At 51.6% G+C, this 57,671-nt stretch carries 51 protein-coding genes (1 of these 51 running past the window's edge); 12 read left to right on the top strand and 39 right to left on the bottom strand.

Annotated features, from left to right (window positions below; genetic code table 11):
* The 5 genes from CSQ88_RS07805 to CSQ88_RS07785 all read right to left on the bottom strand — a co-directional run.
* Nucleotides 1-380, bottom strand: partial view of a 5-(carboxyamino)imidazole ribonucleotide synthase gene (locus tag CSQ88_RS07805; RefSeq protein ID WP_099397545.1) — the start only. Its footprint begins 760 nt before the window's first position; 380 of the gene's 1,140 nt are visible here — the first part of the coding sequence; it begins with the start codon at nt 378-380; its stop codon lies beyond the left edge, outside the window.
* A 4-nt stretch (nt 381-384) separates the two neighbouring features.
* The gene (locus CSQ88_RS07800) at nt 385-645 is read right to left on the bottom strand and encodes a hypothetical protein (protein ID WP_099397544.1); all 261 of its coding nucleotides are present in this window, start codon (nt 643-645) and stop codon (nt 385-387) included.
* Nucleotides 642-1,130, bottom strand: coding sequence for a 5-(carboxyamino)imidazole ribonucleotide mutase (gene purE / locus CSQ88_RS07795; protein ID WP_099397543.1), 489 nt, complete (start codon nt 1,128-1,130; stop codon nt 642-644). The genes CSQ88_RS07800 and purE overlap by 4 nt, the downstream gene beginning before the upstream one ends.
* Nucleotides 1,131-1,404: 274 nt before the next feature.
* A complete protein-coding gene (msbA, locus tag CSQ88_RS07790; protein ID WP_306475239.1) occupies nt 1,405-3,147 on the bottom strand; it encodes a lipid A export permease/ATP-binding protein MsbA in 1,743 nt (580 codons plus the stop codon).
* Between the two features lie 298 nt (nt 3,148-3,445).
* Nucleotides 3,446-4,162, bottom strand: coding sequence for a 16S rRNA (uracil(1498)-N(3))-methyltransferase (locus CSQ88_RS07785; protein ID WP_099397557.1), 717 nt, complete (start codon nt 4,160-4,162; stop codon nt 3,446-3,448).
* A gap of 274 nt (nt 4,163-4,436) precedes the next feature.
* Here CSQ88_RS07785 and CSQ88_RS07780 point away from each other — a divergent pair, with 274 nt between their 5' ends.
* From CSQ88_RS07780 to CSQ88_RS07770, 3 genes are all read left to right on the top strand, one after another.
* On the top strand, nt 4,437-7,526 hold the full coding sequence (locus CSQ88_RS07780; RefSeq protein WP_099397542.1) for an efflux RND transporter permease subunit: 3,090 nt from the start codon (nt 4,437-4,439) through the stop codon (nt 7,524-7,526).
* Nucleotides 7,527-7,580: 54 nt separating this feature from the next.
* Complete coding sequence (locus CSQ88_RS07775; RefSeq protein WP_099397541.1) at nt 7,581-8,702, top strand: efflux RND transporter periplasmic adaptor subunit; 1,122 nt, start codon at nt 7,581-7,583, stop codon at nt 8,700-8,702.
* A 63-nt stretch (nt 8,703-8,765) separates the two neighbouring features.
* Complete coding sequence (locus tag CSQ88_RS07770; RefSeq protein ID WP_099397540.1) at nt 8,766-9,785, top strand: alpha/beta fold hydrolase; 1,020 nt, start codon at nt 8,766-8,768, stop codon at nt 9,783-9,785.
* Between the two features lie 121 nt (nt 9,786-9,906).
* Here CSQ88_RS07770 and creD read toward each other — a convergent pair whose 3' ends face one another.
* The 3 genes from creD to creB form a co-directional block, all read right to left on the bottom strand.
* Complete coding sequence (gene creD, locus CSQ88_RS07765) at nt 9,907-11,319, bottom strand: cell envelope integrity protein CreD (protein WP_099397539.1); 1,413 nt, start codon at nt 11,317-11,319, stop codon at nt 9,907-9,909.
* Nucleotides 11,320-11,850: 531 nt separating this feature from the next.
* On the bottom strand, nt 11,851-13,284 hold the full coding sequence (gene creC, locus CSQ88_RS07760) for a two-component system sensor histidine kinase CreC (RefSeq protein WP_099397538.1): 1,434 nt from the start codon (nt 13,282-13,284) through the stop codon (nt 11,851-11,853).
* Nucleotides 13,284-13,967, bottom strand: a complete 684-nt coding sequence (creB, locus tag CSQ88_RS07755; RefSeq protein WP_099397537.1) for a two-component system response regulator CreB — start codon at nt 13,965-13,967, stop codon at nt 13,284-13,286. The genes creC and creB overlap by 1 nt, the downstream gene beginning before the upstream one ends.
* Nucleotides 13,968-14,162: 195 nt before the next feature.
* Here creB and CSQ88_RS07750 point away from each other — a divergent pair, with 195 nt between their 5' ends.
* The 5 genes from CSQ88_RS07750 (at nt 14,163) to CSQ88_RS07730 (ending at nt 20,654) form a co-directional block, all read left to right on the top strand.
* The gene (locus CSQ88_RS07750; protein ID WP_099397536.1) at nt 14,163-15,149 is read left to right on the top strand and encodes a patatin-like phospholipase family protein; all 987 of its coding nucleotides are present in this window, start codon (nt 14,163-14,165) and stop codon (nt 15,147-15,149) included.
* A gap of 143 nt (nt 15,150-15,292) precedes the next feature.
* A complete protein-coding gene (locus CSQ88_RS07745; protein WP_099397535.1) occupies nt 15,293-16,597 on the top strand; it encodes a hemolysin family protein in 1,305 nt (434 codons plus the stop codon).
* A 250-nt stretch (nt 16,598-16,847) separates the two neighbouring features.
* The gene (locus tag CSQ88_RS07740; protein WP_180273581.1) at nt 16,848-18,236 is read left to right on the top strand and encodes an alpha/beta hydrolase; all 1,389 of its coding nucleotides are present in this window, start codon (nt 16,848-16,850) and stop codon (nt 18,234-18,236) included.
* 308 nt (nt 18,237-18,544) lie between these two features.
* Nucleotides 18,545-19,306, top strand: a complete 762-nt coding sequence (locus CSQ88_RS07735; protein WP_099397533.1) for an ATP-binding cassette domain-containing protein — start codon at nt 18,545-18,547, stop codon at nt 19,304-19,306.
* Between the two features lie 184 nt (nt 19,307-19,490).
* Entirely contained in the window at nt 19,491-20,654 is a 1,164-nt protein-coding gene (locus CSQ88_RS07730; protein ID WP_099397532.1) for an ABC transporter permease, read from the top strand.
* A gap of 40 nt (nt 20,655-20,694) precedes the next feature.
* On the opposite strand, the gene CSQ88_RS07725 is transcribed toward CSQ88_RS07730, so the two are convergent.
* Nucleotides 20,695-22,011 (bottom strand): multidrug effflux MFS transporter, encoded by a 1,317-nt coding sequence (locus CSQ88_RS07725; protein WP_257212524.1) that lies wholly within the window; start codon nt 22,009-22,011, stop codon nt 20,695-20,697.
* A gap of 24 nt (nt 22,012-22,035) precedes the next feature.
* On the opposite strand from CSQ88_RS07725, the gene CSQ88_RS07720 reads away from it, so the two are divergent.
* Nucleotides 22,036-22,689, top strand: coding sequence for a helix-turn-helix transcriptional regulator (locus tag CSQ88_RS07720; RefSeq protein WP_257212523.1), 654 nt, complete (start codon nt 22,036-22,038; stop codon nt 22,687-22,689).
* Nucleotides 22,690-22,729: 40 nt separating this feature from the next.
* On the opposite strand, the gene CSQ88_RS07715 is transcribed toward CSQ88_RS07720, so the two are convergent.
* The gene (locus CSQ88_RS07715; protein ID WP_099397529.1) at nt 22,730-23,347 is read right to left on the bottom strand and encodes a nitroreductase family protein; all 618 of its coding nucleotides are present in this window, start codon (nt 23,345-23,347) and stop codon (nt 22,730-22,732) included.
* Nucleotides 23,344-24,255, bottom strand: coding sequence for an EamA family transporter (locus CSQ88_RS07710; RefSeq protein ID WP_099397556.1), 912 nt, complete (start codon nt 24,253-24,255; stop codon nt 23,344-23,346). The genes CSQ88_RS07715 and CSQ88_RS07710 overlap by 4 nt, the downstream gene beginning before the upstream one ends.
* Nucleotides 24,256-24,460: 205 nt before the next feature.
* Here CSQ88_RS07710 and CSQ88_RS07705 point away from each other — a divergent pair, with 205 nt between their 5' ends.
* Entirely contained in the window at nt 24,461-24,961 is a 501-nt protein-coding gene (locus tag CSQ88_RS07705; RefSeq protein WP_099397528.1) for a MarR family winged helix-turn-helix transcriptional regulator, read from the top strand.
* Between the two features lie 102 nt (nt 24,962-25,063).
* On the opposite strand, the gene CSQ88_RS07700 is transcribed toward CSQ88_RS07705, so the two are convergent.
* The 18 genes from CSQ88_RS07700 to mraZ form a co-directional block, all read right to left on the bottom strand.
* On the bottom strand, nt 25,064-25,249 hold the full coding sequence (locus tag CSQ88_RS07700) for a hypothetical protein (protein WP_099397527.1): 186 nt from the start codon (nt 25,247-25,249) through the stop codon (nt 25,064-25,066).
* Nucleotides 25,249-26,163: a UDP-3-O-acyl-N-acetylglucosamine deacetylase gene (lpxC, locus tag CSQ88_RS07695; protein ID WP_099397526.1), complete on the bottom strand. Its 915-nt coding sequence runs from the start codon at nt 26,161-26,163 to the stop codon at nt 25,249-25,251. Before lpxC ends, CSQ88_RS07700 begins: the two co-directional genes overlap by 1 nt.
* A 10-nt stretch (nt 26,164-26,173) precedes the next feature.
* Complete coding sequence (locus CSQ88_RS22935; protein ID WP_180273580.1) at nt 26,174-26,320, bottom strand: hypothetical protein; 147 nt, start codon at nt 26,318-26,320, stop codon at nt 26,174-26,176.
* Nucleotides 26,321-26,322: 2 nt separating this feature from the next.
* Complete coding sequence (ftsZ, locus tag CSQ88_RS07690) at nt 26,323-27,501, bottom strand: cell division protein FtsZ (protein WP_099397525.1); 1,179 nt, start codon at nt 27,499-27,501, stop codon at nt 26,323-26,325.
* 140 nt (nt 27,502-27,641) lie between these two features.
* The gene (ftsA, locus tag CSQ88_RS07685) at nt 27,642-28,874 is read right to left on the bottom strand and encodes a cell division protein FtsA (protein WP_099397524.1); all 1,233 of its coding nucleotides are present in this window, start codon (nt 28,872-28,874) and stop codon (nt 27,642-27,644) included.
* Between the two features lie 252 nt (nt 28,875-29,126).
* Nucleotides 29,127-29,894 (bottom strand): cell division protein FtsQ/DivIB, encoded by a 768-nt coding sequence (locus CSQ88_RS07680; RefSeq protein ID WP_099397523.1) that lies wholly within the window; start codon nt 29,892-29,894, stop codon nt 29,127-29,129.
* 58 nt (nt 29,895-29,952) lie between these two features.
* Nucleotides 29,953-30,861, bottom strand: coding sequence for a D-alanine--D-alanine ligase (locus CSQ88_RS07675; RefSeq protein WP_099397522.1), 909 nt, complete (start codon nt 30,859-30,861; stop codon nt 29,953-29,955).
* 224 nt (nt 30,862-31,085) lie between these two features.
* Complete coding sequence (murC, locus tag CSQ88_RS07670; RefSeq protein ID WP_099397521.1) at nt 31,086-32,474, bottom strand: UDP-N-acetylmuramate--L-alanine ligase; 1,389 nt, start codon at nt 32,472-32,474, stop codon at nt 31,086-31,088.
* A gap of 8 nt (nt 32,475-32,482) precedes the next feature.
* Nucleotides 32,483-33,550: an undecaprenyldiphospho-muramoylpentapeptide beta-N-acetylglucosaminyltransferase gene (murG, locus tag CSQ88_RS07665; RefSeq protein ID WP_099397520.1), complete on the bottom strand. Its 1,068-nt coding sequence runs from the start codon at nt 33,548-33,550 to the stop codon at nt 32,483-32,485.
* Nucleotides 33,547-34,734: a putative lipid II flippase FtsW gene (ftsW, locus tag CSQ88_RS07660; RefSeq protein ID WP_099397519.1), complete on the bottom strand. Its 1,188-nt coding sequence runs from the start codon at nt 34,732-34,734 to the stop codon at nt 33,547-33,549. Before ftsW ends, murG begins: the two co-directional genes overlap by 4 nt.
* A gap of 90 nt (nt 34,735-34,824) precedes the next feature.
* Nucleotides 34,825-36,210, bottom strand: a complete 1,386-nt coding sequence (murD, locus tag CSQ88_RS07655) for a UDP-N-acetylmuramoyl-L-alanine--D-glutamate ligase (protein ID WP_099397518.1) — start codon at nt 36,208-36,210, stop codon at nt 34,825-34,827.
* Nucleotides 36,211-36,401: 191 nt separating this feature from the next.
* Nucleotides 36,402-37,490, bottom strand: a complete 1,089-nt coding sequence (gene mraY / locus CSQ88_RS07650; protein WP_099397517.1) for a phospho-N-acetylmuramoyl-pentapeptide-transferase — start codon at nt 37,488-37,490, stop codon at nt 36,402-36,404.
* Nucleotides 37,491-38,858 (bottom strand): UDP-N-acetylmuramoyl-tripeptide--D-alanyl-D-alanine ligase, encoded by a 1,368-nt coding sequence (gene murF, locus CSQ88_RS07645; RefSeq protein ID WP_099397516.1) that lies wholly within the window; start codon nt 38,856-38,858, stop codon nt 37,491-37,493. It lies immediately after the preceding gene.
* A complete protein-coding gene (locus CSQ88_RS07640; RefSeq protein ID WP_099397515.1) occupies nt 38,858-40,339 on the bottom strand; it encodes a UDP-N-acetylmuramoyl-L-alanyl-D-glutamate--2,6-diaminopimelate ligase in 1,482 nt (493 codons plus the stop codon). Before CSQ88_RS07640 ends, murF begins: the two co-directional genes overlap by 1 nt.
* A 90-nt stretch (nt 40,340-40,429) precedes the next feature.
* Nucleotides 40,430-42,301 carry a penicillin-binding protein 2 gene (locus tag CSQ88_RS07635; RefSeq protein WP_099397514.1) on the bottom strand — a complete coding sequence of 624 codons (1,872 nt, stop codon included), beginning with the start codon at nt 42,299-42,301 and terminating at the stop codon, nt 40,430-40,432.
* A complete protein-coding gene (ftsL, locus tag CSQ88_RS07630; RefSeq protein ID WP_046352533.1) occupies nt 42,298-42,591 on the bottom strand; it encodes a cell division protein FtsL in 294 nt (97 codons plus the stop codon). Before ftsL ends, CSQ88_RS07635 begins: the two co-directional genes overlap by 4 nt.
* The gene (rsmH, locus tag CSQ88_RS07625; protein ID WP_099397513.1) at nt 42,588-43,520 is read right to left on the bottom strand and encodes a 16S rRNA (cytosine(1402)-N(4))-methyltransferase RsmH; all 933 of its coding nucleotides are present in this window, start codon (nt 43,518-43,520) and stop codon (nt 42,588-42,590) included. Before rsmH ends, ftsL begins: the two co-directional genes overlap by 4 nt.
* Nucleotides 43,517-43,954, bottom strand: coding sequence for a division/cell wall cluster transcriptional repressor MraZ (mraZ, locus tag CSQ88_RS07620; protein ID WP_099397512.1), 438 nt, complete (start codon nt 43,952-43,954; stop codon nt 43,517-43,519). The genes rsmH and mraZ overlap by 4 nt, the downstream gene beginning before the upstream one ends.
* Before the next feature lie 577 nt (nt 43,955-44,531).
* Here mraZ and msrP point away from each other — a divergent pair.
* Complete coding sequence (gene msrP / locus CSQ88_RS07610; RefSeq protein WP_099397510.1) at nt 44,532-45,455, top strand: protein-methionine-sulfoxide reductase catalytic subunit MsrP; 924 nt, start codon at nt 44,532-44,534, stop codon at nt 45,453-45,455.
* 195 nt (nt 45,456-45,650) lie between these two features.
* Here msrP and rpoH read toward each other — a convergent pair whose 3' ends face one another.
* The 5 genes from rpoH to ftsY all read right to left on the bottom strand — a co-directional run bounded on the left by rpoH (nt 45,651) and on the right by ftsY (nt 50,452).
* Nucleotides 45,651-46,502, bottom strand: coding sequence for an RNA polymerase sigma factor RpoH (gene rpoH, locus CSQ88_RS07605; RefSeq protein WP_099397509.1), 852 nt, complete (start codon nt 46,500-46,502; stop codon nt 45,651-45,653).
* Between the two features lie 245 nt (nt 46,503-46,747).
* Nucleotides 46,748-47,650 carry a permease-like cell division protein FtsX gene (gene ftsX / locus CSQ88_RS07600; protein ID WP_099397508.1) on the bottom strand — a complete coding sequence of 301 codons (903 nt, stop codon included), beginning with the start codon at nt 47,648-47,650 and terminating at the stop codon, nt 46,748-46,750.
* 6 nt (nt 47,651-47,656) lie between these two features.
* On the bottom strand, nt 47,657-48,310 hold the full coding sequence (gene ftsE / locus CSQ88_RS07595) for a cell division ATP-binding protein FtsE (protein ID WP_099397507.1): 654 nt from the start codon (nt 48,308-48,310) through the stop codon (nt 47,657-47,659).
* Nucleotides 48,311-48,498: 188 nt separating this feature from the next.
* The gene (locus tag CSQ88_RS07590) at nt 48,499-49,002 is read right to left on the bottom strand and encodes a GNAT family N-acetyltransferase (protein WP_099397506.1); all 504 of its coding nucleotides are present in this window, start codon (nt 49,000-49,002) and stop codon (nt 48,499-48,501) included.
* 259 nt (nt 49,003-49,261) lie between these two features.
* A complete protein-coding gene (gene ftsY / locus CSQ88_RS07585; RefSeq protein ID WP_099397505.1) occupies nt 49,262-50,452 on the bottom strand; it encodes a signal recognition particle-docking protein FtsY in 1,191 nt (396 codons plus the stop codon).
* Nucleotides 50,453-50,584: 132 nt separating this feature from the next.
* Here ftsY and rsmD point away from each other — a divergent pair, with 132 nt between their 5' ends.
* Nucleotides 50,585-51,139 (top strand): 16S rRNA (guanine(966)-N(2))-methyltransferase RsmD, encoded by a 555-nt coding sequence (gene rsmD, locus CSQ88_RS07580; protein ID WP_099397504.1) that lies wholly within the window; start codon nt 50,585-50,587, stop codon nt 51,137-51,139.
* A gap of 147 nt (nt 51,140-51,286) precedes the next feature.
* Here the strand turns inward: rsmD and CSQ88_RS07575 are convergent, their stop codons facing one another.
* The 5 genes from CSQ88_RS07575 to cysT all read right to left on the bottom strand — a co-directional run bounded on the left by CSQ88_RS07575 (nt 51,287) and on the right by cysT (nt 57,381).
* Complete coding sequence (locus CSQ88_RS07575; RefSeq protein WP_099397503.1) at nt 51,287-53,317, bottom strand: bifunctional diguanylate cyclase/phosphodiesterase; 2,031 nt, start codon at nt 53,315-53,317, stop codon at nt 51,287-51,289.
* Nucleotides 53,314-54,309 (bottom strand): HDOD domain-containing protein, encoded by a 996-nt coding sequence (locus CSQ88_RS07570; RefSeq protein WP_099397502.1) that lies wholly within the window; start codon nt 54,307-54,309, stop codon nt 53,314-53,316. The genes CSQ88_RS07575 and CSQ88_RS07570 overlap by 4 nt, the downstream gene beginning before the upstream one ends.
* 102 nt (nt 54,310-54,411) lie before the next feature.
* A complete protein-coding gene (locus CSQ88_RS07565) occupies nt 54,412-55,461 on the bottom strand; it encodes a sulfate/molybdate ABC transporter ATP-binding protein (protein WP_099397501.1) in 1,050 nt (349 codons plus the stop codon).
* Nucleotides 55,462-55,601: 140 nt separating this feature from the next.
* Nucleotides 55,602-56,471 (bottom strand): sulfate ABC transporter permease subunit CysW, encoded by an 870-nt coding sequence (gene cysW / locus CSQ88_RS07560; RefSeq protein ID WP_099397500.1) that lies wholly within the window; start codon nt 56,469-56,471, stop codon nt 55,602-55,604.
* Between the two features lie 76 nt (nt 56,472-56,547).
* On the bottom strand, nt 56,548-57,381 hold the full coding sequence (gene cysT, locus CSQ88_RS07555; protein ID WP_099397499.1) for a sulfate ABC transporter permease subunit CysT: 834 nt from the start codon (nt 57,379-57,381) through the stop codon (nt 56,548-56,550).
* Between the last annotated feature and the right edge of the window lie 290 nt (nt 57,382-57,671).

The following is a 57,671-nucleotide window of genomic DNA, read 5'->3' as shown; positions in this document are numbered from 1 at the left end:
AGGAAAGGCGCGGTGGCGAGGCCTGCATTACGGATAAAGTTTTTCTCTTTCATCCGGTCTTGGGCAATTGCGACCGAATCACCGGACGGGCTGACTTTTACGCCCTGGCTGGCCAGCCAGCGCATGCTGTCGGCGTTAACGTTTTCAAATTCGGTAGTGACTGCCGCGCATTGTCTGGCCAGCGCAGCCAGGGCTTCCGGATCGGTATAGGGTTTGCAAAGATGGATATCGGCGATCTCGGCGGCTGGTGCGGCCGGATCAGGGTCGAGCACGGTCACCCCATAGCCCATGGTTTTAGCTGCCATCGCAAACATACGGCCAAGTTGGCCGCCGCCCAGAATACCCAGCATCGCAGGTGGCAGAATTGGCTTAGTGGCCATCTTATCAATCCTTGTCTTGTCTTTGTTTTACGCCCTGCAGCAGAGCAACACCCCAGAGCCCCCAGCCAAAAATGGCGCCTAAAACTAAGGCTAAAGGGAGGATTTGAATCATGGCGGTGATAAATGATTTTTTTTCAAAAAAGCTAACAGCCAAAGAAAACAGCAGGCCAAAGGGCAGCCCCCAACAGAAGGCGCCCCGGTAAAAAACGCTGAATAAAAAGCCTTTTTCTTCCAGCTCTGCCAGCAATTCTTTGGCGGGCTTCATACTACTTCAGGTAATTCCATCGCCAGAACGGTTTCTTTTTGCTCTGTTCTGAAAGCCGCCAGCTTAGCGGCCAGCTCCGGAACAGCATTGGCAAGTAAAGAAATCGCAAACAGTGCTGCATTCGCAGCGCCTGCTTCACCAATGGCAAAAGTAGCCACCGGAATACCCTTAGGCATTTGCACGATGGAAAGCAGTGAATCTTCGCCACGCAGATATTTAGATGGAACAGGCACACCCAGCACTGGAATCGTTGTTTTTGCTGCAATCATCCCTGGCAGATGTGCTGCGCCGCCTGCGCCTGCAATAATGCATTGCAAGCCGCGGCTGGCGGCAGTTTCGGCGTATTCAAATAGCAAATCAGGGGTGCGGTGCGCAGAGACAACGCGGCATTCAAATGCCACGCCAAAGGCTTTTAGTTGCTTAGCGGCATGCTGCATGACTTCCCAGTCACTATTGCTACCCATTACAACGCCGACTTGAATCATGGGTTTCCCCCGAGTAAAGAATGAATGTTACCGAAAAAATGAGAATAAGGGACAGTTTCAATAGCCCTTGCGCCCAAAGAGTACTGTACTTCATGGTGTGAACGGCTGTTTGCGGATGAAAATCCGTTCTTTTTATCTAAACATTAGAAAATGCTAATAAATAGATTGACCACTTATGCCTGCTAAGGCATCCTGCGCTCCGCGGTGCATGTACCGTGTAATTCGCAATGAACTTAAAACGCTGGAAGGCTTGCTTTCCAGCGTCTTTTTTTATCTAAGCATTTGCAAATTGTGCGGCATGCATTCTGCAATACATGCCATTGTTGGCCATGAGCGCCTGATGAGTGCCACTTTCAACTATCTTGCCCTGTTGCATGACAACAATACGGCTGGCGTTTTCGATGGTAGAAAGCCGGTGGGCAATCACCAGCGTGGTGCGGCCTTGCATCAGGTTTTCCAGTGCGTCCTGAACCTTGCGCTCGGATTCGGTATCCAGCGCGCTGGTGGCCTCATCCAGAATCAGAATCGGTGCGTCTTTGTAGATTGCCCGGGCAATGGCTAAGCGCTGGCGCTGGCCGCCAGACAAGCGCATGCCGTTTTCACCCAGCAGGGTATCCATTCCATCCGGCATGGCATCGATAAATTCCAGAGCATGCGCCGCAATGGCCGCCTGACGTACACGCGCCATATCGATTTCACTGCCGTAAGCGATATTGGCGATCACGGTGTCGTTAAACAGAATCACATCTTGCGAAACGAGGGCAATTTGCTGACGCAGATTGCCAAGCTGGTAATCGGCCAGAGGGACTTGATCGATTAAAATTTGCCCTGCATTCAGCTCATAAAAACGTGGCAATAAATTGGCCAGCGTGGTTTTTCCACTGCCGGAGCTGCCCACGAGTGCAATGGTTTCTCCCGGCAAAATATCGAGAGAGACACCGTCGAGCGCCCTTTTGCCATCTTCGCCATAGGCAAACTGAATGTCTTGCAAAGAAATCGCCCCTTGTACACGGGGTAATTGATGCTGGCCCTGATTGGCCTCCGGAATTTCATCCAGAATGGCAAAGACAGATTCTGCTGCAGCAAGGCCTTTATGCAGGCTTTCATTAATTTTGGTCAGATTTTTGATGGGTTGTTGCAAGGCCATCATTTGCACCATAAAAGCTACAAATGCACCTGCGGTCAGTACGCCATCCTGAGCACGTAAACTTGCGTAATAAATAATGACCGCCAGTGTGATCCCAATCAGAAACATGATCAGGCCTGAGTTAATGCTGGAGGTAATGGCTTGTTTGATGGATAAGCGACGCACATTGTTATTGGTATTACCAAAGCGATTGGTTTCGTACGAAAAGCCACCGAATATTTTAATAATGCGCTGGCCCGACAAACTCTCATCCAGAATTTGCGTCATCTGCCCCATGGCCGCTTGTGTCTCACGCGAAAGCCTGCGCTGGCGTTTGCCTACCACGCTGATACTGATGGCTACGCCGGGTAATAAAATCAGGCAGAGCAGGGTGAGCTGCCAATCCAGATACAGCATAGAGCCGAGCAGAAACAGTAGTAACAAAGAGTCTTTGATCAGGACGGTTAGCACTTTTGTGCCTGCATCCATGATCTGATTCACGTCAAATGTCACACGGGATAGCAAAACACCCACTGATGTTTTATCGAAAAATTGAACGGGCAGGCTAAGCATCCGGGAGAACATTTTCCCTCGCAGATCATGCATTACTTTGGATGAAACCCAAGCCGTGGTGTATTCATTGCCAAAATTGGAGATCAGCCGAAGCAGTGCCAGGCCTAAAATTTGTGCGGGTAAAATCCACGCCATGCTGCGGGCGAGTGCTGATGTCTGCAGGTTTTGGTCAACCAAGGGTTTGAGCAATAACGTTAAGCCTGCATCTACTGCGGCGGCAACAGACAGGCAAACCACGGAGATGGCCACTATTTTCCAGTAAGGGCGGATTTCGCCCAGGATGCGCATATATAAAGCTCGATTATTCATCGCTGACATCGGCATGCCTTGGTGTGGGTTTTACAAGAAAGGGGCGGATTATACGCTGTCGCTTGCTGTTCATGGGCGGAAGGAGTGCGCCGTTTGGGGGATAATTAATGCCCTTTATGGCGGTCCCAAGCTGATCCCAATCCCTTAAGTCAGGGCTTATGGCACTGCCGCTCTGTGGCTTGCATTGAATGATCTCATGGCGGGTGAAACCCGCGTATTTCTTAACAAGCTTATTGGGTTTTACCCGCCCGGCGAAGAACCCTTCGTTTAAGTGCCCAAGATCAGGCGCTGCCTGCCTTTTTATAACTTACAAATCCCCGTATCTGCTTTGCAGCAGGGCGGCAATCACTGGCGCTACTGTTTCAGTGCGAAAGATTCGGGGGCCGAGGATTAGCGGGGTGTAGCCAGCGGCCACTGCAAGTGTTTCTTCGGTAGCAGAAAATCCCCCTTCCGGGCCGACTAAAACGGCGGCGCTGCGGGCGGTAGCGGGCAGCTGGTTTTGCCGGATTGCACCAATGGGCGATAGCAGCAGTTTAAGTTCGGCGTCTTGTGCCAGTGCTTGCTCAAATTTAATGGCAGGCAAAATAAGCGGCACCCGGGTGCGCCCGCATTGCTCGCAGGCGGATACGGCAATGGCCTGCCAGTGGGCAAGGCGTTTTTCGGCCCGCTCGCCACTAAGGCGCTGCTGGCAATATTCGGAGATCACCGGCTGAATACGGCTAACCCCAAGCTCACTGGCTTTCTGGATGGTGTAATCCATACGATCACTGGCCGAGATAGCCTGAACCAGCGTGAGATCCAGCGGGGATTCCCGATCCTGCTCATCCCATGTGAGTACTTCTATGCTGACATGGCGCTTGCCCATTTCGGTAACACGCGCAGCGTATTCACCGCCCTGGCCATTAAATAAAATGATATCGTCATCGGGCTGCAAGCGCAGCACTTGCACATGGCGGGCAACACTTTCTGGCAGGTTAAAGCCAAGGCCAGCGGCCAGTGGCATATCAAGGAAAAATCTGGGCATATCCACCTCGTGCATTGGAGGAGTTGGTATACCGCAAGGCGGCAGGGGATTCAAGTACTGGCAGGGATTTTGCCTGATCCGCCAGAGGCTGGAAATCAAGCTGCGCCCCGAGCATGCCCTGGGTTTGGATATGACGCTTTGATTAAGTACAAATTTAATACAATGTTTACAAGCCTCGTGACATCAAATTGAAGCAGAATATGCCGGTGGCGTTTGTGGCTGTGGCATTATTCTGTTGCTCAATGTTTAACCCTTTTGAAAGAAGCCTCTCTGTATGTGGATAACCAAGGTAAGTATCAAACATCCGGTATTTGCAACCATGGTCATGCTGGCGTTGCTGGTGCTTGGCATGGCCTCGTATGGTTTGCTGCCGGTAGAGCGTATGCCGCCTGTGGCCAGCCCGCAGGTGTTTGTGCAGCTGAATTATCCGGGTGCATCACCAGAGGCCATTGAAAACGATCTGATCAAGCCTCTGGAAGAGCAGATCAATACCGTAAACGGGGTGAAGCATATCTGGGCCACGGCGCGTGAAGGCTCGGCCTTTATGTCGGTCGAGTTTCGCATGGATGCAAACTCGGCCAATGGCTTGCAGGAAATCCGCGATAAAGTGGCTTTGATTAAGCCTAATTTTCCTAAGGAAGCTAAAGATCCGCTGGTACTGAAAGCGGACATCAGCGGCGAAGCCGAGCCTGTTGTGCAACTGGCATTGCGATCCGGCACGCTCAGCCTGCGCGAGCTGAGCATGTTATCCGAGCAGGTGGTGGTAAAGCGTTTACGCACAGCCCCAGGCGTGGGCAGCATCAACAGCAATGGTTTGGTGAATCGGCAGATTCAGCTGCGTTTGCGCCGCGATGCACTTAATAGCTATGGCCTGGGTGTGGATCAGGTGATGGATGCGGTACGTGAGGCCAATCAGGACGTGCCTGCGGGCCGTATTGTGAATGGCGATCACGAGCAGTTGGTGCGCCTTGAAGGCAAGATTAAAGACCCTAAGCAATTTGGCAAAATTATTGTGGCCCGCCAGGCGAATACCCCGGTTTATCTGGAGCAGGTTGCCGATGTGATTGATGGTGAGCAAGAGCGCACCTCGATCTCTCGCCTTGATGGCCAGCCGGTGATCAGCCTCGATATTTTCCCGATTCAGGGCAGCAATATTGTTGAGCTGGGTGATGGCGTAAAGACAGTGGTAGAGAAGATGCAATCTTCCTTACCCGCAGGCGCCGAGCTGACCATAGTGCAGGCAAATTCTGATGAAATTAAAAGGGCGCTGAATCACACAAAAACCACCATTTTAGAAGGCGGCATTCTCACCACGTTGATTGTGTTTATGTTTTTGCACTCATGGCGCAGTACGGTCATTACCGCTTTAACCTTACCAATCTCGGTGATTGCCACTTTTATTGTGGTGCATGCCTGCGGCTTTTCTTTAAATATGCTGACGCTGATGGCGCTCAGCTTATCGATTGGCCTGTTGATTGATGATGCGATTGTGGTGCGGGAAAACATCGTCCGCCATTTAGGTATGGGCAAAAATCATTTCCAGGCCGCTCATGACGGCACCGAAGAAATTGGCCTGGCGGTTATGGCCACAACCTTTGCGATTGTGGCTGTGTTTGTGCCGGTGGCGTTTATGCACGGCATTATCGGGCAGTTTTTCTTTCAGTTTGGGATTACCGTCACGGTGGCGGTGCTGGTGTCGCTGTTTGTCAGCTTTACGCTCGACCCGATGTTATCTTCTGTCTGGCACGATCCTGAAGGAAACCGCTTTAAAAGCTGGCCCCGCATGGGCCGGTTTATGGCGGCTTTTGAGCAAAAGATCGAGTATCTGCATGAAATCTACGGGCGTTTTCTGGCTTGGTCATTGGGCAAAAGAAAAACAGTATTAGCTGCGGCCTGCGTGTTTTTTCTGAGCAGCCTGTTTTTACTTCCGTTTATTGGTACAGAGTTCGAGCCAAAACAGGATTTGGGCTTAGTGCGTATGCAGCTTAATACGCCGATTGGCTCCAGCCTTGCGTATACCGACGATAAGGTGAAGCAGATTGAAGCCTCTTTAAAATCATTTAAAGAAATTGCTTCTGTGCAAACAACGGTGGGCGTGCAAAGCAGCAAGAATATGGCTGAAATAACGCTTAAGTTGGTTGAGCGTAAAAAACGCCGCTCGCAAGACGATATCGAAAAAGAAATACGCAAGGTGATTGGCCACATCGCAGGCGTAGAGCTATCGGTGGGCGGCTGGAAGCCGATTTTTATTACGGTATTTGGCCCGGATCCAAGCAAGCTGACCCAGATCACCGGCGATTTAATGAAGAAGATTGCCAAAATTCCGGGTGTGGTCGATCTGGAAAGCAGCGAAAAAGCCTTTACCCCAACGCTGGCGATCAAAATTGATAACGAAGCGGCCAATGATCTGGGTCTGAATAATGCCCAGATTGGCAGCGCACTGCGCTCATTGATTTCGGGTGAAACGATCAGCCATTATCTGGCCAGCGACGGGCAAAATTATGATGTGGTGGTGCAGCTGGCCGAACAAGACCGCCGTACGGCTTCAGACTTGGGCGATTTGTATTTAAGCAGCAGCAAAACCAATAGCGATGGCTCGCCCAAGCTGGTGTCTTTGCGCCAGGTGGCCAGCTTGGAAAAAAGCACCAGTGCCCAGCAATTAAAGCGGCTTGATTTACAGCGCCGTGTTTCGCTTTACGCCAATGTGCAGGGCCGCCCAAGCGGCACGGTAAGTGGTGAAGTGCAGGCACTGCTGGATAAAACCGAATTGCCCGCTGGCTACCACTTTGGCGCTGGCGGCCAGCAGGCCGAGATGCAAGAAGCCTTTGCAGCCTTCGTGGGTGCCATTGGCCTGGCGCTGATCTTTATTTACTTTGTTTTAGCTTCGCAATTTGGCAGCTTTTTACAGCCGCTGGCGATTATGGCTTCCCTGCCATTCTCACTGACTGGCGCTTTACTGGCCTTATTTTTTACCGGCACCACCATTAATTTATTCTCCATGATCGGCTTTATGATGCTGCTCGGTTTAGCAGTTAAAAACGCGATTCTGCTGGTGGATTTTGCCAACACCGCCAAGCGGGAAGGGCTGGCTGTAAAAGACGCTTTACTTTCTGCTGGTCAGGTGCGTTTGCGGCCAATTTTGATGACCACCGCTGCGATGATTTTTGGCATGTTGCCGATGTCGCTGGGCCTTGGCGAAGGCGGGGAAACACAAGCGGCCATGGGCCGGGCGATTATCGGGGGGGTGATTTCCTCCACCGTGCTGACGCTGATTGTTGTGCCGATTTTATACGCCTGGCTGGATGGCTGGGCCGTAAAACGCAAGGCGCGCAAAGCCGTGAAACTGGCTGCCGTTTCTCTGTAGCGTTTTAGATGATTAACCTGAAATTGCTCTCATCATTAATCAGGAATAAATGCGATGACTGTATTTAAAAAAAGAACTATTGGCCTGGGTTTATTGCTTGTGGTGCTGGCTGCGGGCGGCGTGGCTTTTACTCAGAGCAAGGCAAAAGAGAATAAAGCAGAAGATAAAAACGCCCCGCGTAAACTGGAATTTGCGGCGGCAGATCTGGCTGTGGTGACATTGCGCCCACTGGATCAGTCCATTCCTGTTAACGGGGCTTTGCAGGCGGTAAACCATGCATCGCTGCGCTCTAAAGTATCGGCTCAAGTTGATCAGGTGCTGGTGCGTGAAGGCGAGGAAGTCAAAGCGGGGCAGATCCTGGCGCGCTTTGATGCCAGCAATATTGCGGCACAGTTAAACGAGCGGCAAAGTAATCTGGAAATGGCCAAAGCCGAGCTGAGCCTGGCCGAAAAAACGCATGGCAAAAACCAGACTTTGCAAAAGCAGGGCTTTATTTCTGGTAATGCCTTTGACAGCAGCTCCAGCACGCTGGCAGTCAGCCTTGCCAAATTAAAAGCGATTCAGGCGCAAGTGGCTGTGGCCAAAAATGCCATGGACGATATGGTGCTGCGTGCGCCTATTGGTGGGCAGATCAGTAAGCGCTCTATTCAGCCAGGTGAAAAGGTCGATCAGAATTCTGAGCTGTTTAATATCGTCGATTTATCTGCCATGGAGCTGCAAGTGGCCGTGCCAGCCAGCCAGATTGCCCATGTATCGGCAGGGCAGCTGGCCGAGTTTCAGGTCGATGGCTTTAACGGCAAGGTATTTAATGGCACGGTGCAGCGCATCAATCCGGAAGTCGAAAAAAACTCCCGCGCTATTACTGTGTTTATCGCGGTGAAAAACCCGGCTGGTGCTTTACGCAGCGGCATGTTTGCCAAAGGCCTGCTCGCGCTTGGGCAATCGCAGGCTAAACTCACCATCCCCAATAGCGCCGTACAGGGTGGATCAACTGATCCCTATGTTTACAGCCTGGAAAACGGCAAAATCGCTCAAAAAAAGGTTAGCCTGGGAAGCAATGACGAGCGCAGCGGCTTAGTAGAAATCACCTCCGGCCTGAATGCCGGTGCCAAAGTGCTGGCCAGAAAAATGGATGGCATCAAGCCGGGGATGGTGGCGACTGCGGTGGGGGGATGAGTTATCTTATTCCTAAGGTATCTGCTAATCCGAGTCTATTGGCGTTTGCTTGAGGTGTTTTTGATGGTTAAGTATTTAATGCTATTTGTTTTTTTATCAGCCAATGCCTTGGCTGCTAACGTTGGGGTACAAGAAAAAAACCTCGAAGATAGTGAGCGCAGTTTGTTGTTGCGGCTTTGGTACCCGACAGATAGCTTGGTACAGATGGAACCATTATTAAAAACCGATACAGTTTTTAAATCGCCGAACGCGGTGCCAGATGCCCCATATGGTTTGGCGACTCGCCCTCTTATTTTGTTGTCGCATGGTTTGAATGGAAGCTGGGTTAATCTTGCTTGGTTGGCTGAAAACTTGGCAGGGAAAGGCGCTCTGGTGCTTACGTTAGATCATCCTGGAACATCGTTCAAGAGCCGAAATAATGTAGAAACGCCTCGCCTTTGGGAGCGACCTAAGGATATCAGCCGCGCAATCAGCCTATTGCTAGATGACCCTATTTGGAAAACACGGATTGATCAGCACAAAATCACAGTGATTGGGCATTCTATGGGGGGCTATACCGCTTTGGCGTTGGCCGGAGCACGCTTCAATACCGAGCAGTTTCTACAGAGCTGCCAGCAATATCCCTTATTTGCAGATTGTCGCTGGTATATGGCACAGCATCTCGCAGGCAGTCAGCAAGATATGGAATCTGATTTACACGATGCTCGGATTAGCGCAGTAGTTTCTTTGGATTTAGGCTTTGTTGGGGGGATGGATAGGTCAAGCCTGAAGAAGGTTAAGATTCCGATTTTGGTCTTAGCTGCAGGGGATCAAGAGACCTCTTTACCTTCACAATATCAATCACGCTTGCTAGTGAAATCATTAAGGAAAGTGGAATATTTTGAGTATTCAGATGCCAGTCATTTTAGCTTTATTGCTGAGTGTAAGAAAGGAGCGCTGGATTTACTAAGAGAAGAAGGGCCTGGTGAAGAAGTTATTTGTCTGGATTATCAGGGCCGTTCACGTAGTGAGCTGCATGAAGAAGTCGCTGGTGCTATTAGTACATTTTTAAATAAGCAAGCCTTGCTACCGACTCAAAATTAATGCCAGTAAGACTTGTTGTCTTGTGTGCGGGCACATGAGTCTACAGGTGAAAATCTCTCGTTGTCATCCCTGGGTGGGCAAGGTAAAGCGCCTTGCCCACCCTACACATTGCTTAGATTATTTAAGCAGAAGTCTCTGCACTCGCTGGCCGTAATGCCTGCCAGTCCATTTTACGGGTAAGCACCATCACGCAGCTGAGTAAGGCAAACAGCGTGATACTTCCCATCAGCAGCGCCATATCTTCTGATTGCAAGATGCCATACAGCAGGCCATAGAGCGCTGTTAATACCACGGCAAATCCTGCCCCCCGTTGCCATGCGGCCAGTACAAAACTCACGTAATAGCCAAGCAATAACACCGATGCCGCTGCGGCGCTCCAATAGGCTTTGGCAAAGCCCAGGTGCTCAGACAATGATAGGGTCAGCAGGAAAAACAGAGCTAAGGCTGCACCGACTAAGGCGTATTGCACGGGGTGAATCTCGATTCGTCTCATCAGCGCCATTAAAAACACCGCGCCAAAAATCACCAGTACAAATAATTCGGCATATTTAATCGTGCGCTCGTTTAAGACATATCTGTCTACAGGATCAACAAGGCGTAATCCCAGCGAGGCGGAAGAGCATTCTGAGCCGCTGCATTTGCTGGTTTGAGCACCGCCTGTAGCCAGCTGGCTGGTTTGCCAGCGGGCGCTAAACCCTTGGGCTGTCACGCTACGTTCGATCGGTGCAAAATTGCCGCTAAAGCTAGGGTGTGGCCAGTTGCCAGCGAGTGCCACATGGCTTTCTTTCCCCACAGGTTCGATCAGTAATTGCGTGGTGCCGCTGAGTTTTAAATTGAGTTTGAAATCCAGTGATTGCCCGGAATCAGCCAGCTTAACCATGGCATGTACCCCATTGCCCAGATTTGTGGCGGGTGCTGCCACGGCAACGGCTGCAGCGCTGTCTTCTGCTGTGTTTGCCGTGGTATGAATTGCTGATTGGGCCGTGCCCGGCTCAAAGTTCAGCGTATCGGCGGCTAGCGTGCCGCCCATATTTTGAATCCCGCGGACATCTGACAGGCTCAGTACCAAATAAGGCTTGCCCCAGCGGCTGCTGATTTTTTCACGGCTGGAGCCAGGGTGCTGCTCATAGCTATTGAGCGGTGCAACGGCAAAGCGGCCGGAAAGGATTAAATCACTGCGGTAAATTGGCGCTTCAAAAATGCCGCGTTTCAGGCTTTCTACCGCCAATTGCCCTTTAGCCGAAAACTGCTCGGGGCTGATGATGATATTGCGGCTGCTGGTACTGTCTTCCCATGCGCTTATTTTTCCCTGAGGCGTGGTTTGCTCAACGAGTTTGCTGGTGGTTTCGGAGAGCGGCAGCACCAAGAAGGGCCCTTTTACCGTTTGCTCGCCAGCGCTGAATTGCGAAATCTCCTGCCGCACTTCCTGAGCACGTTGCTGCCGCTCAAAAACCAGATGCCGAACCATATTTAAAACCACAATCATCCCCAGCATCAGCAGGCCGATGGTGATGATTTTCCACTTTAACTTCATGATATTCCCCTGTGCGCTTGTGTGATGGGGGCATTGTGGATGGCTGATGTGGAGGGAAAATGCGGGGAATGTGGAGATTGTGTGGAGATAGGATATTTTGTTCTTAGGGAGAAACGCTTTAAATCTAGTCGTGATTTTTTAAATAGTGCCTTCGGCACGTTGATTTAGGAGCGGTAGCCACCGCGGGGGCCTTCCTTTCTTGAACGGCCAAGAAACGAAGCTAAAGAAGGCCGCCCCGAACAGCACGAAGGCCCCTCACTGCGGACAATCGAGTCGGCGGCTGCGGGACTCACTCGCTTCGCTCGCTCAAACATCCTCGCCGAAACCCCGCCCCGCTTGTTCTTCGCTTCGGCGTGCTTCAGGGGGATTTAAAGCCCCGTGCTACGAGTCACGATATAAACCCAGATCATTGAATTTGGAAATGCTCAAATCGTAAAGAAAAATAGTTAAATTCAAAAAAATACTTTTCTCCGTGAAACTCCGAGTTCTCCGTGTCCTCTGTGGTTCAAGATTTGGGTTTTTGTTATTTAATTAACCCAAGGGCAAACAAACCCTCGCCACTACGCCTCCCTCCGCATGATTCGCCAGGCTCACACTTCCGCCATGCAATTCCAGTATGGTGCGGGTAAGGGCCAGGCCCAGGCCGGTGCTTTTTTGGCCGGTGGCGGGGCGGGGCAGGGAGTAGAAGCGCTCGAACAGTCGGGTGAGGGCGTAATCGGGGATGGGCTCGCCCTGATTGTGGATGGCAATGTGCAGGCTTTGCGCCTCAACCGTCAGCTCGATATGGATCTGGCCGTGCTCAGGGGTGAAGTCCAGTGCGTTTTGCAGCAGATTTCTGATGGCTTGGGCGAGTAAAAAGGCCTCGCCATGGATGATGGCGGCGTGCCATGGGGCGTGCAGTATTTGCTGTGTACCGGCTTGCGGGCTGAGTGCGTTGATGACTTCATCGAGTAGTTTGGCGATATCCACAGGTTCAGCGTCTTTCAGGCCGTGCCTTGCTTCCAAAGTGGCGAGTTGCAGCAGGCGGTCGACAATTTGTTGCATACGCGCGGTTTCCTGGCGGATATGGCTGGTAAAACGGCTGTGATCGCTCTCTTTAAGCGCCAGGCCTTCTTCAAATAAAATTTCTGCCGCACCTCGTATGCCTGCCAGGGGGGATTTCAGCTCGTGAGTCAGATCATGCACATAGTTTTCGATATAGGCTTTGCCTTCCAGGCGCTCCCGCATCGTGCCGAGTGCCGTGGCCAGGGTGGTTAGTTCGCGATTGGCGGTGAAGGCAGGTACGGGCACGGCCTGGCCCTCGCTCACGGCCAGTGCAAAGCCGGTGAGCTTATTAATACCCCGGCTTAACCACCATGAAAACAGCGCCCCAATAACAAGACCAATGGCCAGCAGCAAGAGTCCCGCCCGCCAGAGTTTGTTTTCACTGCGATCAATAAAGGGCTGCATCGCCCAATTGGGGCGGGCGACGGTGAGCACGCCCACAATCTCTGTGCCCTTGGTAATTGGTGCGGCAACGTGCATTACGGTGGATAGCTCATTTTTTGGATCGGCCAGCGAGCTGCGGGCACCATATTGGCCGCGCAGCGTCAGGTAAACATCACGCCACTGGCTGTAATCCTGCCCCAGCGCCTGGCCGGTGGAATCCATTATCACCTTGCCCTGGGCATCGGTCACATACACGCGCAGAAAGGTTTTATCGCGTGGCACGCCCCACACTTTGGCTTGCGGATTTCTTTCGGCAAACAGCTTAATTGCCTTGGCAAAGCGGCCCGCATCGAGTCGCCCGGCCACAAAATCAGGCTGGATCAGCTCGGCCAGCAGATTGGCGGTATCAACCAGCACTTCCTCACTGGATTGGCGCACTGCCGGTTTGATTTCATCTCTGACCAAACTAAGCACATAGGCGGCCAGCAGGCTGACCAGCAAAAAGTAACCAAAGAAAATCCGCAGGGAAAAGCGCATTAAACCTGCTCCAGCGCATAGCCAAAGCCACGGTGGGTGGCGATGGGATCGAGATCGGGTTTCACTATGCGCAATTTGGCGCGCAGGCTTTTGATATGGCTATCAATGGTGCGCTCGAAGCTGTCTTCAGCGGCCTCTCCAAGTGCATCCAGCAATTGTGCGCGGCTGAATACCTGGCCGGGATGGGCAAGCAGGGTGATCAGCAGGCGGTATTCTGATGGCGTAAGTGTCAGGTTATTGCCCGCATATTGCACCCGTTTGGCCGCGGCATCGTGCACAAACAGCCCGTTGTGCATAGCAGAATGGCTGATGGTGGCAGCAGGGCTGCTGCGCTTTAAAATGGCTTTTACCCGGGCAGCCACTTCGCGCGGGCTAAAGGGCTTGAGCACATAATCATCTGCGCCTAATTCCAAACCTAAAATCCGGTCGAACTCCTCGCTTCTGGCTGTGAGCAGCAGCACCGGCAGCTCGCTGTGGCGGCGCAGGCGTTTGAGCACTTCCAGCCCGCTATCGTCCGGCAGGCCGATATCTAAAATCAGCAGATCAGGTTTTTGCGCCTGAATCGCCGCCTCGCCTTCCCTGGCCAGGCTGTAGCAGCTCACGCTAAAGCCTTCCCGCTCCAGCGCAAAGCGCAGCGTATCGGTGATAGCCGCTTCGTCTTCGATCAGGATGATGGATGACATAAGTGAGATCGCTCTTATTGAATGGCCTTGATTGTAAGTGACTTTGTGCCGCGGTTGTCAGCGTATTTCCTGCTATGCTGCATTGCAGCATAAATTTAATCTCCATGCTTTAAGCTAAATGGCGTTGCGGCATCAAACGCTAAAAACCACGGTTTGAATCCTGTAGTACAGGGGTTAAGCCGCAGAGGGCTGGCTATGACTAAGAATGTGATCAATCTTGCATTGCAAGGCGGCGGTGCGCATGGCGCGTTTACTTGGGGCGTGCTGGATGCCTTGCTTGAAGACGGGCGGATTCAATTTGAGGGCGTCAGCGGCACCAGTGCGGGGGCGATGAATGCCGTGGTGCTGGCACAAGGCTTGATGGATGGTGGTGCAAGCGGGGCAAGGTTGGCGCTGGATCAGTTCTGGCAAGCGCTGGCGGGTAGTATGCCTGGGGATTTGGTCCAAGGCGGCGGTGCAGGCATCAGCCAGGTTACCAAGGCAATGCAGCAGTGGACGCGTTTTTTATCCCCCAGCCAAATGAATCCTTTTGATTTAAATCCTTTGCGTGATCTGGTTGTAAATCAGATTGATTTTGCCGCTTTGCAAACGCATAGCCCGGTTAAATTATTTATTGCCACCACCCATGCTAATTCAGGCAAGTTAAGAGTTTTTCAGAATCATGAAATGAGTGCAGATGTGATTCTGGCCTCCGCCTGCCTGCCTACGATCTACCGCAGTGTATTAATCGATGGAGAGCCCTATTGGGATGGTGCTTATTCGGCCAACCCGGCAGTGTTCCCATTATTTGATTACTGCAGTGCCTGCGATATTTTGCTGATTTTATTGCAGCCTTTAAGTCTGGAGGCTACGCCTGATTCTGCCAGAGAGATTCAAAGCAGAATTCTGGATATCACTTTTCAATCGGGCTTTTTGCGTGAAATGCAAATGTTTACGCGCCTCAAAGCGCGCAGGCCCTTATTTGTATGGTCAAAATTAGACCGGCATATTGCCCGTACCCATTTTCATCTGATTGAGGCGGATTTAGCCCATTTTGATGCCGAGTCTAAATTAGCTGTGAATCTGAAATTCTTTTCCACGCTCAAAGATCTGGGGCGTGAGGCAGGGCAGAAATGGCTGGCAGCCCATCATCTCAAGCTGGGTAAGTCGTCCAGCGTGGATTTGGCTGAGGTATTTGCCTGATTGCCGGATTGAACTGAATTGGTGGGAAATTTGTGCCTAATTTTGCCATTTGCCAAGGCAATGCGGCGAAAGTAGCCTTGTTGCTGCATAATGTGCATTAACTCAACAACAAAAAAGGATAGGAGTTTCTTGAAACTCCGGATATGGGTAGTAGTATCTTACTGATCGTTCTTGCTTTTCTGCTTGTACTTCTTAACGGCTTTTTTGTGGCCGCAGAGTTTGGATTAGTTAAATTACGCTCTACGCGTGTTAAAGCCATTGCCAAAACAATGGGCTGGCGAGGGCGTATTTTACTGAAGGTTCATGGCGATTTAGATGCCTATCTTTCAGCTTGCCAGCTCGGTATTACCCTCTCATCCCTTGGTCTTGGCTGGATTGGTGAGCCTGCTTTTGTTCAGCTTCTGCAACCGCTGTTCGGTGCGCTGGGCATTATGAACGAGGCGCTGGTGCATTCCATTTCCTTTGCTGTTGCTTTCTTTATTATTTCTTATCTGCATATTGTGGTGGGCGAGCTGGCCCCTAAATCCATGGCGATTCGTATGCCTGGCAAAATCAGTATGTGGACAGCCGTACCCCTTTATGCTTTTTACTGGCTGATGTATCCCGCAATCTGGACGCTGAATCACAGCGCCAACTGGGTGCTGCGTAAAGTGGGGCTGGATGCGGCCAAAGGCCACGACAGCCATTATTCTTCTGAAGAGCTTAAGCTGATCCTGCGCACTTCCCAGTCGGATGATCAATATACTGAAGATGATTGGCGCGTATTGGCGCAGGCACTTGATTTCCGTGATCTGGATGTGGCCGATTTAATGCATCCGTTCAGCGAAGCTGTGGCGCTGTCGGCCAGTGCCGATATTGAAACCAGCCTGGATAAAATTGTTCAGCACCGTTACAGCCGCTACCCCTTACTGGATGAAAACGGCCATGTGCAGTCGGTGGTCCATTTAAAAGATATTTTCTTTGCTATGCGCAGAGGAGAGCTGCCGGAGCGACTGGATAAACTGGCGCGCCCGGTGCAAACCGTCTCACCGCGTTTATCTGCGTCTGAATTATTTAAGCGCTTCCAGCACGGCGCGCCGCATTTTGCCGTGGTGGCCTATCAGGATGGCCAGCCGCTCGGCTTTATCACCTTAGATAATTTGCTCGGTGCTTTGGTGGGCGAGATTCGTGACGAATTCCGCCAGGCACAGAATGAATGGTCCAAGATGGATGATGGCTCGATGATCGGTAAGGGCAGCTTAACCATTTTTACCCTGGAGCGTGCCTTAGGCATTGATATCGAAGACACCGACGTGGATTCAGTAGGCGGTCTGATTATGCAGCAGCTGGGCGATCTGCCCACAGAAGGCCAGCGTATCCAGTTTGAGCACTTTGACGCCGTAGTTAAAAAAATGAATGGCCCAAGGATTGTGCTGGTAAGGATTTATCCGCGGGAAATGGTGAGCTGATTGGGGGGGGCACAGTTTTAACGTGCCAACAGGGGCAACAGATAGCCGCCAATATTTGTGATGAGCATGTGGCTACAAAAATTGCCCATCCTAAACCTTGTTTTCCTCCGTGCTCTCTGTGGCTTCCGTGGTTCAGATGTGGGTTTTGCAATGTCATATCGCTTAAGTTGATGTGATTGGGGCCCACGCCCTGGACTTCCACACGTTTCTTTGACATGCTTGCATCAGTCTTATTAATCTAAAGATGCCAATGCAAGCTTTTGTCTTTCTGCTGTTTCTTGGTTTACTTTCTTCAGCACAAGCTGCCACCAAGCCTTGCCGTGTCGATGGCTTTCCTCAGGAAGTGCAATGCGGGCAGATTACCAGGCCGCTTGATCCTGCGGATCCTCAGGGTAAGCAAATCCAGATTCATTATCTGGTGCTGCGTGCGCAGGATAGAAATCAGCTGGCCGATCCGATTTTCTTTCTGGCTGGCGGGCCGGGGCAGAGCGCGATTAATGTGGCGGGCTGGGCCGAGCATCTCTTCAATAAATTGCAATTACGCCGTGATATGGTTTTTGTAGATCAGCGCGGCACGGGCCGCTCTGCACCTTTGGAATGCCCGGAGTCGCAAGATTTAAGCAAGCTGACTGATAGCGAGGGTGCGCTGCGCGACATCAAGCGCTGCCAGGCCACTCTTCAAAAATTGCCTTATGGCGATCTGCGCTTTTTTACCACTTCGATTGCCGTGCAGGATTTAGATGCTGTGCGTAAGGCCGAGGGCTATCCGGCTATTAATCTGGTTGGCGTTTCCTACGGTACCCGGGTGGGGCTGGAGTATTTACGCCAATATCCGCAAGCGGTGCGGCGTGTGGTACTCGATGGCGTGTTGCCACCTGATTACGCCATATCGGGCAGCGATATACAAAAGGCCCTGGACAGCCTAGTTGCTGATTGTAAAAGCGATGCGCGTTGCCAAAGCGCATACCCAAATCTGGCACAGAGCTGGCGCGATTTACTGGCCAGTACGCCTAAAGCCACCGTGTTAAAACATCCCCGCTTAAATACCGAAGCCAATGTGACCATCAGCCGTGAGAGCGTGCTGGGCATGGTGTCGGCCGTTTTGTATTCGCCAGTGAATAGCGCAGGCCTGCCGTTTGCCATTACCGAAGCCAAGGCTGGGCGGTTTAACCCGCTATTGGCGCTGAGCGGGCAGACGGCTTTGCCCAATGCGGGCAAGATTTTTGCGGGCATGCATTACTCGGTATGGTGCGCTGAGGAAGCGGGCCGCCTGCCGGTGCTGGATGATGATTTTGACCGTTTCCGCAGTGAAACCTATCGAAAAGTCTGCGGAGAGTGGCCACGCGGCGCTGTGCCTGCAGCTTTTTATACCCTGGCTAAAAGCGCATCCCCGGTATTGCTGCTGAGCGGCGGGCTGGATCCAGTTACACCACCTCAGCACGCGACCCACGTTGCCAAAGCGCTGGGCGCTAAGGCGAGGCATGTGGTGCTGGGCAAATCTGGCCACGGCATGCTGATGCAAAGCTGTGTGGATGATCTGGTGTACCGTTTTGTGAATGCAGAAGACGCGCAGAAAGTAGACCTAAGCTGCGTAAAACCCATCCCAAGGCCCATGGCGTGGGTCTTGCCTAAAGGTTAAGCCAAACCCCAAATCTTGAACCACGGAGGGCACGGAGAACACGGAGAACACGGAGGTACACGGAGAAAACCAGATCAATTTTATGTTTGTTAGTTTTTGTAAACTGAATGTTTTATGCATAAAAAGGCGTCATCCCCGAGGGTTCTTATCGGAGATCCAGTTGCGATACTGGATGGCTACCTGTTGTATTCAAGGGACTGCTGTTTAGTTTTACTAAAGGTTTTCTCCGTGATCCTCCGTGTTCTCCTTTACTCCGTGGTTAAAGGTTTGGGTTTTCAAAGGAATGGTTCAATGTTTGTTAAAACAGCATGATTATTGTCGAGCAATTATCTAAGCAATTTGTCCGTGAAGCGGGCCTGGGCTGGCGGCGTTCTAAGAGCGTGGTGCAGGCGGTGAAGGATATTCACTTTAGCGCGGCAGATGGCGTGGTAACGGGCTTGTTGGGCGCGAATGGCGCGGGCAAGACCACCACTTTGCGCATGATTGCCGCGCTGCTGCCTGCGGATTCCGGGCGGGTGCTGGTTGATGGTGTGCAGGTGGAGGCAGGCAAGCAGGCTACGCAAGCGCGGATGGGCGTGTTGTCTGATGCACGGGGCTTGTATCCAAGGCTGAGCGCCCGTGAAAACATTGCTTACTATGGCGTGCTGCACGGCATGAGCCATGACGAAGCCAACGAGCGGGCCACGGCACTGGCCGATGCGCTGGATATGCGCGCCTTGATGGAGCGGCGCTGCGAAGGCTTTAGCCAGGGTGAAAAAATGAAAACGGCCTTGGCAAGGGCGCTGGTGCATGATCCGCAAAATATTATTCTGGACGAGCCTACCAATGGGCTTGATGTGCTGGCCACAAGGGCGCTGCGCGAGTTTCTGGCATGGCTTAAATCACCCGCTGGCGGCAGCAAATGCATTCTGTTTTCGACGCACATCATGCAAGAAGTAGAGCGGCTTTGCGATCATGTTGTGATCGTGGCTGGCGGCACAACCGTTGCACAGGGCACGGTAGCCGGGCTATTAGATCAGGCAGCAGAAAGCAATTTTGAAGACGCTTTTGTGAAACTGGCTTTTGCTTGAAACATTCAAAAATGGTGACTACTCAGGTGTACAAACAAAACACAAATCTTGAACCACAGAGGACTCAGAGTTACACGGAGAAAATCATTTTATGTTTTGTTTTGCTCAGTGATTCTCTGTTTTCTTCCAAACGCCGTGGTTTAAGGCTTGGGTTTTAAATACAAAATAAACTGGAAATGAGCGCATGATGATTTGGGAAATATTTAAAAAAGAATGGGTTGATTCATTAAGAGACAAGCGCACCATGCTGGTGGTGATTTTGTCTTCTTTAATGGGCATGCCCTTCTTTTTATTTATCAGCTCTGAAGCGTATTCCAGAATGGATGAGCAAAATGAGAAACGCTTTATTCGGGTAGTCGGGGCGCAATATGCGCCGGAGTTAATCAATTATATTGCCCGGCAAGGTTTTGAAATTAAAACCGCAGGGCCAGATTTTGCAAATAAATTACACAGCAAAGAATATACCGAGCCGGTACTGCTGTTGCCGCAAAACTTTGCCAGCCAATATGCCGCAGGGATTGCACCCAGGGTAGAGATTGTCAGTGATTTAGCCAATAAAGACACCCAAATGGGCGTGCGGCCAATTAAGGTGCTTTTACAAGGCTTTATGCAGGAGCAGGCCGGTTTAAATCTAAGCATGCGTGGCATTTCTGCCGAAATATTAACGGTGTTAAAAGTAGAAGAGCGCCATTTAAGCCGCGCAAAAAATCAGCAGAGTGCAGGGCTTAAAGAAATGCTGCCCTTTATGTTTATCATGACGCTATTAGGTGTGGGCATGTATGCGGCGATTGATACCTCGGCAGGGGAGCGTGAACGTGGCTCTTTAGAACCCTTAATGATGAATCCGGTATCGAGCTGGCATTTTGCTTTGGGCAAATGGGCGGCAGTTGGAACGCTCACGGTTTGCGTATTGTTTTTTAATGTGATGAGTATTTTTCCCTCGCTATTTTTAATTAAAAACGAAGTATTAAAAATTGCTTTTCAATTCTCAATCAAAGACGCTTTTGTATTTTTGGCCGTGCTATGCCCGCTGGCATTAGCCATTGCCGCCTTGCAAATTGCCGTGGCGATTAATGGTAAAAGCCATAAGGAAGCGCAGGCCAGAAACTCCATGCTGATGTTGCTTGCACCGCTGGCCCTGGTGATTGGTATGTTAAAACAGGGGGCCGATCCCGTCTGGTTTTCCTGGGTGCCACTTCTGGCGCAAAACCAGCTGATTATCAAAATCCTGAATGGCGAAACCTTGAGCCTTGCAGAAGTGCTCACTCCCGTACTGGTTTGCGTGGTGATTCTGCTGGCAAGCCTGAGCTACACCGCGCAGAAAATGCGGCGGGTGGTGATGCAGTAAGAGGGCAGCAAGGTTGCTCCTGCTGCCCGTCAATTAAAATCTACGTTGAACTTCTTTGCATGGATATCAGCGTAGCAAGTGATCCGCAGATCAAAATAACGCCACCTAGGTTCTGGCTCCATCCTGCTAGCGTTAAACCACTGCCAATGAGTAGGTAATACAGCAGCCCTAAGAGTGCCCCTGCTGTGCCGGTTCGGTCTTGATAAGCATGTAGTGCTGAGCTAAGAATGTTTGGAATGGCGATTCCAAATCCTGTAACCACTAAGAGCATCGGCAAGACAAATAGGGCGCTGTGTTGTAATAGCGAGACCCCGATGCCGCCTAAAATTGTTAGCACAGATGCCAATAGCACCAACTGATGCGAACGAGCGCCACGCTTGAGTAAATGCTTATTCAAGATTGACCCAACACCCGCGCCCATGGCCAAGATTAGCCCCGTATAGCCAAATAAGCGCGTACTGAGGCCAAGTTGCTCAAACATGAATGGCGCTAAGCTGTAATAAGCAAACAGGCAGATATTGAATGAAGCTACTAAGAATGCAACTTGCCAAATTTGCAGATCTTTAAGCATGATCTTTGCTGTGGCTAGCAGTGGAGCAGCAGCAGCCTCTTTCGCCTGTTTTGTCTCTGGTAAAGCTAGAAAAGCCCAGATAAGCAAAACCAGCGCTAAAACGAATAAGCCGGTAAATACGCCTTGGTATCCAAAATGGCTACTGAGTAGTGAGCCGCTATACATCCCAATAGCAGGGCTAATGGCCAATGCAATGCCCATTAATGAAAACACCAGGGCAAGTTGCTGATCTTTAAAAAGATCCCTAAGCATGGTTTGTGTCACAACAGATCCCACTGCCGCGCCAAAGGCGGCCAGCATCCTTGCTAATAAAATAGCGTTAAAGTTGTTTACGCAAAGCGCGATCAAAGAGGCGATGGCATAAATCAGCAGGCCAGCCGTCATGGTAGGGCGTCTGCCATAGACGTCACACATCCTTCCCCAAACAACCACACCTACAGCAAATGCTAAAAAATAGAGTGAGAGTGTTTGTGCCGCCAGCTCAGGGCTCACGGCAAAATGGTGGCTGATATCCGATAAGGCTGGGCTATAGATGGTTTCTGCAATTTGCGGAAACATCATCAGCAGGGTGGCGAGTATTAAACTAAATGTACGAGCCATTCTTTTATTCCTTGTTCTTATAACTTGCTGCGATTTTATAAAAAACATAAACGGCGTATTACAATGATAAGAACAATAAATATCTAAAATCGGACAAATATGGCGTACTTGGACGCGAATGATAAATTTAATCCCGATCAATTTGGCGCTGACGTGGTGGGGATTGCTTCTCTGCTGGGTAATCATGATTCGGGCCTACACCAGCATCAAATGGGGCAATTACTCTTTGCGAAGAAGGGCTGTATTCGTATCTCTTTAGATGGCTTACTTTGCTTATTGCCCTCATCGAGGGCGGCGTGGATACCGCCAGGAGTAAAGCACCGGGCAGAAATGCGGCAGGTTGTGGATTACCGCTCGCTCTATTTTGATCTTGGCCAGTTCCCTGTCTTGCCGGGCAAGGTGCAGGTGATTGAGGTTAACCCCTTACTAAGAGCCGTACTGGAGCGGCTGGCTATGGCAGATTTTGATACAGACTGGCAGCAGGCACGGCATGCCAATTTGCTTTCGGTATGTATTGAAGAGATCAATCAGGCTAAGCAAGAGCCTTTATTACTGGTTTTTCCGCTAGATCGGCGCGTATCTTGTTTGCAGGAAAACTTAGAGCAATTACCTTTAGCACTTCATTTATTCGCACAGCAAATTGCGGCCAGTGAAAAAACCATAAGCCGCATATTTCAACGCGAAACAGGGATGAGTTATCAAGAATGGCGGCAGCAATGGCGCTTCTTACGTGCCGTAGAAATGCTGGCGGAAAATGGAAAACTATCAGAGACCGCCAGCGCCTTGGGTTTTGCGAGTGATAGTGCGTTTATTGCCTTTTTTAAAAGCCGCACCGGCAAGACCCCAAGGGCTTATTTGAGCTAATTGCACTGGCCAGCCGAGCTACTACCGGCCCCTTGACAACTTATATAAGCTCAGCCACCTCGCTCAGTGGCCGGCGTGGTTTCTGAGGTCTTTTTTCTGCTGCGGCATAGCCAGCAGTCACCAAAATAACCGGTATTTCATTGGCTTTAAGTGAAAACGCTTCAATCAGGGCTGGTGTATCGAAGCCACCTATTGTTCCTGTGGATAAGCCCATGCCTTCGGCAGCAAGAATGAGTGTCATGGCAGCAAGGGAGGCTGAGCGTATGGCTTCGTCACGCTGTAATTGTGGGTTGTCTGCATAGGATGCATGGGCAGAGGCCACCCAGCTGTCTGCAATCTCCTGGGGTAAAGTTCCCGCATCCAGCGATGGGCGCAGTGCTGCGGCTAGCTGCTGATGCGGCATTAAGGTGCCGCAAATAATAAAAGTAACCGCAGCTTCTTCTACCTGCGCCTGGCCCATGGCGATGTCTTTTAAGCGAGCCTTGGCGGTCCCTGAGCATACGGCGATCAGCTTCCAGTTTTGAAAATGATATGCCGATGGGGCAAGGGTGGCTAAGCGCATCAGCTCGGTAATTTGGCTGTTGCTCAATTGCTTGCTGGCATCGAAGTGGCTGGTGGTGCTGCGTTTTTCGATCAGGGTATGGAGTGAGGTATTCATGCTGGGCTCTTCTTGGTGGGAAATGGCTGAAAACGTAAAGTGTCGGGTTTACTCAGTACGCTCCATTGCACGGCCAGAACGCTGGCCAGTACGGTGACAAAACCCGCCATGGATAATGGCGTCATGTTTTGGCCGAGTAAAATCCAGCCCAGTGCCACAGCAGTGATGGGGCTGAGTAAGCCTAAAGACGAGGCGGCCACAGGGGATAGGCGGGCAATGCCACGAAACCACAGCACATATGCGATAAGCGCCCCAAAGACAGATAAATAGGCGTAGCCAAGTATTTGCGTGGTATTGAGGCTTGGCAAAGGTGCATCAAACATAAACGCCACAGGCAGCAAGAGCAGACCGCCCAGCAATAGCTGCCAGCCGGTAAAAGCCAGTAAAGGGATTTGTGATTTCCACTGCCTGGCCAGATAAGTGCCCAGTGCCATGCAAACAGCGCCTGCCAGGGCTGCAGCCATACCGGTTGAATCCCATTTTGCTCCCGGCGCTAAGAGCAGGGCGGCCATGCCCAGAATGCCAGCAAGGCTGGCCCAAAGTGCCAGGTGTGCTGGCGGGCGGCGCTCCAGCATCCATACCAGTCCCATAATCATGAGGGGTTGCGTTGCCCCGACAACTGCGGCCAGTCCTCCCGGCAGCCGGTATGCAGCAATAAAAAGCAGGGCCTGAAATGCTCCAATATTAAGCGCAGACAAAATGAGCAGGCGGCCCCACATGGCCTTGGGGGGCAACACACGGCTGAACAGAATCAAAAGTAAACCCGCAGGCAGAGTGCGCATTAATGCGGCGGTAAAAGGGCGGTCAGGCGGAAGAAGCTGGGTGGTGACGATATAAGTCGAGCCCCAAATTGCCGGAGCAAGGGCGGTGATCAGGCTGTCAATCCAGGTTTTAGCGGTGCTGTGCATTGAGATACCTTCAATTGAATGAGGGTTAGGGCTGCTGTGGCCAAAATATTGCTGCTGGTGATTGTGGGCAGGTACAGCTTTTGCCCAAGCTGCCTGTGCTGAAATCTGGCAAACTGCAGGCTTAGCAATATGTCTTGAATTAAAGATAACATATATCTTCAACTCAAGACAATTAATCTTGAGTTGAAGACAGATGGAGTTGTATATGAGTACGCAACAGGCCGATGCGGTCGATATTATTCTTGGGCAATGGCACAAAGAGCGCCCTGATCTGGATGTAAGCCCGATGGGGCCGATTGGGCGTATCCGGCGCTGTGCCACCCTGCTGCAGCGCAAGATGGACACCACATTTGCAGAATTTGGCATGACAAGCTGGGAGTTTGATGTGCTGGCTACGCTAAGGCGATCCGGTGCGCCCTATTGCCTGGCACCTACGGCGCTGTTTTCATCGCTGATGATTACGTCCGGCACGATGACGCACAGGCTGAAGGGTTTAGAGGCAAATGGCTGGATAGAGCGGCTGCCCAGCACTAGCGATGCGCGCAGCATGCTGGTGAAGCTCAGTGATGCGGGTTTGGCTTTGATCGATCAGGCCGTGACGGCGCACGTCGCTAACGAGCACAGAATTCTGGCGGCGATAGATGCGGATCAGCTAAAAGAATTAGACGCCAGAATGGCAGAGCTGCTGAGGGCTTTGGAGGCCTGATGCCGGGCGGTGAAAAGCTCAGCGAGGTGGATTGGGGGTGCGCCCAAAAATGTTCGTGAGGAAAAATATTGGGCTGACAGACTTTTAGCCCAGCCTTTCCTGCTAACCCACCCCTAAGCGCTCTATCACTAGCCCTACAAAAAAAATCACCAGCAAGCCCAGCGTGGAATAGAGAATCCATTTGATGATGCGCAGCCAGCCCGGGTCCTGGCTGCGCTGGTATTTGAACGCGCAGTAAGCGATGCCAAGTACGGCAAGTACAAATAACAGGCGCAGGACAATAAACATCAGATTCCTAAGGCAGGCAGATCGTGGAATGAGCTGGGTACATTGTCGCGGTTTTCGAAGCTGACAATCTCGTAGGAGGATTCATCTTCCAGCAGGGCGCGCAGCAGCTTGTTATTCATGGCATGGCCGGATTTATAGCCTTCAAAGGCGGCAATCAAAGGGCGGCCAAGGATGTATAAATCGCCAACCAGATCGAGCACTTTGTGGCGGACAAATTCGTCTTCAAAACGCAGGCCACCGTCGTTGAGTACACGGTATTCGTCAATCACAATTGCGTTATCCATACTGCCGCCACGGGCCAAGCCGTTCATGCGCAGGTATTCCACTTCATGGATAAAGCCAAAGGTGCGGGCGCGTGCGATCTCGCTGACATAATTGGTATCAGCAAAATCAAGTGTGATGGTTTGGGCTGATTTTTTAAATGCAGGGTGGGCAAAGTCGATGGTCAGCGCCACTTTATAACCATCGTGCGGCAATAGCCGCACCCATTTATCGCCTTCGGAGACTTCGATGGGTTTGAGCACACGGACAAATTGCTTGGCCGCATGCTGATCCACAATCCCTGCTGATTGCAACAGATAGATAAAAGGCGCTGCCGATCCATCCATAATCGGCATTTCCGGGGCGTCGACTTCGACAATCACATTGTCGATGCCCAGCCCCGCAAATGCAGACATGATGTGCTCGATCGTACCGACACGTACGCCGTCTTTGACGAGCGTGGAGGAGAGCCGTGTGTCGTTGACCAGAGCGGGCGTAACTCTGAATGGCGTCGACTCGGGCAAATCGACGCGTTGGAAAACGATCCCGCTGTTAACCGGGGCCGGTTTTAGGACGAGGGTAACCCGCTCGCCAGAATGCAGGCCCACGCCAACGGCGCGGATAGTCGTCTTCAGAGTGCGTTGCTGAAACATATTGGTCTCTTTAATCAACAGACCTCAATCTTACCAGCACCGGGTAGTGTGCTGGATTGATCTTTGCAATCTTGCCAATAGGCAATGCCTTTATCTCCGTCTGAAACACTCCATGCGGGCAGATCAGGCTGCTTTGCCTGACCTGCTCTGCTTTCATGATTAATCTGCCTGACGGCGTAAGAAAGCAGGGATGTCCATATCCACATTAGATGTGGTGCTGCGGCTGACGGTAGCTACATCGCCTGCAGAGCCACGAGCGCTGCGGTTATTTGGGCGGAAGCCCGGAGGTAAATCGTAAGCGCCCCAGTCTGGCTCGCCGGAGTGATTGTCTGTGCCAGTTTTAAGCTGCGGTGTTTGTACGACAGACAGCTGTGGCTTGTTGGCGTTATTGCCCATACCGGTAGCGATAATCGTAATGCGGATTTGCTCACCCAGGCTTTCGTCGTAAACCACACCGTGTTTAACCATGGCATCTTCAGCAACATGCGACTGAATGATTTCACGGGCGCGGGTGATTTCGCTTTTCTTCAGGCTGGCACGGCTGGCGCTGATATTCAGCAGTACACCACGCGCACCCTTGAAGTTAATGTTGTCCAGAAGCGGGCAGCTGATGGCTTCTTCGGTAGCGCGGATAGAGCGGTTTTCGCCAGCAGCGAAAGCCGAGCCCATCATGGCCATGCCTTTTTCCTGCATCACGGTCTTAACGTCGGCAAAGTCAACGTTGATCAGACCAGGATACTGGATGATTTCTACGATAGAAGCCACGGCATTACGCAGTACATCGTCAGCAGCGCGGAAGGCTTCGTCTACGGTAACGTCTTCACCGAGTACTTCTTCCAGTTTTTGGTTGGAAACAATAATCAGTGAATCGACCGAGCGTGAAAGCTCGTCAATACCAGCCTGAGCCACTTTCTGGCGCGAGCCTTCGTCAAGACCAGGCTTGGTCACAACCCCAACGGTGAAAATGCCTTTTTCACGGGCAATTTGTGCAATCACAGGGGATGCGCCCGTACCTGTTCCGCCGCCCATACCTGCGGTAATAAACAAGAGATTGGCGCCATTGATCAGCTCACCAATGCGCTCACGATCGGCTTCGGCCGCTTCGCGGGCGACTTCAGGATCGCAGCCAGCACCAAAGCCCGTTGTGCCCAATTGCACAACATCCGTAGCTTTAGAGAGTTTAAGCACCTGTGCATCGGTGTTGGCAGCAATAAACTGCACCCCGCTCAATGCGTGCTCGATCATATTGTTGATCGCGTTGCAGCCTGCGCCGCCCACACCGATCACTTTAATATTGACGTGATGTGCAACTTCTTGCACTTCAAAAGTTAATGCCATGTTGCTCTCCTTGCGTTGCCCGATTTAAACAGCGCGGGGATGTTTCCCCTTATCGCTGATCCTTACCCGAATTTAAAAGGTGTTTTGAAAACAAAACGTCATAACAGCCAAATATCCCCTGAGCCGTTATTTTTCCCTGATTAAAATGTGTTTTGAAACCAAGATTTCATACGGCCAAAAATATCCCCTACACCGCCGTCTTTGCCCCGGTTTACAGGGTTCTTTAGTAATTGTTCACGTGCAATTAACAGCAAACCCACCGCTGTGGAATAGCGCGGGTTTTTTACCACTTCGGCAAGGCCACCCACGTATTTCGGGGTGCCCATACGCAGCGGCATATGGAAAATCTCTTCGCCAAGCTCAACCATGCCAGGCATCATTGCCGCGCCGCCGGTAATCACAATCCCGCTGGACAGGCGCCCTTCAAAGCCGGAGCGGCGTAATTCCTGCTGAACCAGTCCATACAGCTCTTCAACGCGCGGCTCAATCACTTCCGCCAGAGTATGGCGGCTCATTTGCCGTGCACCGCGCTCGCCTACGCCCGGCACTTCAATCATCTGCGCCGGATCGCTCATATGGCGCAGCGCCACACCATGCTGCAACTTAATGGTTTCGGCTTCTGAGGTGGGTGTACGCAGCGCCATGGCGATATCGTTGGTCACCTGATCGCCTGCAATCGGAATCACGGCGGTATGGCGGATTGCGCCGCCAATAAAGATGGCCAGATCGGTGGTGCCGCCGCCAATATCAACAAGGCAAACACCAAGGTCTTTTTCATCTTCGGTCAGCACCGAGTACGAGGAAGCCAGTGGCTGCAATACCACTTCTTCGATCTCCAGCCCGCAGCGACGCACGCATTTCGTGATGTTTTGCACTGCGCTGACTGCACCGCTGACGATATGCACGTTTACATGCAAACGCACGCCCGACATGCCCATCGGCTCTTTCACGCCTTCCTGGCCGTCTATCATGTATTCCTGCGCTAGGATGTGCAGAACCTGGTGGTCGGTAGGGATATTGACCGCGCTGGCAGTTTCAATCACACGGTCTACATCGGCCGAGGTGACTTCCTTATCCTTGATCGCCACCATGCCATCGGAGTTAATGCTCTTGATGTGGCTGCCTGCAATACCGGTAAAGACCTGGCTGATTTTGCAATCGGCCATCAGCTCGGCTTCGCCCAGTGCGGACTGGATGGCCGCGACGGTTTTTTCAATATCAACGACCACACCGCGTTTCAAACCGCGTGATGCAGCCGAGCCCAGACCAATCACATTGAGTGCGCCGTCTTCTTTGATTTCGGCGACAACAGCCACCACCTTGGATGTGCCAATGTCCAGCCCGACAATGATGTTTTTGCTATCTCTGGTCACCTGACAACCTCTTTACAATGCGTATTACTTTAAAAAACAACATGAAATAACGGTCATGTCGCTGAATTTAGTGGCTTAAAGCTTGTGCGATGGCAGAGCCCGGCAATGATATTTTTGCTATCTCTGGTCACCTGACAACCTCTTTACTCAATGTCTTACTTTTTAAAAACGATTTGATATAAAAATCGTATCGCTGAATTTTCTGTTTGCGGCAGTTTTTACCCGCCTTTCCATTTTTCAAAAACGACATGGTTATGCCGGTTTTGCTACTGCGGGTTTAGCCGGTACGGCTGGCTTTACCACAGGCTTACTTTCTACTGGCTTGTACTCTGGCAATCTGACTGCAAAGCCATTGGGATAACGTAAATCTACATATTCAAAAGGCTGCTTCAGCAAAGCCAGCGAATTGGGGTAGGCTGTTACAAACCGCGCCGTTCTGGCTACCGGCTCATCTCTGCCTACTTCAATAATCAGCTGGTGATCCAGCTCAAAGCGCCATGCTCTTCGTTCGGAAAGCCAGACATGGGTGGCTTTTTTTCCCAATGGCTGCAAGGTTTTATGCAGCTCTGCAAAGCCATCAATCATGACCTTTTCTGTGCCTTCCGGGCCTTCCAGAATGGGCAGCTGATCGTTGGATGCCGCATCAAAACGCTCACCATAGCTATTGAGCAGGGCCACCGAGCCCCAGCGTGCAACTGCTTTGTGCTCTTCTACCCTGACTTCTACCCGGTCTGGCCAGTGCCTGCGTACCGTCACTTGCCTTACCCACGGTAGCTTTTCAAAGGCCTGCCGTGTCTTATCCAAATCCAGGGTAAAAAACGTCCCTGTCAGTTCGTGCTTAATAACGTATTGCAATTGCTCGCGTGTAACGTGAACTAAATCACCATCCACTTTGATTCTTTTAATTGGAAACAAAGGCGAATGCACGGTTAAAAACAGCAAGGCGTAAAACAAAAGCAATAAAGCTAATGCAGTCAGCAAATTGGCAAACCACATTAAAAGCTGAGGTTTATCCCACATGGGCGAACCTCGCTGCAATGGTCTGTGGGCTGAAATGGCTTAATAAAATCACCGCTTATTATTCCAGCGTGCTGTTTAATACTTGCAAAACTAAATCCTCATAACTTAAGCCGGCTTCTCTTGCTGCCATAGGAAATAAACTATGTGAAGTCATGCCTGGCGCGGTATTGGCTTCTAATAAATAAGGTTTGCCCGCTTCATCCATTAAGAAATCAATACGTGCCCAACCCCGGCCGCCAAGCGCCCAAAAGGCTTGTTTCACGTAAGCGGTAATTTGCTCGTTGAGCTGTGTAGACAAACCCGCAGGACAACGGTAAACCGTGTCATCGCGGATATATTTGGCTTCGTAATCGTAGAATTCTGTAGCAGGCTCGATCTTTACAAACGACAGCACTTGTTCACCCAGTACAGCGGCGGTGTATTCTCCCCCACCAATGAACTGTTCTGCAATCACAATCTTGTCATACTTGTAAGCTTCTTCGAACGCGGCGGCAAGTTCCCCGGTATTTTTTACTTTGCTCACGCCAATACTGGAGCCTTCGCAGGCTGGTTTTACAAATAATGGCAGGCCAAGTTTTTGCTCAATCGCAGCAAAATCGCTGTTTTCATTCAAAATTTCAAAAGCTGGAATCGGCAGGCCAAGCGCTTGCCAGATTAACTTGCTCCGCAGCTTATCCATACCCAGCGCCGAGGCCAATACACCACAACCCGTGTAAGGGATGCCCATCACTTCAAGCGCGCCCTGCAAAGTGCCGTCTTCACCAAACGGGCCGTGCAAAATCAGAAATGCGCGGTCAAAACCTTCTGTTTTTAACGCTTCAAGAGGCTTTGTTGCCGGATCAAAAGCGTACGCATCCACGCCGCGTGCCTGCAGGGCTTCCAAAACACCTTTGCCGCTCATTAATGACACTTCACGCTCTGCCGAAGTGCCACCCATCACGACCGCTACTTTTCCGTATTTATTCATTTTTGCATGCTCAATCTAGCTGTTATTTCTGCGTGGGCACAAAGCCGTGCCCACCCTACAAATTTCAAACCCAAACCTTGAACCACGGAGGAAAAGGAGAACACGGAGGGCCACGGAGAAAAGCAAAAAATATTTAGTCTTTCGTTTTTCTCAGGTTTTAGGTTTTCTTCGTGAAACTCCGTGTTCTCTGTGCCCTCCGTGGTTAAAGATCTGGGTTTTGTTCATTAAATCGCCGCCACCTTGCCCGGAATGCCGCCTATCGTGCCTGCGCCCATGGTGATGATCACATCGCCGTCTTTGGCTGCGGCCATAATGGCGGCGGGCATTTCCTGGATATCGGCCACAAATTGCGGCTCTACTTTGCCAACTACGCGCACGGCGCGGGCCAGACTGCGGCTGTCTGCAGCCACAATCGGGGTTTCGCCGGCGGCATACACTTCGCCAAGCAATAAGCCATCAACCGTGGATAACACTTGTACAAAATCTTCAAAGCAATCGCGGGTGCGGGTGTAGCGGTGTGGCTGAAATGCCAGCACTAAGCGGCGGCCCGGAAACGCACCCCGTGCAGCGGCAATGGTGGCGGCCATTTCAACCGGGTGGTGGCCGTAGTCATCCACCAGCGTAAAGCTGCCGCCTGTTTCAAGCGCTATTTCGCCATAGCGCTGGAAGCGGCGTCCTACTCCCTGGAAGCTTGCTAATGCCGACTGAATGGCGGCTTCATCTGCGCCAATTTCAATCCCTACCGCAATCGCGGCCAGTGCGTTCAGCACATTGTGCATGCCTGGCATATTCAGTGTGATGGGCAGGCGGCGGGATTCGCCGTTTTCCCAAACAGCATCAAATTGCATACGGCCATCAAGCGCCACGATGTTTTCTGCGCGCAGCATGGCATCCGGGCTGATGCCGTAGCTGGTAATCGGGCTGGTGACCTGCGGCAGGATCTCGCGCACATAAGGATCATCAATGCACAGTACGGCGCGGCCATAGAAGGGCAGGTGCTGCAAGAAGGTAATAAACGCCTTCTTCAGGTTGTTAAAGTCGTGACCATAGGTATCCATATGGTCCTGGTCGATATTGGTCACTACCGAAATAACCGGGGTGAGCAGCAGGAAAGACGCATCGCTTTCATCGGCTTCGGCCACTAAAAAGTCGCCATGGCCAAGGCGTGCATTACTGCCTGCCGCGTGTAATTTGCCGCCAATTACAAAGGTAGGATCAAGCCCCGCTGCTTCTAAAATTGAGGCAGTCAGGCTGGTGGTAGTGGTTTTACCGTGCGTGCCGGCAATGGCGATGCCTTGCTTTAAGCGCATCAGCTCGGCCAGCATTTGTGCCCGTGGCACTACCGGTATTTTACGATTACGTGCTTCGATAACTTCCGGGTTGTCGTCTTTTACCGCGCTGGAAATCACCACTACATCCGCATTGGCCACATATTCGGCCGCATGGCCCAAATGGACGTGCGCGCCGTTTGCAGCAAGGCGCTGGCTGGTGGCATTGCTGCCAAGGTCTGAGCCACTGATCTCAAACCCAAGGTTGAGCAAGACTTCAGCGATACCGCTCATGCCGACGCCGCCTATGCCTACAAAATGGATACGTTTAACTTTGTGTTTCATCATCGTTTCTACTTGGCTAATTCTTCAATCACCGATACCACTTGCATCGTGGCATCCGGTTTTGCCAGACCGCGTGCTAGCTTGGCGATGCTTAAGCATTGCCCGCGGCTGGTTTGGGTCAGTAATTGGGCAAACGCGGCGGCGTTAAATTCTTTTTGTGAGATTAAAAGGCCTGCACCGTTCTCACTTAAATAGCGTGCATTGCCGGTTTGGTGATCATCAACGGCGTGCGGAAAAGGCACCAGCACCGATGCGGCGCCTACACAGGCCAGCTCGGCCACGGTCAGTGCGCCGGCACGGCATAAAATCAAATCGGCATTGGCGTAGGCCTCTGCCATATCGCTGATAAACGCCACGCAATCTGCGCTCACACCGGCGGCGGCATAATTGGCCCGCAAGGCTTCGATATGTTTTTCGCCCGCCTGATGAATCACCACCGGGCGCTGATCAGCAGGCATCAAGGCCAGTGCCTTGGGGACTTCTTCGTTAAAAACCTGTGCGCCTAAGCTGCCACCCACAACCAGCAGCCTGAGCGGGCCAGTGCGCCCTGCAAAGCGGGCTTCAGGCAGCGCCAGATTTTGGATTTCTGCTCTTACCGGATTACCAATGCAGCCTTCAACCCCTGGAAACGCACTTGGAAAAGCAAACAGCACACGGCTGGCAATCTTAGACAGCACCTTATTAGTGAGCCCTGCTACCGAGTTTTGTTCGTGGATCACCAGTGGCAGCCACAGCATGCGCATCGCTACGCCGCCAGGGAAGCCGGTAAAGCCGCCAAAGCCAATGGCCACATCAGGCCTGTGCTCAAAAATGGCTTTAAATGCGCCGCAAAGGGCCTTGAGCTGTACCCAGGGCTGGCTGAGTTTTTTCAGCAGCCCTTTGCCGCGCACACCATCAATTTTGAGGGTGATCAGATCAATGCCATGTTCCGGCACGATGCGTGTTTCCATACGGCCGGCAGCGCCCAGCCAGATAATCTTCCAGCCGCGTGTTTTTAGCTCTTCAGCCACTGCAAGGGCGGGGAAAATATGCCCGCCTGTGCCGCCTGCCATCACGAGAAGGGTACGTTTACTCATGCACGGTACCCCCTGATCAGCTGGCGGTTTTCGTAATCAATCCGCATCAGAACGCCTAAAGCAATTAAATTTGCAACCACGCCAGAGCCACCAAAAGACAGCAGCGGCAGGGTTAAACCCTTGGTGGGCATCAGGCCCATATTTACGCCAATATTGATAAATGACTGCACGCCCATCCAGATTCCTACGCCTTGCGCGGCTAAAGCTTGCCAGTGGCGCTCCAGCTTGGCGGCTTGCACGCCGATCATGAACGAGCGAAAAATCAGAAAAGCAAACAGCAAAATCACAAGGGCTACACCGATAAAGCCAAACTCTTCGGCAATAATCGCCATTAAAAAGTCGGTATGCGCTTCCGGCAGGTAGGAGAGTTTTTCTACGCTGGCCCCAAGACCCACACCGCTCCATTCGCCCCGGCCAAAAGCAATCAGTGAATGGCTAAGCTGATAGCCCTTGCCGTACGGATCTTTCCACGGATCTAAAAACCCCAGTACGCGTTGCATACGGTATGGCGAGCTGACCACCAGCCCCACAAAGGCCACGCCCAGGAACATAAACAGCCCGGCAAAGAGCTTCCAGTTAAAGCCGCCTAAAAAGAGTGCGCCCATGGCGATTGCTGTAATTACGGCAAAAGCACCAAAGTCAGGCTCCAGCAGTAAAAGTGCGCCCACCAGCGCCATCACCATAAACATGGGGAACAGCACTTTGCTTACGCTTTGCATAAATGAGCCTGTCATGCTGATGGCTTTGCGTACGGTGTAATCCGCGGCATAAAGCACAACAAACAGCTTCATCAGCTCGGATGGCTGCAAGTTAATCACCACCAAAGACAGCCAGCGGCGGCTGCCGTTTACTTCACGCCCTACGCCCGGAATCAGCACCAGGAGCAGCAAAATCATGCCAATTAAAAACAGGGTGGATGAATATTGCTGCCAGGTTTTGGTAGAAACAGAGAAGGCAATAAATGCACCCGCAATGCCGACGACCAGGAAAATCACATGGCGAATCAAAAAATAGTTAGAGCGAAAGCCAGTGTCTTTATCCACTTCGGCCATCGCAATTGATGAGGAATACACCATCACTAAACCAATCGTCAGCAGCAGGGTAATGCACCAGAACAGCGCCTGATCATAGGCTGCCATATTGGGGCGCAGCCGTTTGATAGCTTGTGAAAATAGCTGGCGCATCAGGCCTCCAAACCTTTTGGGAGCGTATCTTTATGCCCATTCATCGCTAGGCATACCCGAATGGCGGTTTGAGAAAATAGCTGGCGCATATCAGCTTCCTAAACCTTTAACCGCAGCGATAAATACTTCGGCGCGGTGGTGATAGTTGCGGTACATATCGAGGCTGGCGCAAGCTGGGGAAAGCAGCACAACATCGCCGCTTTCAGCAAAGTTGCTGGCAAACTGCACGGCCATTTCCATATTGGGCAGTTGCAGGATGGGCAGCAGATGTTCGTTATCAAAATCTACAAACTGTGATTGGGCTTCATTGAGCGCTTCGGCCAGAATGGGGGCGTCGCGGCCAATCAGAATCACCGCGCGGCAAATGCGCTCGCATGCGGCTTTAAGTGGGCGGAAATCCTGCCCCTTGCCATCGCCGCCAGCGATCAGCACAACAGGGCGGGTCATGCCTTTGAGTGCCGCTTCGGTTGCGCCTACATTGGTGCCTTTGGAATCATCAAAGTAATCAACGCCCTGAACCGTGGCCACATACTCCACCCGGTGGGCAAGGCCTGTGAATGATTTCAAAGCGGCCAGCAGTGGGGCTGTTTCTAAGCCAATGGCGCGGCAAAGTGCGATAGCAGAAAGTGCATTCACTGCATTATGTAAGCCTGCAACGGGCAGCTCTGCCGCATTGAACAGCGCTTCATCCCCAAGGCTTAAGGTGAATTCGGCCCCTTTCAGGCCGTACTCATCAGCGGTACGCGGCGCATCGGCACCAAACCAGACAATCTGGCGGGATGGCAGTGCTGCTGCCATGGCCACACAATGTGCGTCTTCGCGGTTGAGTACCACAACGCCAGTACCGGCAAAAATAGCAGCCTTAGTGGCGGCGTAATGCGCCAGATTTTTATAACGGTCTAAATGGTCTTCGCTGATATTCAGTACGGTGGCTGCATCGGCATTCAGTGAGGTGGTGGTTTCGAGCTGAAAGCTGGAAAGCTCCAGCACAAACACATCGGCATCCGGTCTGGCGGTGAGCGCATCCAGCACCGGCAGGCCGATATTGCCAGCCATCACGGCTTTTAAACCGGCGGCTTCGCACATCTGGCCGACCATGCTGGTGACGGTGGATTTACCGTTGGAGCCGGTGATGGCAATGACTTTTACGCCAGTGCCGGCAATGGCCTGAGCAAATAATTCCACATCGCCCAGAGCAGGCACGCCACGGGCCACTGCTGCAGCAATGGCCGGGGTGGCAAGTGACACACCCGGGCTAACAATCAGCGCACCGGCATCTGCAAACGTGGCATCGCTGAATGCACCCAAGCGCAGTTCAATATCAGGATGGGCAGTATGCAGCAGTTCCAGGTTTGGAGGCGTGCTGCGGCTGTCTGCCACCGTGACGCGCGCGCCCTGAGCGGCCAGCCATTTAGCAGCAGAAAAGCCCGATTCGCCTAAACCCACAACGACGCAATGTTTGCCTTGGTAATTCATTTTCTTCTCTTTAATGTCTACAAGCTAAAACCCAAACTACCTAAAGAACCCAAATCTTAAAGCACGGAGAAAAGGAGAACACGGAGGGGCACGGAGAAAGGCAAGAGAATTACAGGCCCATTTCTTCGTTCTGAAGGTTTTCTCCGTGTAACTCTGTGTCCTCTGTGGTTCAAGATTCGGGTTTAATCTGTTTAACGCAGCTTCAGCGTTGCTAAACCAGCCAGTACCAACAGCATGGTGATAATCCAGAAACGCACGACAACCTGCGTTTCTTTCCAGCCTTTTAATTCGTAATGATGGTGAATCGGGGCCATTCGGAAGACTCGTTTGCCGCGTAATTTAAAGCTGGCCACCTGAATCATTACCGACAACGCTTCCATCACAAACACGCCGCCCATAATCAGCAAGACGATTTCCTGGCGAACAATCACCGCCACAATACCGAGGCCAGCACCAAGCGCCAGTGCGCCCACGTCACCCATAAAGACTTCGGCTGGATAGGCGTTAAACCATAAAAATCCCAGCCCTGCACCGGCCATGGCCGCACAGAAAATCACCAGCTCGCCTGCGCCGGGTACATGGGGCACGCCCAGATATTTGGAAAACACCACATTGCCCGCAACATAGGCAAAAATGCAAAAAGCAAAAGAAATCAGCACCGTTGGCATAATCGCCAGCCCGTCCAGACCATCCGTTAGGTTGACCGCATTACTGGTGCCCACAATCACAAAGTAAGTCAGCACGCAAAAGCCAATCGCGCCAAAGGGGTAGAGAATCTGCTTAAAAAATGGAATCACAAAGCCGGTATTGGCGGGCAGGCTGCCTCCGGCGTGGACCAGAAATACCCCAGCACCAATCGCAATCAGCGATTGCCAGAAAAGCTTGGCTTTGGCCGATAAACCCTTAGGATCTTTCAGCGCAATTTTGCGGTAGTCATCCACAAAACCAATCACACCCGTTGCCATGGTGACAATCAGCGCCAGCCATACATACTTGTTGCGTAAGTCGCCCCAGAGCAGGGTGGTTAAGCCAATCGCCAGCAAAATCAGCGTGCCCCCCATGGTTGGGGTGCCTGCTTTAATTAAATGAGCCTGTACACCGTCAGTACGGACAACCTGACCTACTTTTAAATCGGTTAATTTTTTAATGACCCATGGGCCCATCGTCCAGGAGATGCCCAGCGCCGTCATGGTCGCCAGCACCGCCCTGAGGGTGATGTAGTTAAAAACATTAAAGGCGCGAATCGATTCGCCCAGCCATTGGGTTAACAGCAACAACATTTACATCTTCTCCAGAGTGTTCATCACTACGCCATCAACGACGCGTTCCATGCGCATAAAACGCGAGCCTTTGACCAAAAGCGTGGCCGTTGGCGTTAAATCAGTGCGAACCGCTGCGATTAATGCTGCAACGTCGGCAAAATGTTGTGCCGTTCCGCCAAAGGCCGTACTGGCCAGCTGCATTTGCTCGCCCAGGGTGTAAAGCGCGCGTATGCCTTTGCTGCGGGCGTAAGCACCAATTTCCTGATGCCGCTCTGCTGTATCGCTGCCAATTTCACCCATATCGCCTAAAACCAGCAGGGTTTCCGGGCCAAAGCCCGCCAGAACATCGATGGCGGCTTTCATTGAATCGGGGTTGGCGTTGTAAGTGTCATCAAATACTTTTGCGCCATTAAATGCATTTTTGCTTTGCAAACGGCCCTTAGTGCCTTCATAACCGGCCAGCCCGCTGGCAATGTCTTCAGCGCCAATCTTAAGCGCATGCCCTACGGCAGCTGCGCCCAGCGCATTAAGTACATTGTGTAAGCCAGGGATTTGTAAATCGACCTGAGCTGAATCATCCGGGGTGCAGAGCGTAAATTGCGCGCCATGAATATGTGCACACAAATTACGTGCATATACATCGGCATTACTGAGGCTGAAGCTGACTTGCGGATGCTCTTTGGCCAGCTCGCGCCAGAGTGGGGCATAGTCGTCATCGTTATTGATAATGGCGTAGCCACCAGCAACCAGGCCTGCAAAAATTTCACCCTTGGCCTGCGCCACGCCTGCTACGCTGCCCAGTGCTTCCAGGTGGCAGCGGCCTGCATTGGTGATGATGGCGATATCGGGTTTGGCGATATGGGTGAGGTAGCTGATCTCATCAAAATGATTCATGCCCATTTCAGCCACAACATAGCGGTGCTGTGCACGGGCAGCCAGCAGGGTAAGCGGCAGGCCAATATGGTTGTTTAAATTGCCCCGGGTGGCATGCACCGAATCCTGGCCCTGGTGTTGAGTCAGCACGGCAGAAATCATTTCTTTCACCGTGGTTTTGCCGTTGCTGCCGGTAACACCAATTACGACCTGGCCTGCCGTATTTTTAAGCAGCTCGCGCCAATAGGCTGCAAGCTGCCCAAGGGCGGCCAGGGTATCGCTGACTAAAATATGCGGCCCGGCAATCGGTGTATCAACGATGGCGGCAACGGCTCCAGCGGCAATGGCGGCATCGGCAAACTCATTTGCGTTAAATTTTTCACCACGCAAAGCAATAAATAAATCGCCCGCACGAATATCACGGCTGTCTGTGGTGACACGCGCAAAGCGAGCCTCGCCAGCGCCAGTGAAGGAGGCTTTCAGAGCCTGTGCGGTTTCTTGCAGGGACAACATTATTTTTTCTTCCTTGCTAAAGCACGGTTTGCAATGGCGACATCATCAAACGGATGACGAATTCCTGCGATTTCCTGGTAAGTTTCGTGGCCCTTGCCTGCGATCAGCACAACGTCTTTGGCTGTTGCCACATCAATGGCGTCGCTGATGGCAGAAGAGCGGTCTGAATCGATGCTGTAGTTGGCATGGCCGCTGCCAGGCACGCCGGAAACGCCTCGTACGATGTCCTGAATAATGGCTTGCGGGGTTTCGCTGCGCGGATTGTCTGAGGTGATAATCACTGCGTCGGCAAGGCGGCAGGCAATTTCGCCCATCAGCGGACGCTTGCCTTTGTCCCGGTCGCCGCCGCAGCCAAAGATGCAATAAAGGCGGCTTTTTTCCGGCATGGATTCGCGCAGCGTGGTCAGCGCTTTTTCCAGCGCATCCGGGGTGTGTGCGTAATCAACCACAATCAGGGGGCGCTCATCGCCGCCCAGCTTTTGCATCCGGCCCGCGGCGGGCTGAATCCGGCTGAGCACATCGGCAGCTTGCGCCAGTGGTACATCGGCAGCGAGTAAAACAGACAGGCATGCAAGCAAATTGCTGGCATTAAAACGGCCCAGCATCGGGGAATTAATATTGCACAGGCCGTAAGGCGTGGCGACTTCCAGCTCTAGGCCGGCCAGTGTTAAGTTGATTTTTGTGGCGCGAATGCCGCCGTTTTCCAGACCATAGGTCAGTACGCGGGGGGCTTTGCATTGAGAAGCCAGCTCGCGGCCAAAAGCATCGTCGGTATTGATGACGGCGGTTTTTAAGCCTTCCCAGTTAAACAGCAGGGCTTTTGCTGCGCCATAGCTGCCCATATCACCGTGGTAATCCAGGTGATCGCGGGTAAGGTTGGTAAATACCGCCACATCAAAATGAGTGCCGTGCACGCGGCCCTGATCCAGTCCATGCGAGGAGACTTCCATCGCAATATGGCTGGCGCCCTCTGTTTGCAGGCGGGCCAGCCAGCCTTGCAGGGTTACCGGGTCAAGCGTGGTATGGGTCGAGCTTTCTAATTTATCAATAAAGCCATTGCCCAGCGTGCCGAGCACACCGGTTTTGTTGCCGAGCAAATTAAAGGCTTGCGCCAGCCAGTTGGCGATCGATGTTTTGCCATTGGTGCCGGTAATCCCGGTTACAAACATCGATTGCGACGGGTTGCCCAATAAATGAGCTGCTACAATCCCGGCTTGGGCGCGCAGTTGCGGGATCGCCAGATTGGGCGTTTTCCACGCTGGATTCCATACAAAGTCTTCTGCTTCCCACAGCACGGCTGCTGCGCCAGCTGCGATCGCATCCGCGATATAGCTGCGGCCATCGGCGTATTCACCCTGAAAGGCAAGGAAGACGTCACCCGCCTGAACGCTGCGGCTATCGGCTACAAGACGCGCGCCCGCAGCGATGGCATCGATCGCAGGAAGGTCGGGAGTAGGGAGGTTCCAGCTCACAGCTTTCATATTTCTTCCTTTAGTCCGGCTGGTTTAAGGCACGGAACAAGGGTGGTTTTGGGTAGGGACTCTCTGGCGCTATGCCGCCCGGAGTATCGCTTATGTTTCTTCTTTCAACTCTGGTGCATCCAGCCCTGGCAACAAGATATTAGTAATCGGGGCATCGGGCGGAACACCTAACATCCGCAAGCTGCCCGACATAATTTCCTGAAACACCGGAGCAGAAACGGTACCGCCGTAATAACGATTCCCTACCGTGGAAGGCTCATCAATCAGGACCGCCACAATCAAACGCGGGTTGGAAACCGGTGCAAAGCCAATAAACGACACTTCGTACTTTTCCCGGGAATACTGGCCATTTACAATCTTGCGTGCCGTACCCGTTTTACCGCCAACTCTAAAGCCCACAATCTGGGCTCTGACTGCTGTCCCGCCTGCCTGGGTTACGGCTTCCAGCATGTTTTTTACTAAATCAGCCGTCTGGGCTGAGATCACTTGTTTACCCGGGCTTGGCGCCACCATCTTGGTAAAGGTGATCGGTTTCATTTCGCCGTGGTTGGTAAATACCGAATAGCCACGGGCCATTTGCATCAGGCTGACCGATAAACCGTGCCCGAATGACATCGTGGCTTGTTCAATCGGCCGCCAGGTTTTCCATGGGCGAACCCGGCCAAATGCCTCTCCCGGGAAACCACTGTGCGTTGATGCACCAAAACCATAATTATTAAAATATCCCCATAATTCTTCGCGGCTCAGCATCAGGCCAATCTTGGCCGCGCCCACATTGCTGGAGTGTTTGAGCACGCCTTCCGGGTTCAGCGCGCCATAATCTCTTGTATCTTTAAAAGTGGCCGGGCCTATCGTCATCCGCCCTGGCGAGGTTTGGATAATGGTTGATGGCTTAATGAGGCCTTGTTCTAAACCGGCAGCAACAACAAATGGTTTCATCGTTGAGCCAGGCTCGTAAGTATCAGTCAGTACCCGGTTACGCTTTCTGGCTAAATCAACGCGCTCACGGCTATTGGGGTTGTATGAGGGCAAATTGGCCAGTGCCAGTACTTCGCCCGTTTTTGCATCCAGTACAACGGCAGCACCTGCTACTGCACCTGCCGCTTCAATCCCTTTTTTTAGCTCCCGGTACGCCAGATACTGGATCTTGCGGTCGATGGACAGCTGCAGGGTTTCGCCATCTTTGGCGGGAACAATGGTTGAAACGTCTTCAACGATATAGCCGCGCCGGTCACGAATCACAGTACGGCTGCCAGGCTTACCTGCCAGCATTGCTTCACGGGTTAATTCAAAACCTTCCTGCCCTTTGCCATCAATGTCGGTAAAGCCCACGATATGCGCCATCACATCGCCCGCCGGGTAATAACGGCGGTATTCGGTTTGCGTGTACACACCCGGTACATTGAGTGCCATCACGGCCTTGGCATCGTTTGGCGACATATGCCGGCGTAACCACAGAAAATCGGGGTGGATTTCTTCGCCTTTCGAGTTTTTTCTGGAGTTACTTAATTTCTTGTTTAACTCTTCTTCCGGCAGCTGCAATGCTGCCGCCAGTTTTTTTAACTCACTACGCGACACAGGTACCGGGTCTTTCTCTGATTTTGGCTCCCAATCTGCTGGGCGCTCCTGCCCTGCCGGCAGTAATGTCATTCCACGCGGGCTGGCCCAGATGGATTGCACCGGGGTAGAAATCGCTAATGGTTCGCCATTTCTGTCGGTAATCATGCCGCGATTCGAAGCTTGCTTAAGGTTGCGCATATAGCGCGCATCACCCTGCTCCTGCAAAAAGCCTTCGTTCCACGCTTGTAAATACAGGCCACGGCCCAGTAATACGGCAAAAAGCGAGAGTAAAAAGCCAACTACAACCCATACCCGCCAGCGCTCCAGCTTTGGCTGTGGTGCGGCAAAACGCTGATGACGTGATTGCCCGCCAACTTGGCGGGGGGGCCTTGCTAATTTCATTCGGTCACCGGTTTTGCTACGCGTTCACCGTGCGGCAGGATCACTTGCGTACGGTTTGGTCCTGGCACTTGCATGCCTAATTTTTGTGTTGCTTCAGCTTCAATGCGTGAATGCATGGCCCAGGTGCTTTGCTCCAGCTGCAGCTGTCCCCACTCAACATCGAGCTTACGGCTTAAGACTTCTTCCTTTTGCAGTTCGCCATAAAATTTGCGCGCCTTATGCTGGCTGGTAATTAAAGCCAGCGCGCACGCAATTAATATGACAAGCAAAAAAAGGTTTAAACGTGTCACAGGGCAATTCCTGTTCTTTCTGCTGTGCGCAAGATTGCACTGCGGGCACGCGGGTTTTCATCCACTTCTTTTTCACTGGCGCGAATCGGCTTGCCAATGATTTTGACAGGTGGCTCGGCAATATCAGCAGCGCGCACAGGCAGGCGCGAAGGCAGCTTGTCGCCCTGGGCTGCATCTTGCAGAAAGCGTTTCACGATGCGGTCTTCCAGCGAATGAAAAGCAATCACTGAGAAGCGGCCGCCCTGATTCAGCATCTCTAAAGCTTGCGGCAGCGTCAGCGCAAGCTCCTCAAGTTCGCGATTGATGTAAATCCGTATAGCTTGGAAGGTACGTGTCGCCGGATTCTGCCCCGGCTCGCGGCTACGGACTGCCGTTGCCACGATCTGGGAAAGCTGGCCGGTGGTGAGAATCGGTTCTCCCGTTCGACTCGTAACAATCGCTGCTGCAACCTGTTTAGCAAACCGCTCTTCGCCATAGTCTTTTACCACCTCTGCAATTTCTTTCTCATCGGCTAAATTCAGCCATTCGGCCGCCGTCATACCGCGCGTGGTATCCATGCGCATATCGAGCGGGGCATCAAAGCGAAAACTAAATCCCCGGCTGGCGTCATCAAGCTGAGGAGATGACACGCCTAAATCCATCAGCACACCGTCCACGCTTGCAATGCCACGCAGATTTAATTCTTTTTGCAGATTAACGAAGCCTTCGTGAACGATGGTGAAGCGCGGATCGGTGATGGTGGCTGCCTCAGCAATCGCCATCGGGTCTTTATCAAAAGCAATCAAACGGCCTTCAGGGCCCAGTTTGGAAAGGATGAGGCGCGAGTGACCGCCCCGGCCAAAAGTGCAATCGACATAAATGCCATTTGGCTTGATCGCCAGTGCGTGCACGGCTTCTTCAAGTAAAACGGTGGTGTGTATAAGCGTCAAAGCACGATGTCCTGCATTTGTTTTGCCAAATCGTCTGGACTGATATCCATAACGGCTTGAACCTGAGCGGCCCAGCGGGCTTCATCCCAAAGTTCGAATTTATTGCCCATGCCAACAAGGGCGACTTCTTTATCGAGCCCCGCCAGCTGGCGTAAACGGGGCGGAATCAAAATACGCCCAGCGCTATCGGGTTCGATCTCTTCGGCATGGCCGACGATAAAACGGCGAATAGGCATCTGAGCGCCAGATAAACGATTGAGCTGATCGCGAACGGGCAACCAGTCGGGTTCCGGGTAAACCAGCAGGCAGCCCGAAGGCTCGGCAGTAATCACTAAGCGGTTGGCGCAGTGCGTCCCCAGCACGTCACGATGCCTGGCAGGAATTGCCAATCGTCCTTTGCTGTCGAGATTTAAAGAAGCCACACCGCCAAACATGATGATTTACTCTTTTGTAAGGGTTAATGCTGCACTTTTACCCACTTTCACCCACTACTTCCCACTATAGAGTAAAAAAAAAGAGCGCACAAGCGCCCGTTTTTTAATTATTCTTTTGATACAATCACTTAGCTGCAATTTATGTAATGTACATTTTTCTCTTGTTTTATCTTGCATAAGCAAGCGCTAAAACAATTAAGTTAAAGTAAAACTTTAACTTAATTGTTAAATAATACGTCTTTTCCCATTTTTTATATTGATTACGCCTTGTGACAGAAAAATTACTGAATATCTGTTTGTTTGCCTTGCTTGTTTGGGCGCTTTGGCGGCGAATCAGCCCCTCACTTCGCTCCGAAATTGACCGCTCAATGAGGATTGCCTCAGTTGTTTTGCTCTTTGCTGCGGCTATTGCATTGTTTTTGCACATCTATTGAGCTTGCGTTTTTTACCAGGCAAACTGCCACGCTATGTTCAAAGAAACTTTTTTGCTATGTGCCTGATTGCAGATAAACTTTAAGAGTCGTTGTCAGCGCTTGTTGTTCTGTCCGACTAAGCTCTATTGCCTCTGGAGAACATTATGCTGATCCGCTCATCGACAGAAATATTACCTTCTGAAATTACACCTGAAGGCCTTTGGTTAAGCCGTCGTCAAATCATGACGGGAGCCGCTGCACTTGGGCTGGCGGCTGCTTTGCCTGCACAAGCGGCTGGTGAATTAGCTTATCGGGCCAGCCCTCTTTCTGCTAAAGACGATAAAAATAGTTTTGAGCAAATCACTCAATACAATAATTTCTATGAATTTGGCACGGGTAAAGATGATCCGGCCAAAACGGCACATACCTTAAAAACACGGCCATGGAATATTGTGATTGAGGGCGAGTGTGAAAAACCGCGTACTTTTTCAATCGACGAATTATTAAAAATTGCGCCATTGGAAGAGCGGATATATCGCCTGCGTTGTGTGGAGGGCTGGTCGATGGTGATTCCGTGGGTGGGTTTCCCACTTTCTGAACTGATTAAACGGGTTAATCCCACGTCTAAAGCTAAATACGTCGAGTTTATTTCGCTGGCCGATAAAGAGCAGATGCCGGGCGTAAATCGCTCGGTACTCGATTGGCCATATACCGAAGGACTGCGTATGGATGAAGCCATGCATCCTTTGGCGATTATGGCGGTGGGCCTTTATGGCAAGGTATTACCCAATCAAAATGGCGCGCCGGTTCGCCTGGTTGTGCCATGGAAATACGGTTTTAAAAGCGCTAAATCCATCGTAAAAATTCGCCTGACCGAAAAACAGCCGCAAACGGCATGGAATAAAGCGGCACCCAACGAATACGGTTTTTATTCCAATGTAAACCCGGAAGTGGATCACCCCCGCTGGAGTCAGGCCACCGAGCGGCGGATTGGCGAATTCTTTAAACGCAAAACCTTAATGTTTAATGGCTACGGTGATCAGGTGGCGGGAATGTATAAGGGAATGGATTTGAAGAAGTTGTTTTGAAAGGTTAAAAATTTAAACCCAAATCTTGAACCACGGAGGAAAAGGAGAACACGGAGAGCCACGGAGAAGAACTGAAATGCAGTACAACCTCCTTTTCTGGTTTTCCTCTGCGATCTCTGTGGTTTAAGATCTGGGTTTTATGTTTTATTCCAATATATGAAGGCATAAAAAAACGGAGCCGCTGGCTCCGTTTTTTTATGCTGGCAGTAAAGCCTGCTTCATTTTACTGAGGGCTTTGGCCTCGATCTGGCGGATACGCTCGGCAGAAACATTAAATTCTGCTGCCAAATCGTGCAGCGTTAAGGCAGAGCCTTCGTCGGCGAGCCAGCGTGTTTCCACAATCCGGCGGCTGCGTTCATCCAGGCTGGCTAGTGCCATTTGCAGGCCTTCGGTATGCAGCTTATCCGTCGCGCGGCGGGCCAGGGTGGCATCCGGTGCGCTATCGTGATCAGCCAGCCAGTCGATCGGTGCGTAGCCTTCGTCATCGTTGTCGTCGGCAATCAGCGAAATATCCTGGCCGCTCATCCGCGTTTCCATTTCCAGCACTTCTTCGCGTTTTACACCCAGATCATCAGCGATTTTTTGTGCTTCTGAGGTGGTGAGAGCGGCAAAGCCGGGCTTCATGGAGCGCAGATTAAAAAATAATTTACGCTGGGCTTTGGTTGTAGCGACACGAACCAGGCGCCAGTTGCGCAGTACGTATTCGTGGATTTCGGCTTTAATCCAATGCACAGCAAAGGAAAATAAGCGTACGCCCCGGCCGGGTTCAAAGCGTTTTACCGCTTTCATCAGGCCGATATTGCCCTCTTGGATTAAGTCTGCCTGAGGCAGGCCGTAGCCAGAGTAGCCGCGTGCAATTGACACCACAACTCGCAGGTGGGACATAACCAGTTGCTTGGCTGCCTCCAAGTCGTTGTCCTGGTGGTAGCGCTCGGCAAGGCTGTATTCTTCTTCCTGCGAGAGCATGGGGACAGTATTTACACGCTGGATATAGCTCTCGATGCTGTCGCCACCGGACAGTACGGGAAGTGTAAGTGCAGACGCCATGTTTAAATCTCTCCTTGCAAAAACTCTTGCTGATTCTAGCACTTGACTTGGCCGAGTGCTAAAAAAAAGCAAATATTCAGACTTTCGATTCAATCACACTATGGTGCGGTGAAGCACGGCAATTTTTCCTATCTGCTTAATAGAGTGAATTAATCATGAATCACTAAGCGGGGAAAATGGCGGCCAGACTGGCTTTAGCGCTGAGGAAGGCGAAAATTGCTTCCCGCCTTTTTCCTGGTGCTGCCTCAGGTAAATTGCCGTAAATGCCGCCAAACGGCAAGCCACGCGCCGACGAACGTCAGCAGGGTACACAGGCCGCAGACAATGGCAATCGTGCTCAGATCAGGTGATTGCAGGCTGAATTTTTGCCCGTAAGCCGTTGCCAGATCGCTTACCGCAGGGTTGATGTGAGACAGCATGCTGCCCACAATACCGCATGCAAGCAGCCCGCCCAGCAGGCCCTGCACCATTGCAAAATAGACGAATGGCCTGCGGATAAAGGCATCAGTTGCACCGATCAGCCTTGCTACTTCGATTTCTTCTTTGCGCGTTAAAATTTGCATGCGAATGGCATTGCCGGTAATCAGCGTGAGTGCTGTAGCCAGCAGTATGGCAATGACTTCGAATAATGTCTGGCCCAGGGCAAGTAGTCTTTCTAAGCGGTGTGCCCATGCAGAATCAAGCTGGACTTCTTCTACGCCTGGCCTGCTGATCAGGTCTTTTTGCAATGCTTCTAAAGTGCTGGCCTGGCCGTCTTTACTGCTTAATACAAAGGCATCGGGAAGCGGATTTTCGCTCAGCCCGGCTAAAAGATTGGCCGCACCAGAGGAGATTTGCATTTCTTTAAGTGCATCGTCTTTGCTGATAAAGCGGCTGCTGGCGATGCGCGGGTCTTTCTTTAATTGCGTTTTAAGCATGGCAAGGTCTTCTGCCGTGGCGGTATCGCGCATAAAAACAGAGATTTGCGGTTCTGCATGAATCTGGCTGGCTACACTGCTTAAGCTGCTGATGATCAGCCACAGGGCTAAAGGCAGAGCGGCCGTGATGCCAATCACCAGTAAATTCAGTGCGCTGGAGAAGGGGTGGCGAAACAAAGCACCTATGGTGCGCGCCAGGGATTGCAGATGGAGTCTGAACCAGTGTTTCATAGCGCCTCAAGCAGTAAATTGACCATTTTTCAGGCGCAGAATACGACGTCCGTAATCTGCCATCAGGGTTTCATCATGGGCAGAAATCACGATCGTGACGCCAACCTGATGAAAAGACTTAAACAGCTCCAGAATATCGTGGGCGTAATCGCGATCCAGATTGGCGGTTGGCTCGTCTGCCAGCAAGATAGCAGGGCGATGCACTACCGCGCGGGCGATACACAGCCGCTGCTGCTCACCCCCTGACAGCGAGACGGGATTAAGCTTTTCTTTACCGGCAAGACCCACTTTATCGAGTGCGGCCAAAACACGGCGGCGGCCTTCTCTGTGATCAAAGCCAATAATATCCAGCGGCAGGCTGACATTATCGATCACGCTGCGATCAAACAGAATTTTATGATCTTGAAAAATCAGCCCCAGATGGCGGCGGATATAAGGCAGCGAGCTGCGATTCATTTTCGCCATATTCTGCCCGTTAACGATCACCGCGCCGCCGCTGGGCTTTTCTATGCCCGCAATCAGCTTGAGCAGTGTCGATTTGCCCGCGCCAGAATGGCCGGCCAAAAAAACCAGCTCGCCACTTGGAATCTCAAAGCTTAAATTCTTAACGGCATCAAAGCCGCCAGGATAACGCTTACTGACTTGCTGAAATTGGATCATAGAAGCCCTGTCTTTGTTTTCCACGAATACGCTTAACCTTAAATCTTGAACTACGGAGTAAGATGGAGAAAACCAAGGCAAGCAATAAGCATCGTAAAGCAATCGATTAAATTGAACCCCGGCTTTTCGTTTATCCGTATTCTTTTTATAAAATGCTGTGTTTTCTGTATCTTAAAATGCTTTGAAATTTACATCTTCACCAGTACTTTGTTTTCGTACTGATTACCGCCAAATTCGAAGTATGTTACACCATGCTGAACAAAACCCTGGCGGGCATAAAACGCAATTGCACGGTGATTGTTAATATTGGTGCTCAGCCAGTAATGATGCGAGCCAATTATCTCTTCGTAGTAAGCCAGTAACTTGCTGCCCAGCCCCTGACCGGTAAACACTTCCTGAACATACAGCATTTGCAGCTCAACAGAGCCAGGCGCGGTTTGTTCCTCAGAGGCAAAATCAATTTGTGCAAAAGCCACCAGATGATGATCGATTTCGGCGATCAGTAATTGGTATCGGGGATCATTAATTAAAGCGGTGAATTTATCTGGTGTAAATTCGCTGAGCACATAGGCAGAAATATCCTGCCGAATGCCTGTTGTGGCATAGGTATGCAGCCAAACCTGAATCGCCAGCGCCGCCAGGTTTGGCGCATCCGCAGCGGTGGCAGGGCGTAAAACAAGGGAGTGATCCATTTGCTTACCTTGGCTGGGCTTGGTGCGCTAGTTTTTTTATAGGATGTGCAAGCCGCTTTTCTTGCTCACCGATTTTGCTGAAAAACGGAAGTTTCATTCCGTCATAAAATCCAAGTCTCAAAACACAGAGGGCACAGAGTTTCACGGAGAAAACCTTATCTGCTCTTTTTTCGTAGTTTAAAATTTGGGTTCTTATGATTTTCTCAGTGTTCCCGCTTTTTATTCTCCGTGCCCTCTGTGTCCCAAGATTTAAGGTTTATTAATCAAACAGCGCATCCACATAATCTTTGGCGATAAAGGGGCGTAAATCGTCGATGCTCTCCCCAACGCCCACAAAGCGCAGCGGGATGGGGCGTTGTTTGGCAATCGCGGCGATAATGCCGCCCTTGGCCGTGCCGTCGAGCTTGGTGAGAATCAAGCCGGTCAGGCCCAGTGCGTCGTCAAATGATTTCACCTGGCTGAGCGCGTTCTGGCCGTTATTCGCATCCAGCACCAGCATGATTTCGTGCGGACCAGTTGGGTCAGCTTTTTGCACCACGCGTTTTACTTTTTTGATTTCTTCCATCAAATGCAGCTGCGTAGGCAGGCGGCCGGCGGTATCCACAATCACCACATCAATGCCGCGTGCTTTAGCTGCGTTTACTGCATCAAAAGCCACGGCAGCAGAATCGCCGCCATCCTGGGCAATCACTTGCACGCCATTGCGCTCGCCCCATACCACCAGCTGCTCACGCGCGGCAGCGCGGAAAGTGTCACCGGCGGCGAGAAGCACACTCAGCCCCTGGCCTTGGAAATATTTAGCCAGCTTGCCGATGCTGGTGGTTTTACCCGCACCATTTACACCCGCTACCATCAGGATAAAGGGCTTATGCGTGCTAACATCCAGCGGTTTTTGCAAGGGGCTGATGAGATCGGTGAGGGAGCTTTGTAATGCGCCTTTCAGCTCAGAGCCATTTTTAAGCCCGGCAAGGCTTACACGATTTCGTACATCGCTGAGCAAATGTTGTGTTGCATCGATGCCCATATCGGCGGTGAGCAGGACAGATTCCAGCTCTTCGTACAGATCTTCATCAATCTGCCCGCCGCCAAACAGCCCCGCGAGGCTTTTACCCAGGCGATCACGTGTTTTAGCGAGGCCTGCTTTAAGGCGCTCTGCCCATGAAAGCTTGGCTTGTGGCTGTGCGGCTTCAATAATGGCTGCAGGAGCAGGAGCAGGAGCAGGAGCAGGAGCAGGAGCAGGAGCAGGAGCAGGAGCAGGAGCAGGAGCAGCTGCCTCTTCGGTTTTTAGCGGCTCAGGGTGTACCGCTTCAGTGGTGATTTCAGCTGCGTTAACAACAGGCGCAGCGGCGTGATGAATGGGGGCCGTGTCAGTTTGGACAGGCTCTGCCACCAGAGGTGTTTCTGGGGTGACCGGTGCAACCGGCTTTTTTTTGCGAAAAAAACTGAACATGAGTTTGCGGGTATTCCGAAAGATGGCGGAAAATGCGGGCAGCTTGTCGATAAGTCTGCGTTAAAAAAGCCTGATTGGGCTTTTTTAACAAGGCTGCCGGGCTATTTAATTACAGATTGCTAGGATTTTAACATGGCCGCACAGTTCAAAAACCAGGTTCGTATTATTGGCGGTGACTATAAACGCCGTTTATTGAAGTTTCCTGACGCAGAAGGCCTGCGTCCAACGCCTGACCGGGTGCGTGAAACGCTGTTTAACTGGCTGGGCCAGGAGTGCACTAATTTAACGTGCCTCGATCTTTTTTCCGGCAGCGGTGCGCTGGGTTTTGAGGCGGCATCAAGGAATGCCAAGCGTGTAGTGATGGTAGAGCGCGCTAAAAACGTGGCGGCCAGCTTAAAAGACAACCAGGCTTTGCTGGGCGCTGCCAATATTGAAGTGATTTGGGGCGATGCACTGCGCTTTTTGGATAGCACTGCAGAGCGGTTTGATGTGGTGTTTTTAGACCCGCCTTTTGCATCGGATTTTTTAGCACAAGTATTACCAAAACTACCACGCATCTTAAATGAAGGTGCCGTGATCTATGCCGAAACAGCCAACTGGCCGGATCGGGATGGTTGGGAAATTGTCAAAGAAGGCCGGGCCGGGCAAGTGAAATACGCCTTGCTGCGTGCGGTGGTGCAGAGTTAAGCCCTAAACGTAAGAAGCAAAACCCAAATTTTTAACCACTTCGGTCCGGTAGAACCCTGAGAGCCACGGAGAAAAACATATACAGGGTTTTCTCCGTGAAACTCCGTGATCTCTGTGACCTCTGTGGTTAAAGAATTTGTTTTTTTCCTAAGCTTGGTTTTCTTTACCCTGCTGTTCAATCAGCAGTTGGGTAAAGTCTGAAGCGCTCATGGGTTTGTAGCAAAAATAGCCCTGGATTAAGTGGCAGCCCAGTTTGGCCAGGTAATCGGCCTGGGCCTGGGTTTCCACGCCTTCGGCAATGAGTTTTAAACCCAGATTGGTGGCGATATCAATAATGGAGCGTACGATTGCGGCCGAATGATGATTATCTGGCAGGGCCTGGACAAAGGATTGGTCTATTTTTAAGTAATCAATCGGGTAATGTTGCAAATAAGCCAAATTAGAATAGCCCGTGCCAAAGTCATCCAGTGCCAGGCTAAAACCTGTGCTGTGTAATTGATTGAGTAGGCTGGATTGGCCACTTCCCATCAGCAGGCTTTCTGTCAGCTCCAGCTCGACCAATTCCGCAGGTATTTTGTGATAGCTTAAAATAGCGCTTAGCTCGTCAGGCAGCTGAGGTTTAAATTGCAAGGCAGATAAATTAATGGCCAGCCTATTTAATTTAATACCTATTTTTTTCCATTCAGCGATCTGGCTGATCGCTTCATTCAGCACCCAGCTGCCAATGCCCACAATCAGCCCTGTTTCTTCGGCAAAAGGAATAAAGTTTGAAGGCGGAATCATGCCTTTTTGCGGATGACGCCAGCGTATCAGTGCTTCCGCCCCCATTATTTTTTTGCTGGGTAAATCAATTTGCGGCTGAAAAAACAATTCAAATTGATTGAGATCCAAGGCGTGGTGCAGCTCGGCTTCCAGCTTGATTCTGTCCAGTGAGCGGCGGTTCATTTCACTGGAATAAAACAGATAATTCTGATTGCTTTTCTTGGCGCGCTGCATGGCTACAGTGGCATTATTAATCAGTGTTTCGGCATGATAGCCATCGTCCGGATAGATACTGATACCAATATGGCTTAATAAAACAATTTCCTGGTTTTTTAAATAAAAAGGCGCTGCCGTCGCTTGCAAAATACGCCTAGCAACCAGGATAGCGTCTTCTCTTTGCTCTATTTCAAAGAGCGCAATATAAAATTCATCGCCGCTGAACCGGGAAACAACGTCTTCTTCGCGTAATGCGGTTCTGATTCTTCTGGCCAGCTCGGCCAGTAGTGTATCGGCTTCAGAATGGCCGAATGAATCATTAATATGTTTAAAGCTATTGATGTTAAAGCAGAGCAGAGAGCCGTGTTTTTTTTTGCGCTTGGCTTCTGCTAAAGATTGCGCGAGCAGGGAAAACAGCATAGCGCGGTTGGGCAGATTTGTGAGCGTGTCGTAATAGGCCAGCTTATGGATTTTTTCTTCGGCAAGGCGCTTTTCGGTGAGATCAGAAAAAACCACAAAATAATGGCTTACCGTACCGTAATTGGTTTGCACTGCACTGATGGTGAGCCATGCCGGGAAAACTTCGCCATCTGCACGGCTGTCCCATAACTCACCTTCCCAGTGCCCCATTGCTTTAAGGGTGGCTTCAATGCTTTTAGTACTGTATTTCTTTTTTAAAAAGCTGGGAACGGTACCAATCACCTCGGCATTGCTGCGGCCGGTAATCTTTAAATATGCGTTATTTACGCTCACAATTAGCTTATTACTATCGGTAATCACAATGGCTTCGCGGGCGTATTCGATGATGCGGGTATAAAGCCGGCTGCGTTCTTCATTGGCAAGCTGGCTGCTGATATCCCGCACATAGCCGATCAGCCTTGTAGGCAAGCCAGCTTTATTTCGCACCAAAGTGAGGTGCAGATGGGCCCAAAAATCGCTGCCGTCTTTGCGCCGCCGCTTCACATCCATTTCGGCATGGCCATTGGCGATGACTTCATTAAAGAAGTCTTCTTCACCTTCGCTTTCTGCATCGGCGTATAAAAGCAGAATATGCTTACCTAGTGCTTCGTCTGCGCTATAGCCAAACAGCAAGGCGGCCCCACGGTTCCAGCCAGTGATATAGCCTTCCAGATCCATGGTGATCAGCGACGCTTCAAGCGCCGCATAAATGCCAGAGTCGCTGTCCAGCTCATTATTCATGCATCACCTGACGCCAGTAATTTTCTGACCCAGTGGCAGGCGTTGGTTTCAGATTGCAGCCAGTTGGCTGAGTGGGTATCTGGCAGCAGGCTGGCAAGCAGTGTGTTGTCTGCTGCCTCAATAGCGCCAAGGGCTTTAATGGCATTGCCGATGGGGCCTTCTGCGGCGAGTAAGCCCGCGCTTAGCTCAGGACTTAGCGGCAGCGGATTCAGAATTTCTGCAAGCGGCTGGCCAAACAGGCGATCCAGTAAAGACAGCATTCCTGCCATAAAAGCGGCATCGGGCTTGATATTGGGCAGTGCATCGCTGCCCGCCCAGCTTTCCAGCCGCTTGGCGCGTAAGGCGGCTAATAGCAGCAGCGGCGGTGTGCCGCTGTCGCTGCCAAATTGCTCTGCATAGAGCAAAAGCTGCAACCAGCGTTGCAGCTGGCGTCTGCCTAAAATAGCAATCGCTTGCCGTAAGCTTTCGGCATGAGCACCCCCTCCCACTGCCACAGAATTTACCAGCCTTAATAAGCTAAAAACCAGTTGAGGTGCTTTGGCAATCACCTTTTCAATGGCCGGGGTATCGGCATCGCTGGTGATCAGCCCCAGTAATTCAAGTAATACCGGCTTGCTGGGGTTGGGGCGGCCATCGGTTTTTTGCGGCGCAAGCAGCCAAGTGCCTGTCAGCCATACCTTTGGGGGGAGTTGGCTGGGCAGCGTGGTGATGCCGCAAATCAGGCCGGGGTCTTCGCTGGGGGTGGTGAGTAATCTGCGTGAGGTTTGAGGGAAAGGCAGTGCCAGCTCATTATTATTGAGGAGTACCACAAAGGGGTGGTGCTCGGGTAAGTCCGGGGGGAGTAAGCCATCGGTGCTTTCCCACAAGCAGGGTAGTTTTGCCAGCGCAGATTCAGCCAGCATAGGGGCCAGCATGGCAAGCTGAGCGCCATCCGCATGGGCACGCAGGGCAACCCATTGATTTTCAGTATTCCAAACAGGTTCGAGTAGCATGATCTGAACGCAGCATGATGACTCTTAACCCTAGCTCCGTCAGAAGCCATGGGCAAGGAGTCATTACGCTGTCAGCAATATTAATGGCTTTATTTCATCAGTCTATGCCGCTTGTGTATAGACCCTTGCTTCTCTTGGTGTAAGGAATACTGTCTCACCTGTCTTCCACTGGCCTTCTTGCTGGCGCTCACGGGTAAGCTCTACCTCTACAATATCTGCATTGGCTACTTCCACTTCCAGTCTGACTGTTGCCCCCAGCAGGCGCACATGGATTATTTTGCCTTCGATGGCAGATGAATTTGCCAGCCGGGAAAGATCAATTTCATGCGGGCGCACATAAACGGTGGCCGCCGAATCGCCAGCATCAGGCGCAGCAAAGCGCGTGCCGCCGACCTCTGCCCAGCCTTCATGCACTCGGCTGTGGAACAGATTTACATCGCCTAAGAACTGATACACAAAGGGCGTGGCCGGGGTGTCATAAACCTGCTCGGGCGTGCCAATCTGCTCGATCTGGCCTTTATTCATCACCACCACGCGATCGGCTACTTCCAGCGCTTCTTCCTGATCGTGGGTCACAAATACGCTGGTGATATGCATTTCATCGTGCAGGCGGCGTAACCAGCGGCGCAGCTCTTTGCGCACCTTGGTATCCAGCGCACCAAATGGCTCATCCAGCAGCAAGACTTTAGGTTCTACAGCCAGTGCGCGGGCAAGGGCGATCCGCTGTCTTTGCCCGCCGGATAGCTGAGCCGGGAAGCGATCGGCCAGCCAGTCCAGCTGCACCATATTTAAGAGGGCATGGACTTTTTCTTTGATCACGACTTCTGAAGGGCGGGTTTTCTTGGGGCGTACACGCAGGCCAAAGGCGACATTCTCAAACACCGTCATATGTCGGAACAGGGCGTAGTGCTGGAAAACAAAGCCCACCTGACGCTCCCTGACGTGGGTATCCGTAGCATATTCACCGTGGAATAAAATCTGTCCCTGATCTGGTGTTTCCAGACCGGCAATTACCCGCAGCAGGGTGGTCTTGCCACAGCCCGAAGGCCCAAGCAGCGCCAAGAGCTCGCCCGAGTTCACTTCTAAATTCAGATTATCCAGCGCGGTAAATGCCCCGAAACGCTTGGCGATGTTTTTGACTTCGATACTCATATTGAATGCCTTTTGATATTGCGTAGCAAAACCCACTCTTGAAACACTGAGGGCACGGAGTTTCAATGAGAAATCCTAAGGACTAACATGACGGTACAGGAAGCTAAGCTTTGCCGACTCCCGACTCCCGACTCCCCGATTTATTCCTCAACCGCATTCCGCCGGTCTGCTGCGGCTTGCTGCTCGCTTTTCCATTCCACATAGCTTTTTGCCGCAAGGGTTAACAGCGCAAGCAGAGCCAGGATCGAGGCGCAGGCGAATGCGCCGACAAAGTTGTATTCGTTGTAAAGAATCTCTACATGCAGCGGCACAGTATTGGTCATGCCGCGAATATGGCCCGATACCACCGAGACTGCGCCAAACTCACCCATGGCGCGGGCATTGGCCAGAATCACGCCGTAGAGCAGGCCCCATTTGATATTGGGCAGTGTCACCCGCCAGAACATTTGCCAGCTGGATGCGCCCAGCACGATGGCGGCTTGCTCTTCGTCCGAGCCCTGCGCTTCCATCAGCGGAATCAGCTCTCGGGCGACAAAGGGAAAGGTGACAAAAATGGTGGCCAGCACAATGCCCGGTACGGCAAAGATAATTTTGTAATCGTTTTCAATCAGCCACGGCCCCCACCAGCCTTGTGCACCAAACATCAGCACATAGATCAGGCCTGCAACCACGGGGGAAACCGAAAACGGCAGATCAATCAGCGTGGTTAGAAAGCTTTTGCCACGAAAATCAAAGCGGGCAATGGCCCATGCGGCGGCAATACCAAAAATCAGATTGGCAGGCAGTGAAATCGCCGCAACGATCAGCGTCAGCTTAATGGCCTGTACCGCATCCGGCTCTACAAGGGCCGCCAGATAAAGCTGCCAGCCCTGGCGAAACGCTTCGATAAAAACGGAGGCCAGCGGAATCACCAGAAAAATGCCAATAAACAGCAGGGCAAGGCCGGTGAGCAGATAGCGCACGGCGCGGCTTTCAGTGGTGACGATGGAGCGTTGAATTGTTGAAGCCATTATTTGTGCCCCCCTGTGCCTGGCCTAAGCCGCTTTACAATATTTTGTGTACTGGTGATATGTTGTGGAGAAGCCATTATTTACGTCTCCCCAGTCTTTTGGCTGCCCACCACTGCAAGCCGTTAATCAGCAGCAGCAGCGCAAAGGAGACCACCAGCATCACCACGGCAATGGCGGTTGCGCCCAGGTAATCGTATTGCTCCAGCTTGGAAATAATCATCAGCGGGGTGATTTCTGAAATAAAGGGCATATTGCCCGCGATAAAAATCACCGAGCCATACTCGCCAATTGCCCTGGCAAAGGCCAGTGCAAAGCCGGTTAACAAGGCTGGCAGGATGGTAGGGAAGATCACTTTGTAAAAAATCTGCCAGCGTGTGGCACCCAGGCTGCAGGCGGCTTCTTCCAGCTCGTGCTCTAAATCTTGCAGAACGGGCTGCACGGTACGCACTACAAATGGCAGGGTGACAAAGGTCAGCGCAATCACGATGCCGATAGGGGTGAAGGCAATCTTGAAACCCAGTGGCTCCAGATATTGGCCTATCCAGCCGTTAGGCGCGTAAATGGTCGCTAGTGCAATCCCCGCCACAGCGGTGGGCAGGGCAAAGGGTAGGTCGACCATGGCATCAATAAAGCGTTTGCCATAAAAATGATAGCGCACCAGCACCCATGCAACGAGCAGGCCGGTAAACAGGTTAATCAGCGCTGCCAGCAGGGATGCGCCAAAAGTCAGCTTATAAGAAGCCACTACGCGTGGCTCACTGATAATCTGCCAAAAGTGCTCCCAACTGAGCGCACTGGTTTTGATGAGCAGCGCCGAGAGCGGCAGCAGAACGATGATCGATAAATAAAATAGTGTGTAGCCAAGGCTTAAATTAAAACCGGGCAGCACGCTTGGCTGTTTGAAGCGCATGGTGAATCCGATGGGAGTGAATAGAGCAATGTTTAAACCTAGGTCTTAAGCCACGGAGTTAAGGAGAACACGGAGTTACACGGAGAAAACCCTCTCTAAGGATTAATACCGTTCACTTAAGGTGTTGGCTTTGCTTCCCCCTTGGTAAAAGGGGGATTGAGGGCAATGCTGTTCACTTTATGATTTTTATTCCCCAGTTATGCCGTTGATTAAGAATTTCCGTGCCTTTTCTACTTGCAAAATGCTTAGTTCGTCGTTTCACAACCCGCGGATTACTGCGTCCTGTTGGG

Origin of the sequence: Iodobacter sp. BJB302, from assembly GCF_002735645.1 — a bacterium.
Classification (GTDB): Bacteria; Pseudomonadota; Gammaproteobacteria; order Burkholderiales; family Chitinibacteraceae; genus Iodobacter.
The sequence above is the reverse complement of the archived record's forward strand: the minus strand, read 5'-3'. Positions and strand labels throughout refer to the sequence as shown.

Coding starts and splice junctions, on each gene's coding strand:
- CSQ88_RS07775 (WP_099397541.1), top strand. CDS start 7,581: ATGACTGTATTTAAAAAAAGAACTATTGGCCTGGGTTTATTGCTTGTG.
- CSQ88_RS07570 (WP_099397502.1), bottom strand. CDS start 54,309: ATGCTACTCGAACCTGTTTGGAATACTGAAAATCAATGGGTTGCCCTG.
- CSQ88_RS07635 (WP_099397514.1), bottom strand. CDS start 42,301: ATGAAATTAGCAAGGCCCCCCCGCCAAGTTGGCGGGCAATCACGTCAT.
- mraZ (WP_099397512.1), bottom strand. CDS start 43,954: ATGTTTGGCGGTGTGGCTTCTTTAAATCTCGACAGCAAAGGACGATTG.
- lpxC (WP_099397526.1), bottom strand. CDS start 26,163: ATGTTTCAGCAACGCACTCTGAAGACGACTATCCGCGCCGTTGGCGTG.
- CSQ88_RS07565 (WP_099397501.1), bottom strand. CDS start 55,461: ATGAGTATCGAAGTCAAAAACATCGCCAAGCGTTTCGGGGCATTTACC.
- CSQ88_RS07780 (WP_099397542.1), top strand. CDS start 4,437: ATGTGGATAACCAAGGTAAGTATCAAACATCCGGTATTTGCAACCATG.
- ftsE (WP_099397507.1), bottom strand. CDS start 48,310: ATGATCCAATTTCAGCAAGTCAGTAAGCGTTATCCTGGCGGCTTTGAT.
- CSQ88_RS07740 (WP_180273581.1), top strand. CDS start 16,848: ATGCAAGCTTTTGTCTTTCTGCTGTTTCTTGGTTTACTTTCTTCAGCA.
- CSQ88_RS07640 (WP_099397515.1), bottom strand. CDS start 40,339: ATGAAAGCTGTGAGCTGGAACCTCCCTACTCCCGACCTTCCTGCGATC.
- CSQ88_RS07590 (WP_099397506.1), bottom strand. CDS start 49,002: ATGGATCACTCCCTTGTTTTACGCCCTGCCACCGCTGCGGATGCGCCA.
- murD (WP_099397518.1), bottom strand. CDS start 36,210: ATGAATTACCAAGGCAAACATTGCGTCGTTGTGGGTTTAGGCGAATCG.
- CSQ88_RS07735 (WP_099397533.1), top strand. CDS start 18,545: ATGATTATTGTCGAGCAATTATCTAAGCAATTTGTCCGTGAAGCGGGC.
- CSQ88_RS07725 (WP_257212524.1), bottom strand. CDS start 22,011: ATGATTACCCAGCAGAGAAGCAATCCCCACCACGTCAGCGCCAAATTG.
- creC (WP_099397538.1), bottom strand. CDS start 13,284: ATGCGCTTTTCCCTGCGGATTTTCTTTGGTTACTTTTTGCTGGTCAGC.
- CSQ88_RS07750 (WP_099397536.1), top strand. CDS start 14,163: ATGACTAAGAATGTGATCAATCTTGCATTGCAAGGCGGCGGTGCGCAT.
- ftsZ (WP_099397525.1), bottom strand. CDS start 27,501: ATGGCATTAACTTTTGAAGTGCAAGAAGTTGCACATCACGTCAATATT.
- murG (WP_099397520.1), bottom strand. CDS start 33,550: ATGAGTAAACGTACCCTTCTCGTGATGGCAGGCGGCACAGGCGGGCAT.
- CSQ88_RS07770 (WP_099397540.1), top strand. CDS start 8,766: ATGGTTAAGTATTTAATGCTATTTGTTTTTTTATCAGCCAATGCCTTG.
- creD (WP_099397539.1), bottom strand. CDS start 11,319: ATGAAGTTAAAGTGGAAAATCATCACCATCGGCCTGCTGATGCTGGGG.
- purE (WP_099397543.1), bottom strand. CDS start 1,130: ATGATTCAAGTCGGCGTTGTAATGGGTAGCAATAGTGACTGGGAAGTC.
- msbA (WP_306475239.1), bottom strand. CDS start 3,147: ATGTCAGCGATGAATAATCGAGCTTTATATATGCGCATCCTGGGCGAA.
- creB (WP_099397537.1), bottom strand. CDS start 13,967: ATGTCATCCATCATCCTGATCGAAGACGAAGCGGCTATCACCGATACG.
- murC (WP_099397521.1), bottom strand. CDS start 32,474: ATGAAACACAAAGTTAAACGTATCCATTTTGTAGGCATAGGCGGCGTC.
- ftsY (WP_099397505.1), bottom strand. CDS start 50,452: ATGTTCAGTTTTTTTCGCAAAAAAAAGCCGGTTGCACCGGTCACCCCA.
- CSQ88_RS07710 (WP_099397556.1), bottom strand. CDS start 24,255: ATGCACAGCACCGCTAAAACCTGGATTGACAGCCTGATCACCGCCCTT.
- msrP (WP_099397510.1), top strand. CDS start 44,532: ATGCTGATCCGCTCATCGACAGAAATATTACCTTCTGAAATTACACCT.
- CSQ88_RS07680 (WP_099397523.1), bottom strand. CDS start 29,894: ATGTGGGATAAACCTCAGCTTTTAATGTGGTTTGCCAATTTGCTGACT.
- CSQ88_RS07730 (WP_099397532.1), top strand. CDS start 19,491: ATGATGATTTGGGAAATATTTAAAAAAGAATGGGTTGATTCATTAAGA.
- CSQ88_RS07575 (WP_099397503.1), bottom strand. CDS start 53,317: ATGAATAATGAGCTGGACAGCGACTCTGGCATTTATGCGGCGCTTGAA.
- CSQ88_RS07700 (WP_099397527.1), bottom strand. CDS start 25,249: ATGTTTATTGTCCTGCGCCTGTTATTTGTACTTGCCGTACTTGGCATC.
- ftsW (WP_099397519.1), bottom strand. CDS start 34,734: ATGCGCCAGCTATTTTCACAAGCTATCAAACGGCTGCGCCCCAATATG.
- cysW (WP_099397500.1), bottom strand. CDS start 56,471: ATGGCTTCAACAATTCAACGCTCCATCGTCACCACTGAAAGCCGCGCC.
- CSQ88_RS07800 (WP_099397544.1), bottom strand. CDS start 645: ATGAAGCCCGCCAAAGAATTGCTGGCAGAGCTGGAAGAAAAAGGCTTT.
- rsmD (WP_099397504.1), top strand. CDS start 50,585: ATGGCCGCACAGTTCAAAAACCAGGTTCGTATTATTGGCGGTGACTAT.
- CSQ88_RS07745 (WP_099397535.1), top strand. CDS start 15,293: ATGGGTAGTAGTATCTTACTGATCGTTCTTGCTTTTCTGCTTGTACTT.
- ftsX (WP_099397508.1), bottom strand. CDS start 47,650: ATGAAACACTGGTTCAGACTCCATCTGCAATCCCTGGCGCGCACCATA.
- mraY (WP_099397517.1), bottom strand. CDS start 37,490: ATGTTGTTGCTGTTAACCCAATGGCTGGGCGAATCGATTCGCGCCTTT.
- CSQ88_RS07720 (WP_257212523.1), top strand. CDS start 22,036: ATGGGGCAATTACTCTTTGCGAAGAAGGGCTGTATTCGTATCTCTTTA.
- CSQ88_RS22935 (WP_180273580.1), bottom strand. CDS start 26,320: ATGAAAGCAGAGCAGGTCAGGCAAAGCAGCCTGATCTGCCCGCATGGA.
- CSQ88_RS07715 (WP_099397529.1), bottom strand. CDS start 23,347: ATGAATACCTCACTCCATACCCTGATCGAAAAACGCAGCACCACCAGC.
- rpoH (WP_099397509.1), bottom strand. CDS start 46,502: ATGGCGTCTGCACTTACACTTCCCGTACTGTCCGGTGGCGACAGCATC.
- CSQ88_RS07705 (WP_099397528.1), top strand. CDS start 24,461: ATGAGTACGCAACAGGCCGATGCGGTCGATATTATTCTTGGGCAATGG.
- CSQ88_RS07675 (WP_099397522.1), bottom strand. CDS start 30,861: ATGAATAAATACGGAAAAGTAGCGGTCGTGATGGGTGGCACTTCGGCA.
- murF (WP_099397516.1), bottom strand. CDS start 38,858: ATGTTGTCCCTGCAAGAAACCGCACAGGCTCTGAAAGCCTCCTTCACT.
- cysT (WP_099397499.1), bottom strand. CDS start 57,381: ATGCGCTTCAAACAGCCAAGCGTGCTGCCCGGTTTTAATTTAAGCCTT.
- CSQ88_RS07785 (WP_099397557.1), bottom strand. CDS start 4,162: ATGCCCAGATTTTTCCTTGATATGCCACTGGCCGCTGGCCTTGGCTTT.